We start from the raw sequence: 57,671 nt of genomic DNA on the forward strand, positions 1-57,671 counted from the left end.
TAAGGTTTATAACTACGGCTTAGACTAGCAGTCTTACTGATATGGAGCATTGTAAAATCTATCGATGTTATTTATTTCCGTGGTTCTCATTTTTATATGATGGATTTAGTTAATACAGGACTCTACTGATTTCAAATTCGTTTGATGTTAAATGAATTTGAATGATTTCGTCATTTATTTGGCATGGTAAAAATTATGGCAAAAGAACAAAAGTACCGAAGTAGCGGAGTAGCAAAGCTAGCTCTTGCTTTCTCAGATGTGTTTTTTTTCAATCTAGCGGTATATATAACATATTTATTATTAGATAATTTTTTTGGCGGTTTGGAAAAGTTTGTTCCACAAGACCAATTTAATATTCGACTATTAGTCCAATTCATTTTGTCAGTGATTTGTATGGTTTGGTTCTGGGTACGTCTACGTCACTATACCTATCGGAAACCTTTTTGGTTTGAACTTAAAGAAGTTGTTCGAACATTATTGATTTTTGCGTTATTAGATCTTGCACTAGTGGCTTTTTCAAAATGGAATTTCTCACGCTATGTGTGGTTGATCTCCTGGATGCTAATTATTTTCTTGATTCCATTAGGTCGTTCTCTAACGAAGAGATTTCTTGATAAACTTGGTTATTGGAAAAAACATACGATCATTATTGGTTCTCGTAAAAATGCGTTTGAAGCCTATGCCGCTCTTCAAAGTGAGGCAATTCTAGGTTTTGAAGTCTGTGCTTTTGTATGCACTGATGACCCTTGTGAGAAAAGTTACTTTGGGGTTCCGGTAATCAATTCAGAAGAAGACCTTTGGGCAGCTGCCGATATAGAGACAACACAGTTTATCGTGGCGTTAGAGTTTGAGCAGCATGCGTTGCGTGATCGTTGGTTAAAGGATCTTGCTAAGCATAATTGTCGCTCAGTCTCAGTTATACCGACCCTTCGTGGCGTGCCGCTGTATGGTACAGATATGTCGTTTATCTTCAGCCATGAGGTCATGATACTACGCGTAAGCAATAATTTGGCAAAACGATCATCTCGTATTATCAAGCGCACATTCGATATTTTCGGTTCTTTGTCGATTATGTTAATGCTTTCACCTGTATTACTTTTCTTGGCCTTTATGGTATCCAGAGATGGTGGCAAGCCAATTTATGGACATGAAAGGGTTGGTCACAATGGTAAGAAGTTTAAATGCTTAAAGTTCCGTTCTATGGTAATGAACTCGAAAGAAGTTCTTGAAGAACTGTTAAAAAATGACCCGGAAGCTTTGGCCGAGTGGAACCGTGATTTTAAACTTAAAAACGATCCACGCATCACCAAAATTGGAGCTTTTATCCGTAAGACTAGCCTGGATGAACTTCCGCAGCTTTGGAATGTTTTCATTGGTGAAATGAGTCTGGTTGGTCCGCGTCCGGTCATTGAGGATGAGCTTGAGCGGTATGCTGGTGATGTCGATTATTATTATATGGCAAAGCCAGGAATGACAGGTTTATGGCAGGTTAGTGGCCGTAATGATATTGATTATGACACTCGTGTTTATTTCGATGCCTGGTATGTTAAAAACTGGGCTTTGTGGAATGATATCGCTATTCTGTTCAAAACAATATCTGTCGTACTTAAACGAGATGGTGCATATTAACGTTATTTTCTAAGTGTCCTGCAGCCATTAAAACCTGCTTGCTTTATTTAGCAAGCAGGTTTTTTTGTTTTTCAGATCGCGATGGTGGGAATGTAGTGATTAGGGTTGCTTGCTCATTTTCAAAACGGGGGTGCTGCTATCAGTGTTAACCTGAGCATCACCTTGAATCAGTAATGGTATTACTTTGGCGGGTTGTTGTGATAAAGAAAAACTTTTTAGTTTATTAATAACGCCGTTTTCAGTTTGTGTGGATTTATTACTCCATGTGATTGTGGCGCGCTCAGTACCTTTTTTTAGCTCGACAATATTATCTCCATTCTCTGATTGTTTATAATTAACTATCTGATAGTCACGGGCAATTGAGGCTATTTTTTTCAGATTGTCGGCTGCAGGTTTTGCGACCAGATTTTGCGCGATAAATCCAAACCGATGTTCGCGATTGTTAGGGTTTGAACCATCATCAATTAGATCATACCACCAGATGCCTTTAATATAATCCCTTGACTTTGCTAATAGCGTATATTTTATAACATTCTGTGCAGCAAGGTCACCGGAAATACCGCCATCACCGATATGGGTTGGGAATCCCATTTCAGTTATGTAAATAGGTACGGTGCGTCCAACCTTAGCCTTTAATTTATTTTCGAAGACGTCGATGCCTGCCAGATTACCTTCAGGTTTTCGCATTTCTTTATCAGGGTTGCGGTAGGAATAAGGATGAACAGATATTCCATCTATATACTGCATCATCCCCATATCAAGCAATTTATCCAGCCAGGCATTATCCTTGTCTTTCAATGGATTTAACGAGCCTGTTAGCACTATTGCGTTTGGATCTGCTTTTTTAACCGCCAAAGCGGTTTTTTTAACCAACTCGAAAAATATTTCTTCAGAAGGGGGTTTTTTATTCCCCCTCACACCCGTCCCAACCAACCATTCATTCCACACTTCGTAATACTTTACTTTCCCTTTAAATCTTTTTGCCGTCCAGTAAGCATAATTTGCAAATGCATCGATAGCTGCCTCGCTCGAAGGGTAACCGTTTTTGTCATACAAAGGATTAGTATAGGCCAATACCAGCATAGAACTCAGGCCAAAATTCTGTTCGCTCGTCCCAAATACGGAATCAACCTTTCCCAGATTACCAATCAATGAGTATTTTCCGATAGGCCCCTCTACCTGAGCCCATGGGTAATCTTCACGTATGGAGGTGAATCCATATTCTTTTGCCAACTTTAAATAATAATCGCTTGAATTTGGATAATGCCGTACATGCATGTTTATACCCACTTCAAATGCATGGGAATATCTCATTGGCATAAAAATAATCGCGGCGGAAATCATTTTTAGAATGACATTTCGATATTTGAAATTATTCATAATGTATCCTTTTTGACAGATTTATCGGAGTTTTAAACTATAAATGTAGCTGGTTTCGGGTTTTTTAACCTGCTAGTATTCTCCATAAAATACAGTGAGTTAGCTAATAATGGCTTTTTTTACTCTTTATGTATATAGGATTAGTGGTAATGTTATAAGTTATCTCGTTGTTTTTTTTGTAATAATCATTAACTTTTGTTTGAAATCATTACATTGTTTACTATTTTTTGCATCGATATGATTCGATTTTAGTAAGGCCCCTTGCCTTGACAAAATTCGGTTCCTTTCCTTTTATTTAAGTGCAGTAAAGTTTTTTATTCTTTATTACCGCACAGTCTGGCATCTACGTTATGTCGGTTTGCGACGTAATATTTTGATTGTAAAAATCATGCATCCAAGGGGGATGTTATGGCTTCTCTAGTTTCGCAATACGAATCCGCGGCAATTTATTATGCTGTTCTGGGTAAGAATGCATCCGTGTCCACAATTGATTACTTTGCACAACAACTGCAGTTAGGAAATAAGACTGATGTGCAATTTATCACTGGATTACTTGCATCCGCTGATGGTGTAGCCCGTTTTGGAACCAAAACGCCGACAGAAACTTTACAAACAATTTATACGAACATTCATGGAGTTGCGGCTACGCCTGATGCTATTGCAGCTTTACTGGCCTCAGGGGATAGCATAGGCACTATCGTCAACGACCTAATTAATGGTTTAGCTGGCTACCTGGGATCGGACAGTATCACACTGTCGCAACAGACTTACTTTGATACCAAAATAAAAGGCGCTTTATTCCCTTCTTCGTCTACGGGATCCGCCGGTTCTGGTGCTTCAGATGTTGCAGCCATTTACCACGTTCTTGGTGCTGGGTTGTCAACTTCAGGCCTCAATTACTGGGGTGGGGTGATCAATGCCGGCACAGCGACCATTGATAAGGTGGCTCAAGCTTTTGTCAACGATCGTTCCTACCTTACTTCCTTAAGTAATGAAGATTTTGTTGCGCGCATTTTCCAGTATGGTTTCGAGCGTGCACCAAGCTCTGCTGAAGCTTCCAGCTATTTGGCGTTGCTTGAAGGGGGGGCAACACGGGGAAGTGTAGTAGTTGATATCATTGAATCATTACGTGGAGGCGTGGCGCCAACAGACGCTACAGCTCAGGCTCACTTTAACGCTATCACCAGTGTTTATACACCGGGTCAACTGCCAGCGCTTAATATACAAGAACAAGTTGCTGCAATTTATCTGGGTGTCCCTGGACGTGGTATCGATGCACAGGGGTTGGATACCTGGGGTAAAATCTTTGCGTCTGGTAGCCTGACTTCTACGGCTCTGACTGCGAAGTTGCTGAGTTCAACTGAATTCCAGCAAAAAGGCGGCCAGTTGACAGGTGATGCATTTATTCAACATGTCTATACCTTAGTACATGGTGTCGCTGCGACCGTTGGACAATTGGCAACTTATAGTGCGTTAGGCAGTGATAAATCAGTAATTACCCAGGCAATTATCAACGATCTTCGTAGTTCGACTGCAACAGATGCCGTAACGGTTACCCAACAACATGCCTTTGAGGCGGACATTGGTACCAGCCTGCTGTATAAAACAGCGGCTAATCTGACTGTGACTGGTGGTGGCGGTAATGCGACTGGTACTGTTAACACTGGCGTAAGCCATGCATTGAGCAATGCAGAAACTGCCGTGCTTACCAACGCGGTGCTGAATGCTGGCGCGGTGGCTGCTGTAAATCTGAAGTTTGCCGATCATCTGGCGAACCTGACCATTAACGGCACCAGCGCGGCAACGGTTAACCTGTCAGACAATGGCGTTAACCCAGGCGTTGATATCACTGTGAATAACGGTAACGTTATCCTGAATGCCAGCTCGGGTGCAGATGATGTCCTGGTCACCGCTACTGCAGCTGTTGCTACCGCTACCGGTGATTTTAATCTGGGTGCAGGGAATGACTCACTGAAATGGCTGGGGAATGCGGCGGTTGGCGGTGCTAATACCGTGGGCGCTGGCGTTTCTGGCAATGGTGGCGATGGCATTGACACCATCTCCGCCAACTTCATTACCAAAAACGTGGTGATGTCCGGTAACGCAATTATCCGTACTGCGACCATTACCAGTAACTCTGCACAGTTCAGCAATTTTGAGAAAATTGATCTGGCTGGTTACATCGGTAAAGGGACAGTAAGCAGTGGCTCAACTGCTGCTAACAATACCTTTGACTTTGGTGTGTTAACCGGTAATGCGATCTCTGAGTCCAGCACTACCGGCCTGACCAACAACGTCGTTCAGGCTGCAACGTCTAATATAGGCTCACAAGGTTTTGTGTTGTCTGGTTTGGCCGAGGCTGTGAAAGTGATTAATGCTGCCGGTGGTAACTCCGCGCAGTTGGAAGTGACCGGAAATGCGACAGCGGCAAGCAGCGTGGAAATTACTTTCCTGCAGAATGCCACTAATCACTTTAACGTCACTTTCGATGCCGTCAGTTCAACCGATGTGAATGCCGGCTCCCTGGCACTGAACAGCAGCAGCAGCGTATTGTTACCGACCGTGCTGAGCACGCTGAATATTGCATCTGGTGGTACCGGTAGTTTTGACAATATTTTGTCACTGACTGGCACAAACTCACAGGTGCAAAACATTGCTGTTACAGGCGATCACTTACTGGATCTGACTCTGGGCAGTGGTTTTAGCAACGTGCGAGATATTAACGCATCCGCTAATACTGGTGGTCTGGACCTGAACTCAAACCATGCCGGTACTGGTGACGGTATTATTGTCCAGTTGCTGAATATTCTGCCATTGAGTGCGATAACAACCGCGTTGTTGGCACCGGTACTGACCACTTTGGGTCTGAACGGTTACCAATTGACGGTCGAAGGTAGCAGTGCTGCAGATAGCTTTAATGTTCTGGGTAACACAACATTGGCCGGTGGTAATGGTGTGAACACCTATGAGTTGAAGTCCAGCAACACTCAGGCTGGTGTTACCATCACTGATTTTGACAGTACCAAAGATAAAATTGTTGACGCAGCTTCTGCTTTGACCATCTCTGGTGATGCCGCCGGTACTGCGGTGGCAGATTACGGCACCCGTGCTTCTGACACTCTGGATGCTCTGCTGGGGACTTTGGTTGGCGGCCTGACCAATGGTGTTTTCGGCTTGTTGGGCGGTATTCTTGGTCTGGGTAGCAGTAACGCGTTGACTGCAAAAGTCGGCGTGGCCTCTGTGGTGTTCGGTGGATCAGGTGATAATGCCAGCTCTTATGTGATTATTGATAACAACAATAACCACACATTAGATATCGCCGACAGCGTAGTTTACCTGACAGGCCAAAACCATCAGCAACTGTTGGATACTCTGCATTACGCGTGAGTATAAGTTCTACAGAAAAATAGTTTCCATGGAAACTGTTAGCTGTTAAATAATACGGGGAGGTTAACCTCCCCGTATTTTATTTTGTGATCGGTGTCATCATCTTTAAATTATTCTTTCTCTCAATAATTCCCTTGTATTTTTCATGTCTCTCATCCTTTTGTTTTCCCTGATTTTGATGGGGTTGAGTCCCAGAGTTTTTTTTGGGTTCCGCCTTGCTGGTTTGTACTTTCTCTACCTATAGTTAAAAAAAAGTATCTGCAGTCTCGAGCATGTTTGAGGGGGCTTCTTTAGGATTTTCTTTATTTCTATTTTTTTTAGGATTTTCCTTAGAAGAAATCAATGCGGATTGGACTGACAGTGCACATGATGTAAGGGCAGAAAGTGAATCAATTTATACCGCGTAATGAAATTGCGGATGTTATACGGACACGCAGTAAAATTTTCTGGACCGTTGGCATATTCACCGCATTTATCAATTTATTAATGTTAGTTCCCTCTGTCTATATGTTGCAGGTCTACGACAGGGTGCTTCCTTCACGTAATGAAATAACCTTGCTGATGTTAACGCTGATTATGCTCGGAATGTTCGGCATGATGGCGTTGCTGGAGTACGTCCGTAGCATGGTTGTTATCCGCATCGGCAGTCAGTTGGATATGCGTTTGAATACGCGTGTTTACACTGCCGCCTATGAATCCAATCTAAAAAATGGTTCCTCCGATGCGGGCCAGATGCTGGGTGATTTGACCACCGTACGGCAGTTCCTGACCGGCAGCGCATTATTTGCATTCTTCGATGCACCCTGGTTCCCTATCTACCTGCTGGTGATTTTCCTGTTTAACCCATGGTTAGGGTTGTTCGCCCTGGTAGGGTCACTACTGCTGGTTGCGTTGGCCGTGGTCAACGAAATGGTTTCCAAGAAACCTCTGGGCGAGGCGAGCAAGCTATCTATCATGTCCAGCAGTCTGGCGAGTACAAATTTGCGTAATGCTGAAGTGATCGAAGCATTGGGCATGTTACCTAATCTAAAACGACGTTGGTTTGGCTTACATCAGAGATTTCTGAATAGCCAACGTGTGGCCAGCGAGCGTGCCACTACCGTTAGCTCAATCACCAAATTCGTACGTCTTTCACTGCAGTCGTTGGTTCTGGGTCTCGGCGGTTGGCTGGCGATTGATGGTCATATCACCCCCGGCATGATGATTGCCGGCTCAATTCTGATGGGGCGTACGCTGGCACCTATCGAGCAGGTGATTAACGTCTGGAAGAGCTGGAGCTCTGCCAAACTCTCCTATCAACGCCTGGTAAAATTACTGGATAAGCATCCACCTCGCGGTATGGGCATGTCTTTACCTCGCCCTGAAGGTGTCATTTCTGTCGAGGGTGTGACGGCCACGCCACCAGGCTCCAAAGGTGATGCGGTATTGCATAATGTCAGCTTCGCGATCCAGCCAGGAGACGTGTTGGGGATTATCGGGCCAAGCGCTTCCGGTAAATCCACGTTAGCACGTTTGTTGGTAGGCATCTGGCCGGTCAGCGAAGGTATTGTGCGGCTTGATAACGCCGATATTTACCAATGGAATAAAGATGAACTGGGGCCTTACATTGGCTATTTGCCACAGGATATCGAACTGTTCGCCGGCACCATCGCCGAGAACATCGCTCGTTTCAACGATATCGATTCAGAGAAAGTGATTGAAGCCGCCAAGTTGGCCGGTGTCCATGAGCTGATCCTGCGATTCCCTAATGGTTATGATTCGATCATTGGCAACGGCGGGGCGGGTTTGTCTGGTGGGCAAAAACAACGTATTGGCCTGGCACGAGCGTTGTATGGTGATCCTTCCCTGATCGTATTAGATGAACCCAACTCCAATCTGGATGATGCCGGTGAAAAAGCGCTGAATCAGGCGATTCTGTTCCTTAAACAGCGAAATAAAACGGTGATCCTGATTACCCATCGAACCAACCTGTTGTCGATGACCACCAAGCTGCTGCTGTTGGTGAACGGTACCGTCAATGCGTTTGGCCCAACGCAGCAGGTGCTGCAGGCGCTGGCAAATGCGCAGCAGAAGGCGCAAACCCCACAGCAAGCGGTACGTGCGGTCAACTCTGAGCCGGACGAAGGCAATATCCCAAAAACTCAAATTAATTAAGCTGTGAACTTGCCAGGCGACGTCAAAACGTCGCCTGCAGTCAAAGGAGTTGGTATGTCTACGCACATTGGCGAGCCGCAAGACTCGTATTCAGAACAGATCCCACAGGATGAGCGGCGTTTTACCCGCATGGGATGGTTAGTGGTTGGGATTGGCCTGTTTGGCTTCTTCGCCTGGGCCGCATTTGCGCCTTTGGATAAAGGGGTCGCGGCACCAGGTTCGGTTACCGTTTCTGGCAACCGTAAAACCGTACAGGCACCGGCTAGCGGCATCATAAAAAGTATTACGGTTAAAGAAGGCGACAAAGTTAAAGCGGGTGAGGTGTTGGTGCAACTGAGTCAGGTGCAAGCCCAGGCTCAGGTTGACTCGCTTCGCGACCAATATTACACCACGCTGGCCAGCGAAGGCCGTTTACTGGCTGAGCGTGATGGATTAGGTAAAGTCACTTTTTCTCCTGTTTTTCAAACCATCCAGGCTCAGCCGCGGGTGGCTGAAATCATCGCTTTGCAAACACAGTTATTCTCTTCACGTCGCCAGGGATTACAAAGCGAAGTTGACGGTTATAAACAGTCAATGGACGGCATGCGATTCCAGCTAAAAGGCTTGCAGGACTCAAGGGTCAACAAGCAAATCCAGCTTTCAAGCCTGCGCGAACAGATGAACAGCATGAAGCAACTGGCGGCTGATGGTTATTTACCGCGTAACCGCTATCTGGAAGTGCAGCGTCAGTTTGCGGAAGTGAACAGCAGCATCGATGAAACCGTCGGCCGAATTGGCCAGGTACAAAAACAGTTACTGGAGTCTCAGCAACGGATCGACCAGCGCTTTGCCGACTATCAGCGTGAAGTCAGAACCCAATTGGCACAGACTCAGATGGATGCCAGCGAGTTTAGAAACAAGTTGGAAATGGCGAACTTTGACCTCGGTAACACCGCTATCACTTCGCCGGTGGATGGCACAGTCGTAGGACTGAATATCTTTACTCAGGGGGGCGTCGTGGGAGCGGGTGACCATCTGATGGACGTTGTACCCAGCCAGGCTACGTTGGTGGTGGATTCACGCCTTAAGGTAGAACTGATTGATAAAGTGTACGACGGGTTGCCGGTGGATTTGATGTTTACCGCTTTCAACCAAAACAAGACCCCGAAAATACCGGGGACGGTGACGTTGGTTTCTGCCGACCGCTTGGTTGACAAGGCTAATGGCGAACCCTACTACCAAATGCAGGTCACGGTTTCTCCTGAGGGCATGAAATTGCTCAGTGGCGAAGACATCAAACCGGGTATGCCTGTTGAGGTGTTTGTGAAGACCGGCTCGCGCTCACTGTTGAGTTATCTGTTTAAACCTATTTTGGATCGCGCTCATACTTCATTAACCGAGGAATAATTTTGATTCAATTTAAACGACAGGTTGCTGGCCTTGCTATCAGTACCCTCTTGTTTGCGATAGCTGCGCCGGTTCATTCGATAGGGATTATAGACGCATATTCGCTGGCACTTGAAAAAGATCCGACCTTCCGGGCGGCTATAAAAGAGAAAGAGGCGGGAGACGAAAACGAGAACATCGGCAGGGCGGGGCTGCTGCCGAAGGTATCGCTCAATTACCAGAACTCGCCAAGAAACTGGCAAACGCAAAAGTATCCGCAAAGCGATTTCTTTGGCAACGTGACTGAAACCACCAAGCGGCAGCAGTATCGCAGTTATTCAAGCTCGGTTACGTTGACACAACCGCTGTTCGATTATGAGGCCTATGCACGCTACAAGGCTGGCGTGGCGCAGACGCTGATGTCGGATGAGCGTTACCGCAGTAAGTATCTCGATCTGGCCGTGAGGGTGATCTCCGCCTATGTTGAGGTGGCGTACTCCAAAGACCAGATCGCATTGGCTTCGGCGCAAAAGGCGGCTTATAAAGAGCAGTTGTCGCTGAACGATCGTTTAATGAGTGCGGGGGAGGGCACCATTACCGACGTTTCTGAGACTCAGGCGCGTTACAGCCTGGCAGAGGCACAGGAGATTGAGGCGCGTGATGCGTTGGATGCGGCTCAGCGTGAGCTAGAGGTCATTATTGGTATACCACTCAATCAACTGGATGACGTACAGCTATTGCGTCCTGGTAAATTCCAGGTGGCGCCGTTGATCCCATCCAAATTCGAAGAGTGGCAAAAAATTGCCATTGAGAATAACCCGATGTTGGCGGCTTCGCGCCACGGCGTTGATGCGGCGAAATATGAAGTGGAGAGAAACCGTGCCGGCTTTATGCCTCAGGTGCAACTCTACGCCTCACATTCTGAGAATGATTCCAGCAGCGATAACACGGTTAACCAAAAGTATCGTACCGACAGCATTGGTGTGCAGGTTAGCGTGCCGATCTACGCTGGCGGTGGTGTTTCGGCATCGACTCGCCAGGCGGCATCACGATATGGGCAGGCGATGTATGAAATGGATGCACAGGTCGGCACCACGCTGAACGATCTGCGCAAGCAGTATAACCTTTGTATCAGCAGTCGCGCCAAGCTGGCCGCGTACGAACTGGCTGTGAAGTCGGCGACAACTCAGGTAACGGCAACCCGGCAAAGTGTGCTGGCGGGGCAGCGTGTCAACGTCGATGTGCTGAATGCTGAACAACAGTTGTACAGTGCTCAACGTGACCTGGCGTCGGCCAAATACACCTACATAAAATCCTGGATCACACTGCTTAGTGATTCAGGCACGCTTGATGAAAGTGATGTAAAACGCGTGGCGCAGTACTTTGTCATAAACCGCTGAACAGATAGTGGGAAATAGACTAAATATTCACCATAAGTATTTATCTGAAAGAGCAGCCTTGAGCTGCTCTTTTTTGTCTCAATACGTTATGTTAGCAACCAGTGGCGCTCCTACCATTACCCAGAACACTGTTTTTTCGGTATAGGTTTCTACCTGCATATCTTTGGGCGCACGGTGGCTTGGGGATGTGTGTGATTTTAACATATGCGTAACTTCTCTGTGTGCGTGATCGTATGATTTTTATCATGATGGGGTTAGCTGGCGTGCTCGTTTTTAAGACAGATTACTGAGTAAAGGGTTAATAATGTCAAAACTAATTCCTGTGGTTATGGCCGGTGGTACTGGCAGCCGACTATGGCCGCTGTCGCGAGAATCATTTCCTAAGCAGTTTTTATCCATTGATGACAGCGGATTTAGCTTGTTACAACAGACACTTCAGCGTTTGTCTGGGTTGGATGGGGTGCATGTCGCGCCACCATTGGTTATCTGCAATGAAAATCATCGTTTTTTGGTTGCGGAACAACTGCGTGAAATTGATCAGCTTGCGACCAATATTATTTTAGAGCCTGTTGGGCGTAACACAGCTCCTGCGGTGGCCTTGGCAGCACATCTTGCCGCAGAAGAAGGTGAAGACAGTATATTGTTGGTACTGGCTGCCGATCATTTGATTAAAAAAGTGGATAATTTTCACTCGGCGATAAAAACGGCAATCCATCATGCTAATCAAGACCACTTGGTAACTTTCGGCATTATTCCAGGGCATCCGGAAACGGGTTACGGTTATATCAAGCGAGGTAGCCCACTCTCCAATGAATGCTTCAAAGTCGATGCTTTTGTTGAGAAACCTTGCCTGGAGAAGGCTATTGAATATCTGGCGAGTGGTGATTTCAGTTGGAACAGTGGCATGTTTATGTTTAAAACTGCCAAGTTTCTGCAAGAGTTGCAACAGTTTAGCCCAGAGATCTTCAGTACAACGCAGCAGTCTGTGGCAGATAGCCAGCGAGATATGAATTTTATCCGCGTTGACCAGGAAGTATTCAAGCATTGTCCAAGTGATTCCATTGACTATGCGGTGATGGAAAAAACTAGAGATGCAGTGGTGATTCCCATTGATGCGGGGTGGAGCGATGTAGGCTCATGGTCCTCACTTTGGGAAGTTTCCGAAAAAGATGCACTGGGGAATGTGAACATCGGTGAGATTATTTCTATTGATTCTACCAATAATTATATCTCATCTGAAGCGGCTCTGGTGGCCACTATCGGCTTGGATGATCTGATAGTGATCAGTACCAATGATGCACTGTTGATTTCGACTAAGGATAGAGTTCAGGACGTTAAGAAAGTGGTTGAAGAGTTAAAAAAACGCAATCTTCACCACTTCCGTCAACATTCTTCCTCCTATCGCCCATGGGGTAAAATATGTGATATCGATAAGGGCGAACACTTCCAGGTAAAAAAAATCATTGTTCGCCCTGGCGAAGGGTTGTCAGTTCAGCGCCATCTTCATCGTGCAGAACACTGGGTGGTCGTCACCGGCACAGCCAAAGTGAATTTGGATGATAAAGAGTTTTTCTTATCAGAGAACCAATCTACATTCATTCCAGCAGGCAGTGTGCATACGTTGGAAAATCCAGGGAAAATCGACCTTGAAATCATTGAGGTTAGATCAGGCTTTTACCTGGAAGAAGATGATATTGAACGTTTACACGATCGGTACGGCAGAGTTTAAATAAAGGGTTTGGTGATGGAAAAGTTAACGTGTTTTAAAGCTTATGATGTCCGCGGTAAACTAGGTGAAGAACTGAATGATGATATTGCCTACCGTATTGGGCGCGCTTATGGCGAATTTCTGAAACCAAAGACTATTGTATTGGGTAGCGATGTGCGCCTGACCAGTGAAAGTTTGAAGCTGTCACTGGCAAAAGGGTTGCAGGATGCAGGTACCGACGTTATCGACATTGGCATGACCGGGACTGAAGAGGTCTATTTCGCCACTTCCTATCTTAAAGCGGATGGGGGGGTGGAAGTGACGGCCAGCCATAACCCGATCGACTACAATGGGATGAAGCTGGTTCGTGAAGGTTCGCGCCCAATCAGTGGTGATACAGGGTTACGGGCAATCCAGGAGTTGGCGGAAAATAACCAATTCTCAGCGCCAGCCGCTACTCGTGGCAACTATGTTCGCCAGGACGTACTGGGGGCATATGTAGAACATATTTTGTCGTACGTAGATACGAAAAACTTTAAACCTTTAAAACTGGTTATCAACTCGGGCAACGGCGCTGCCGGGCATGTGATTGATGCAATCGAAGCACAGTTGAAAGCTCAGGGGGTTCCACTGGAGTTTATCCAAGTCCACCATCAGCCTGACGGCACATTCCCGAATGGTATCCCTAACCCATTATTGCCTGAGTGCCGTGCGGACACTGCCAACGCAGTGCGCGAACATGGTGCGGATCTGGGGATTGCGTTCGATGGCGACTTTGATCGTTGCTTCCTGTTTGACGAAAAAGGTGACTTTATTGAGGGGTATTATATCGTCGGCTTGCTAGCGGAAGCTTTCCTGCAAAAACAGCCGGGGGCCAAAATCATTCATGATCCGCGCTTGAGTTGGAATACTATCGATGTAGTGAATCAGGCTGGCGGTGTACCGGTCATGTCTAAAACCGGCCATGCCTTCATTAAAGAGCGTATGCGTTCGGAAGACGCTATTTACGGTGGCGAGATGAGTGCACATCACTACTTCCGCGATTTTGCCTATTGCGACAGCGGTATGATCCCGTGGCTGCTGGTGGCTGAATTGGTTAGCGTTAAGGGGCAGACATTGGGGCAACTGGTGGAAGACCGCATTGCAGCCTATCCCTCTTCTGGCGAAATCAACATCAAGCTGACCCTGCCTGCAGCTTCAATTGAGGGCGTCAAGCAACATTATCTGACGCAAGCCGCGAAAGTGGATTACACCGACGGCATCAGTATGGAATTTGCCGATTGGCGCTTCAATCTGCGTTCGTCTAACACTGAGCCGGTAGTGCGCCTCAACGTTGAGTCACGCGCTAATGTGGCTTTGATGAAAGAGAAAACAGATGAGATTTTAGCGTTATTGTCGAAGGCCTGAATTGAATTGCTGTAGGGTGCTGGTTGAGAGCAGCTTTTGCCGCTCTCAACGTTATGGTGATTAATCAAGTAAGTAGTATTATACCTGCCGGACATTGATGTCTCAGATTTTCATTTTCCCCTGATTCTTAAATCAATAGGTTAGTTTTTAACGAATGATAATTCTCCAGTAAAACTGGGGAAAAGGAGTTGATATGGCGATTTTAGTCACTGGTGGAGCCGGTTATATCGGTTCTCATACCGTACTGGCTTTGCTGGAGCGTGCTGAAGACGTAGTGGTACTGGATAACCTGTCGAACTCTTCGGAAGAGTCCTTGCGTCGTGTTGAAGAGTTAACGGGCAAAGCGGCTGTGTTCTACCAGGGTGATATTCAGGATGGCGAATGCCTGAAGCGTATTTTCGATGCTCATACGATAGATTCGGTTATCCATTTTGCCGGCCTGAAAGCGGTAGGTGAGTCGACTCGTAAACCGATTGAATACTATCAAAACAACGTTGCTGGCACGCTGGTACTATTGGAAGAAATGCGTCGTGCTGGGGTGCATAAATTCATCTTTAGCTCTTCTGCCACCGTTTATGGCACGCCTGAGCAGGTTCCGTTGCTTGAGACCTCTCGCGTTGGGGGAACAACCAACCCTTATGGCACTTCGAAACTGATGGTTGAACAGATTTTGCAGGACTTTGCCAAGGCAGAACCACAGTTTTCGATTACTGCACTACGCTATTTCAATCCGGCCGGTGCTCATGAATCAGGTATGATTGGTGAGGATCCCAATGGTATTCCTAACAATTTACTGCCCTATGTTGCCCAAGTGGCCATTGGTAAGTTGGAAAAGTTATCGATCTTTGGGAATGACTATCCTACTCCGGACGGTACCGGAGTTCGAGATTATATCCATGTGATGGACTTGGCCGAAGGTCATCTCAAGGCTATTGACCATATTGACGATCAGAAAGGATTTACGGTCTATAACCTTGGCACGGGGATTGGCTATTCAGTGATGGAGATGCTCCAGGCTTTTGAAAAAGCTTCGGAGCGCAGTGTGGCTTATCAGATCATTCCGCGACGCGAAGGGGATATTGCGGAATGTTGGTCTTCTTCAGAACTGGCGGCTGAAAAGTTGGGCTGGAGAGCGACACGTAACCTGGATACCATGATGCGTGACGCATGGAATTGGCAAAAAAATAATCCGCAGGGTTATCACCGCAAAAGTTGAGGCGAGGTTGCCCCAATTTTATGCAGTCCGCATCTGCGAAATATAATGGCTTCCATTACAGGGAGCCGTTTTCTTATACTACTTTTGGATGACTTTTTAAGTTTTAACGACCAGCCTTTGTTACCACCGCCTTCTGCGTAAATCTTTGCTGAATACTCCCTGTTGAATGACTAAAGAATTTCCTTTCTCTATCTACTCATACCACCAGTCCTTTTCTAGTGATATGTCTGGCAAAGCTGATGAACCTGAGCAGTCATGCATCTACTAGAGGCGGTCTCAGAACCATACCGGTATAGTGAGACCCGCTAGGTCCATGACCTGATGAAGGTGTGAATGGATGCGACATTACCCTGTTTGATAAATTTTTTGATGCAGATTTACTGACAGGACAGAACTATGGCGACGAAAATAGTCACTGGCTGCGGCCGGTTTGCCAGGGCCTCATCGCTTAAGTGGACGGTATTGTAAGTCTTGCGGGCATTTTTGCTTTTATCAAGCGGATCCTCTGTCTTGTGAAGAAGACCGGTCATTCATTCAATCAATAATTATTATCAAATGAACGCTGATTTTGCTTTTCTGTTTATTATATGCTTGCTACTTATATTGAATGATATCTGTTCGATAAATAGCGTGATGCACATCGAGTTATACCAATAGACGGTGGAACCCTGACGGGATGCTTTTGTCGTTTTTTATGTTTAAATTCAAATGGTTGTTGTTGTCATATAAGAGTGATTCGGTTGCTATTTAGACAAATGACGTTTTGTCTATGTGGTGTTAATGTATTAACTTCTGACATAGGTGTATACTTCAGGCCAATTAAAATTGATGCCATTTTTTGCTGTGTGCTAGAAGGCAACAATGGCTATGAAACGTCATTGTGATGTTTTTAGAAGTGATACAGCAATGAAACGGAAATTGTTGGGAGCCCCCACAAAAATGCTAAAAGCTGTTATCCCCGTTGCAGGTTTAGGTACCCGCATGTTGCCGGCCACTAAAGCTATCCCTAAGGAAATGTTGCCGGTCGTAGACAGGCCTCTCATCCAATATATTGTGAATGAATGTGTTGCTGCTGGCATCACAGAAATCATTCTTGTTACGCATTCATCAAAAAATGCCATTGAGAACCACTTTGACACCTCGTTTGAACTCGAAAGTATGTTGGAGTCACGCGTCAAGCGCCAACTTCTGGAAGAGGTGCAATCGATCTGTCCTAAAGGTGTCACTCTGATGCATGTTCGCCAAGGGCAGTCCAAAGGCTTGGGACATGCGATCTTATGCGCTCGACCATTGATCGGCGACGAACCCTTTGCAGTGCTGCTGCCCGATGTTTTAATTGATGACGTTGCCTCAGATCTCAAAAAAGATAACTTGGCCAGTATGATCGCCGGATTTACTCAGCATGGGCGCAGCCAGGTTATGGTGGAACCCGTGCCGGCAATGGATGTTTCCAAATATGGAGTGGTCGATTGTAGTGGTGTCGAAATTCCTCCAGGCAAGAGTGTGCCAATGCGGGCAATTGTAGAGAAACCTCATTTGGATGAAGCACCTTCAAACTTGGCTGTGGTTGGTCGTTATGTTTTGGCAGCAGATATTTGGCCGTTGCTTGAGAAAACGCCTTACGGTGCTGGTGGAGAGATCCAGTTAACTGATGCAATCGCCATGTTGATGGAACAAAAACCGGTTGATGCATTTGCTATGGTCGGGCGTTCCCATGATTGCGGTGATAAATTGGGTTATATGAAAGCATTTGTCGAGTTTGGCTTACGTCACCCTATCCAGGGAAAGGATTTTTCTGTGTGGTTGAAAGGGTTGTTGAATCACTGATATAAGGGGTTTTTGTGCGTGAGGAATCCAGCCGATTCCTAAAGCAAAATGGAGCGGCTGGAGGTAACGTAGTCAGCAACCCACGTGCAGCAAGTGTAGTGTGCTGTGATTCTGTGATTGGGCTTTATTGTAAATATATATAAAAATCAATGGGTTGTGAAAGTTGCTCTCTGGTCGCCACAAAGCCAGGGGCGGTAGCGTGGTTACAAATGACGTTAACCTCTGGAATTTATGTTCTCAGTCACCCTCACTCGTTTCCAACGCCTGCTGTAATGCATTACGTTTCAGATGTTAGGGAATTTTAATCTTAAATCGAGTTTTCATATGAAGTATAGCTTAGGTTACCTCTGGGATTTGGCTGCGGTCATCACAGAGAAAGAATTGAAAGTAAGATATAAAAGCAGTTTTTTTGGTTACCTGTGGTCCATTGCTAATCCGTTGCTTTTTGCCATGATATATTACTTTATATTTAAGTTGGTCATGCGGGTTCAAATACCAAATTATACCATATTTATTATTACTGGGCTTTTCCCATGGCAATGGTTTGCCAGTTCAACGACAAATTCATTATATTCTTTCATAGCTAATGCACAAATAATAAAGAAAACAGTATTTCCTCGTTCTGTTATTCCTTTCAGTAACGTCCTGATGGAGTGTCTACATTTCTTATGTACCATTCCTGTAATTATTGTTTTTCTCTATGTCTATGATATGCGTCCATCAGTTGACTGGATTTGGGGGGTCCCATTAATTGGTATAGCCCAGATGCTTATGACTTTCGGTATTGCAATGATGTTGTCGACATTGAATCTTTTTTTCCGTGATTTAGAGAGATTTGTGACGTTGGGCATTATGTTGATGTTCTATTGTACGCCAATCCTTTACTCCGGTGATATGATTCCTAAAGAGTATAAATTCTTGATTGATTATAACCCGCTGGCAAATATGATACTGAGTTGGCGTGATCTTTTCATGAATGGAGTTATTGATTATCATCAGATTGGAATGCTATATGGATATGCACTTTTATTCGTCATCATTGGCACTAGCATATTTAATAAATTAAAGTACAGATTTGCAGAGATATTATAATGAGTGTAGCTATTGAATTTAAAAATGTCACTAAGCGCTATCCATTATATCATCATATTGGATCTGGCATTAAGGAACTTATTTTTAATCCGCGTCGAGCATTGAGTCTGCTAAGCGGTCGCAGTTATTTAGCGATTGAAGACATCAGCTTCCAGGTTCAGAAAGGGGAGTCGGTGGCACTTATTGGTCGTAATGGCGCGGGGAAAAGTACTTCACTTGGTCTGGTCGCCGGAGTAATGAAACCGACCTCGGGTAGAGTTAGCGTAGTTGGACGTGTTGCTTCGATGCTGGAGCTGGGGGGGGGATTTCACCCTGAACTCACAGGGCGTGAAAATATTCGTCTTAATGCCACGTTGTTGGGTTTACGACGCAAGGAATTAAAGCAGCGCCTGGATAAAATTGTCGAGTTTTCTGAGTTGGGGGAGTTTATTGATGAACCCATCCGCGTTTATTCAAGTGGTATGTTGGCTAAATTGGGTTTCTCGGTCATAACACAGGTAGATCCGGATATACTTATTATCGATGAGGTTCTGGCTGTCGGTGATATTGCTTTCCAACGTAAATGTTTGAGTACTATTAATGAGTTCAAGAAGAAAGGTGTTACAATTCTTTTTGTAAGCCACAACCTTGAGGATGTTGAAAAAATTTGTGATAAGGTCATTTGGATAGAAGATCATAAAATGAGAGAGATAGGGGATGCCCACGCTGTTATCTCTCAATATAAGATGGCAATGGCCTGAATTTAATTTTTTGACTACTAGGTAATTTAAATGAGTCATATTAAAATATATACTTGTCATCATAAACCAAGTGCTTTTCTAGAATCAGCGTTGATTCAGCCGATTCATGTTGGAAGAGATAATAATAAAAACGAAATTGGTTGTCCGGGTGATGATACAGGCGAGAATATATCTTTCAAAAATCCTTTTTACTGTGAGCTGACAGCGCACTATTGGGTATGGAAGAATGCACAACCAACGGATTATGTTGGATTTATGCATTATCGTCGCCATTTTAATTTCTCTGAAGATCAATTGATTCCAGAAGACAATTGGGGCGTGATTAATTATGAGAAAATTGATGAGATTTACCACTCGAAATTTGGTTTAAACGATAAAGATATCTCTCAGTGTCTGACTGATGTTGATATGGTTTTACCAAAAAAATGGGATGTCAGTGCTGCAGGTAGCAAGAACAACTATCAACACTATAAAGTTTCTAACTACTTGCATATAGAAGATTACGATGCTGCATTGAGTACTCTTGCTGAACTTTATCCAGAGTATAAAACTGCTGCTGATAAATTTAATAACGCCTCTGATGGTTATTATACGAATATGTTCGTTATGAGGCAATCTATCTTTAATGACTATTCAGAATGGCTATTTTCCATTTTGGAAAGACTAGAGGATAAACTCCGCTTTAAAAATTATAATGCGCAAGAAAAACGCGTTGTTGGGCATATTTCCGAGCGCCTACTGAATATTTACATCGCGTATCAAATCGAGCAACACTCTTTTAAAGTGAAAGAGTTGCAGCGGACTTTCATTCAGCAAGAAACTTTTAATGCAACCCTGAAGCCTGCTTTTGAAACGAAAAATGTCCCTGTAGTGATCTGCTTCGATGATAACTATGCTATTAGTGGTGCGGCACTAGTTAATTCCATCCTCACTCACGCAAGTCCAGAACTTAACTATGATCTGATTGTTCTTGAAAATGGCATTTCTTTGACAAATAAGCGCCGTTTCTTATCATTAATCGCCGGTATTGAAAATTTTAGTCTTCGATTCTTTGATGTTAATGCTTTTAGTGAGATAAAAAATGTCGCTACTCGGGCGCATTTTAGTGCGGCGACCTATGCTCGTTTGTTCATTCCAAAGCTTTTTTCTGAGTTTGATAAGGTTATCTTTATTGACGCGGACACCGTGGTTGAAAGTGACCTGGCTGATTTGATGGATATACCTCTCGAAAATAATCTGGTAGCTGCGGTGAAAGATATTGTCATGGAGGGGTTTGTCCTGTTCGGTGCGATGTCACAGTCTAGTGATGGTGTAATACCTGCCAAAGAATATTTGTCAAACTCATTGGGGATGGATAATCCAGATGGCTACTTCCAGGCAGGGATAATAGTTTTTAACATTGTACAAATGAACCAGGAAAATACTTTTTCCAAGCTAATGGATGCGATGAAAAGCAAAACCTATTGGTTCCTGGATCAGGATATTATGAATAAAGTATTCCATGGCCGCGTGTATTACTTACCATTGGAATGGAACGTTTATCATGGTAACGGTAATACGGAAGATTTTTTCCCCAATCTGCCATTCAAAACATATATGAATTTTCTTGCTGCGCGTATAAATCCGAAGATGATTCATTTTGCAGGCGAGAATAAACCGTGGAACATGCGTCATGTTGACTTTTTTGATAACTATCATAAAAATATCGTGAATACGCCATGGGCGTTTGAAGCTTATGAACGTCTGGTTGGGACGGCAGTTTCACGTGATCCTACAGCTAAACTTATTAACAATACACCGGTGTTGCTGCAGACCAAATTAAAACGTGCTCTGATGCCAATTGTTAATAAATGGGCACCAACAGGTTCGTCACGTCGTAATCTTATGACGAAATACTACTACAAAGTTAGACGTGTAATTCTTGGGTAACTTAATAATGAATACTGGAAAAATACTAATTGTAGGTGCTGGGTTCTCTGGTGCTGTAATTGGCCGTCAACTGGCAGAACAGGGGCATCTGGTCCAAATCATCGATAGCCGGGATCATATTGCAGGTAACTGTTATGATGCCCGAGATACGAAGACGGACGTGATGGTCCATACCTATGGCCCGCATATCTTCCATACTGACAACGAACAAGTGTGGAACTTTGTGAATCGCTATTCGACCATGATGCCTTACGTTAATCGGGTCAAAGCGACAGTTGATGGTCAGGTTTTCTCACTGCCGATAAATCTTCATACGATTAACCAATTCTTTAAAAAAACCTGTTCGCCGACAGAAGCTAAAGCGTTAATTGCTGAAAAAGGTGACAGCAGCATTACTGAACCTCAATCATTTGAAGAGCAAGCGCTGCGTTTTGTCGGTAAAGAGCTTTATGAGGCCTTCTTTAAAGGCTATACAATTAAGCAGTGGGGGATGTCCCCAGCTCAACTGCCCGCATCGATCCTTAAGCGTTTACCTATTCGCTTTAATTATGATGATAACTATTTTAATCATAAGTTTCAGGGTATGCCGAAAGACGGCTACACCAAAATGGTTGAAGGTATTTTAGACCATGAGAATATTACCGTATCGCTAGGCGTGCAGTTTCAGCCGCAAGATCGCGAGCACTATGATCATGTTTTCTATAGCGGGCCACTGGATGCTTTTTATGGTTTTCAGTTCGGACGTTTGGGTTACCGCACGTTAGATTTTGAAAAATTCTCTGTAGATGGAGATTATCAGGGCTGTGCGGTCATGAATTATTGTGAGCAATCAGTACCTTATACTCGAATCACCGAACACAAATATTTTTCACCTTGGGAGCAGCATGAAGGCTCTGTTTGTTATAAAGAATACAGCCGTGCATGTGAGGAAAACGATATCCCTTACTACCCAATTCGACAAGTCGGTGAAATGAGTCTGCTGGAGAAGTATGTCGATTTGGCAGAAAAAGAGAATAACATGACCTTTATAGGACGCTTGGGTACCTATCGCTATCTGGATATGGACGTGACTATTGCTGAAGCGTTGAAAACTGCCGATATTTATCTGACCAGCCTAGAGCAGAAAACGATGATGCCGGTGTTTACGGTCAGTATCAGATGAAAACCACGGCGTTAATTGTTACTTTCAATCGCCTGGAAAAATTGAAACAGTGCTGGGTGGCAACCGCCGCGTTACCTTTTGAGCACATCGTTGTTGTTGATAATGCTTCAACAGATAATACTCAGGTTTGGCTGAATGGTATTGAGGATACTCGCCTGCATGTCATTCGCGCCGGTCAAAACAATGGCGGTGCGGGTGGGTTTAAGCTCGGCGCGGAGTTCATTGCTGAAAATATAGGTACCGATTGGGTATTTATGTTTGATGACGATGCTTATCCGCAGGCGGGGCTGTTGGCACGTTTTGCAGAGTTGGTACAGACTAATCATGCGGCATACTGTTGCCGTGTACTGGATAAGCAGGGCGAGCTTTGTAAAATGAATGTGCCCTTCAGTAAGATGCCAACATCGTTGATGCGCACGATCGATTATATTGCAAGACCCGCTCGTTATACTCCGACAGGACAGGAGGCGTCAGAGGTTGTGACGCTTTCCTTTGTTGGTGCAATAATTCGCAAAGACGTTTTAGCTGCCAACACAGAGTCTATCTGGTCAGAACTTTTTATTTATTATGATGATGTTTACTTCTCTTACAGGTTGAGTCAACAGGGGTATCGTTTCCGATACTCACCAGAGCTGCTGTTCTTGCATGATGTGCCGCCTACCAATGGGGGAATAAACCCACCATGGAAGGTGTATTATCTGGTCAGGAACCTGCTCCTTTCAAGGATGTTGTTCAAAGAAAATGAAAGGCCTTACTCACTCGGTGCTATCGTGTTACGTATTGCAAAATATTTACTTTCTGTTACCTCGCAGACTAACAAGATAGAATATATTAGATATGTAGTGCGCGGTATTGTTGACGGTATATCACGTAAAAATGGTAAACAACATTAGCCGGTAAGAGTTTAATGAAAAAAATTTGTTATTTTATCAACTCAGATTGGTACTTTGAACTTCACTGGGTTGAAAGAGCCTTGGCGGCTAAAGCTGCTGGCTATGAAATTCATGTTGTCAGTCACTTTGTGGGAGACGGCATTCAGCAAAACCTGGCAGATAAAGGCTTTATCTGTCATGACTCTTCTGTTTCCGAACTTTCCATTAACCCGATTAATTTTCTTGGCTCTTTGGTTAAAGTCTGGCAATTGCTTAAGAAAATCAATCCTGATGTATTGCACTGCATCACCATCAAGCCTTGTTTGATGGGGGGATTCTTTGCCCGTTTTTATAAAAAACCTATCATTTTGGGTTTTGTGGGATTGGGCCGGGTGTTTATGGAGGACAAGCTGTCGATGAACGTCATTCGTTTTCTGACGTTACGCTCCTATAATCATATATTTAAGAACGAAAAGTGTCTGTTGGCTTTTGAGCATGAACATGACCGCGACCGACTCATTGCCATCACTGACGCCAAAAAAAGCCAAACGGTGGTGATCGATGGTGCTGGTATCAATCCGGATATTTATCACTATTCACTAGAGATCAACCGCGAAAAACCGATTGTGCTGTTTGCTAGCCGCTTATTGTGGAGCAAGGGGCTGGGTGATTTGGTTGAAGTGAAAAAGCGACTGGCGCTTAAAGGTGTAGACTTTGTACTCAATGTAGCAGGGATTTCGATTGTTGATGATCCTGACGCCATACCACTGTCAAAAATCGAAGAATGGCACCAGCAGGGGCTGATAAACTGGCTAGGCCGCTGTACTGATGTTTACAGCCTTATTAAGGCTTCTAACGTTGTTGCTCTGCCCTCCACATATTCTGAAGGTATCCCTCGCATCTTGCTGGAAGCCTCATCCGTTGGGCGTGCCTGTATTGCTTACGATGTTGGTGGTTGCCAAAGCCTTATTATTGATGAATATACGGGTAGTTTGGTTGAGAAACGTAATATCAAGCTTTTGGCAGAAAAGTTGGAGAAATTGCTCACCAGCCCGAACAAGCGTGTAGAGATGGGAGTTCGTAGCCGAGCGCGAATCGAAAGCAAATTCGCGTCATCATTGGTTATTGATGACACCTTGAAACTTTATCAACGTGCGATCGCTATCGGAAGTTATTAATTTTAGAAGCTCTTTGGGCTTTTCGCGAAAGTATGGAAGAAAAAGTCCAATCGTGATTATTCCCGTTCTATCTGTCTTGCGTGTTATGCAACCTTGCGAATCAGGTAACACGCATTGACACAACTGTATAATTTTTGATGGATTATTATCTGTTGTGAAGCCTATCGCACCAATCACTACCCACGCGGTTCAATCCTGAGTTAACATGTGTGCCACATCACAAAACCTGTTGGCTAAAGTTGTTAACAGGGTCATCCTCAGACAGGAGTTCCTCAATGTCCAAGCAACAAATCGGCGTTGTCGGCATGGCGGTAATGGGCCGCAATCTGGCACTGAACATCGAAAGCCGTGGTTACACCGTTTCGATCTTTAACCGTTCAGGCGACAAAACCGACGAAGTTATTGCAGAGAATCCGGGTAAAAACCTGGTGCCGCACTACACCGTTGAAGAGTTTGTTGAATCTCTGGAAAAACCACGCCGCATTTTGCTGATGGTGAAAGCGGGCGAAGCGACTGACAAGACCATTGCTTCCCTGACTCCGCATCTGGATAAAGGTGACATTCTGATCGACGGTGGCAACACCTACTATCAGGACACCATCCGCCGTAACCGCGAACTGTCTGACCAAGGTTTCAACTTCATCGGCACTGGCGTTTCCGGTGGTGAAGAGGGCGCATTGAAAGGCCCTTCAATCATGCCTGGTGGCCAGAAAGAAGCTTATGAGCTGGTGGCGCCAATCCTGAAGAAAATCGCTGCAGTAGCGGAAGGTGAGCCTTGCGTGACCTATATTGGTGCTGATGGTGCCGGTCACTACGTGAAGATGGTGCACAACGGCATCGAGTACGGCGACATGCAGCTGATTGCAGAAGCTTACTCCCTGTTGAAGCAGGCGCTGAACCTGAGCAACGAACAGTTGGCTGAAACCTTCGCCGAGTGGAACAAGGGCGAACTGAACAGCTACCTGATCGACATCACCAAAGATATCTTCACCAAGAAAGATGAAGAAGGTACCTACCTGGTTGACGTGATCCTGGACGAAGCGGCCAACAAAGGCACCGGCAAATGGACCAGCCAGAGCTCTCTGGATCTGGGCGAGCCACTGTCGTTGATCACCGAGTCGGTGTTCGCGCGTTACCTGTCCTCACTGAAAGACCAGCGTGTTGCCGCGTCTAAAGTGCTGACCGGTCCTAAAGCGACTCCAGTGAGCGGTGACAAAGCTGAATTCATTGAGAAAGTGCGTCGTGCACTGTACTTGGGTAAAATCGTTTCTTATGCACAGGGCTTCTCTCAGCTGAAAGCGGCTTCCAAAGAAAACAACTGGGATCTGCACTACGGCGATATCGCCAAGATCTTCCGTGCCGGCTGTATCATTCGCGCTCAGTTCCTGCAGAAAATCACCGACGCTTACGCACACGACGCAGATATTGCCAACCTGTTGCTGGCGCCATACTTCAAGCAGATTGCTGATGAATACCAGCAGGCGCTGCGTGATGTGGTGTCCTACGCGGTGCAAAACGGCATCCCTACGCCGACCTTCTCTGCGGCGATTGCCTATTACGACAGCTACCGTTCAGCGGTTCTGCCTGCCAACCTGATCCAGGCGCAGCGCGACTACTTCGGTGCTCACACTTACAAACGTATCGATAAAGAAGGCGTATTCCATACCGAATGGATGGAATAACCCCAACGTTTGAAGTATAAAAAAAGCCGCCGAGGTTTACGCCCGGCGGCTTTTTTATTGCCTGTATAACAGGGTTATTTCTGGTGCCGTTCGCGCAGTCGGCCAATCACTTTGCTCAAGTCCAAATCCTGATCCTGCAGCAACACCAACAGGTGATAAATCAGATCAGAAGCTTCGCTGGTCAACTCTTCGCGATCGTTCACCGTGGCGGCCAGTGCGGTTTCCACGCCTTCTTCACCGACTTTCTGCGCGATACGCTTGGTGCCACTGGCGTACAGGCTAGCGGTGTAAGAGCTGTCGGGGCTGGCCGTCTTGCGTTCCGCCAGCAGTTGTTCCAACTGATACAGAAAACCCCAATCGCTGCTGGCCGGGTGGAAGCAGCTGGTGTTACCCAGGTGGCAAGTCGGGCCGATTGGATTGGCCAGAATCAACAGCGTGTCGTTGTCGCAGTCCGGGGTGATGCTAACCACGTTAAGGAAGTGGCCAGAACTTTCGCCCTTGGTCCACAGGCGCTGTTTGGTGCGTGAGAAAAAGGTGACCTTGCCGCTCTGTTCGGTGACGGCCAGCGCTTCCTGGTTCATATAGCCGAGCATCAGCACTTCGCCGGAGACGGCGTGCTGGACGATCACCGGCAGCAGGTGGTCAGTTTTTTCCCAGTCGAGCTGGTTTCTTTGCTGTTCTGTTAACACAGGCGGATCTCCACACCTTGTTCGGACAAGAACCTTTTCAGGTCGCCGATATTAATGATTTGCTTGTGGAACACCGAAGCGGCCAGCGCGCCATCGACGTCCGCATCGCGGAACGCCTCCAGGAAGTGCTCCATGGTGCCCGCGCCGCCGGAGGCGATCAATGGTACTTTGCACACTTCACGCACTCGCTGCAGTTGCTCCAGATCGTAACCGTTGCGTACGCCGTCCTGATTCATCATGTTCAGCACAATTTCGCCGGCGCCGCGCGTTTGCACTTCTTTCACCCAATCCAGGGTTTCCCACTGGGTGACTCGGGTGCGGCTTTCGTCTCCGGTGTACTGGTTTACGTGATATTTGCCGGTTTCACTGTCGAACCAGGTATCAATGCCGACCACAATACACTGCACGCCAAAGCGATCCGCCAGGCGGCTAATCAGCGTAGGGTCTGCCAGCGCCGGGGAGTTGATGGAAATCTTGTCGGCACCGAAGGAGAGGATCTGGCTGGCGTCTTCCGGGCTTTTAATCCCACCGGCGACGCAGAAGGGGATGTCGATCACCTCTGCCACGCGCGATACCCAGCTTTTATCTACCACCCGACCATCGCTTGACGCGGTGATATCGTAAAACACCAGTTCGTCTGCGCCTTCCTGTGCATAGCGCTGTGCCAGCGGCACGATATCGCCGATAATCTCATGGTTGCGGAACTGCACGCCTTTCACTACCTGCCCGTCTTTAACATCCAGGCACGGGATTATCCGTTTTGCCAGCATGCGATCGCCTCCTCAACGCTAAACTTACCTTCCAGCAGGGCACGCCCCACAATCACACCTTCAACGCCACTGCCGCGCAACTGGGCGATATCATCCAGATTGCCGATGCCGCCAGACGCCTGGAAGGCGATCTGCGGATAGCGTTGGCTGATTTCCTGATACAGCGCCACGTTGGAACCGGCCAGCGTGCCGTCACGGGAAATGTCGGTGCACAGCACGTGTTTCAGGCCATAAGGCAGGAATTGCTCCACCACCTGTTCCAGCGTAGCGTCCGAGTTTTCTTGCCAACCACTGATGGCCACACGCTTGGTGCCGTCCACATCAATGCGCACGTCCAGCGCCAGCACCATGGCATCGGCGCCGTAGCGTTCGAACCAGCCCTGTACCAACTGCGGCTGTTTTACCGCGGTGGAGCCGATCACCACGCGGGTCGCACCGGCCTCCAGCAGGGCAACAACGTCTTGCTCATTGCGAATGCCGCCACCGACCTGGACCGGCACGTTAACTCCCGCCAGCAGCTTGCGCAGCAGGGGGATCTGGCGCGCGGTGGGGTCTTTGGCACCGGTCAGATCGACCAGGTGCAATACCTGAGCACCCTGTTGCTGATAGTCCTGCAGGCGCAGCAGCGGATCGTTGCCGTAGTCGCGCTGCTGGCCGTAATCGCCCTGATGCAAACGCACCACGGTGCCGTCGATCAAATCCAAAGCTGGAATAATCATGCTGCCTACATCTCCAGAAAGTTTTTCAACAGTTGCGCACCGGCCGCGCCAGATCGCTCTGGATGAAACTGCACGCCGAAGAAATTGTCTTTTTGCACGGCGGCGGTGAAGGGCTCGCCGTAGTTCGCCTGGGCGATGGTGCTTGGGCATATCGGCATCGCATAGCTGTGAACGAAGTAGAAGTAGGCACCGTCCTCGATGCCGCGGAACAGGTGATGACCCGCCTGGGCAGATACCTGATTCCAGCCCATGTGCGGCAACGGCAGGCCGAAGTCGGTCATCTGGCTTACCGGGGTATCGATAATGCCCAGCGTATCGATACCGCCGTTCTCTTCACTGCTCTTGGCCAACAACTGCATACCGAGGCAAATCCCCAGCACCGGCTGGGTACAGGCCTTGATCAGCTCAATCAGCTCACGCTGTTGCAACTGGTCCATCGCCGCCTGCGCGGTGCCAACGCCCGGCAGGAACAGCTTGTCGGCGCGCAGGACGATCTCCGGGTCACGGCTTACCTCCGGCTGATAGCCCAGACGCTGCACCGCGTAGGTGACAGAGGCGAGGTTGGCGCAGCCGGTGTCCAGAATCACCACGTCCATCACAGCACTCCTTTCGAGCTCGGGAGGGTGTTGCCCTCAACGCGGATCGCCTGGCGCAGCGTGCGGCCAAACACTTTGAACAGGCTTTCGACACGGTGGTGGTCGTTTTTACCCTTGGTTTTCAGGTGCAGGGTGCAGCCCATGGTGTAGGACAGCGAACGGAAGAAGTGTTCGACCATTTCGGTGCTCAGATCGCCGACGCGCTGATAGTTGAATTCTGCTTTGTATTCCAGGTGCGGACGGCCGGAGATATCCAGCGCGCAGCGTGCCAGGCACTCGTCCATCGGCAGCACAAAGCCGAAGCGTGCGATGCCGCGTTTGTCGCCGAGCGCCTTGTTCAGCGCTTCGCCCAGTGCCAGGCCAGTGTCTTCCACCGTGTGGTGATCGTCGATATACAGATCGCCTTTCACGTTGATGTCCATGCGGAAGCCGCCGTGGGTGGCGATCTGATCCAGCATGTGATCGAAGAAGCCCACGCCGGTCTTGATCTTGCTGCCGCCTTCGCGATCCAGCCAGACGTTGACGTCGATCTGCGTTTCTTTGGTCACGCGGTTAACCTGGGCATGGCGATCGCGCTGGGTCAGTTGGCGCGTAATTTCTTTCCAGCCCAGGGTGTCGCGCTGATAGCGCAGCCCCTTAATGCCCATGTTATCCGCCAGTTGCACATCGGTTGGACGATCGCCGATCACGTAACTGTGAACGGTATCCATCACGCCGGGCTCCAGATAGCCTTTGACCAGCGCGGTCTTCGGCTTGCGGCAGTCGCAGTTGTCCGCCGGCAGGTGCGGGCAGATCAGGATATCTTCAAAGTGGATGCCCTGAGAACTGAGGATCTGGATCATCAGGTCGTGCGGCGGATCGAAGGTTTCCTGCGGGAAACTGGCGGTGCCGAGGCCATCCTGATTGGTGATCATCACCAGTTGATAACCCGCTTGCTGCAAACTCAGCAGGCAAGGGATCACGTCCGGCTCCAGCGCCAGCTTGTCCAGGCGATCGACCTGGAAGTCTTCCGGCGGTTCAGCAATCAGCGTGCCGTCACGGTCAATAAAGAGGAATTTCTGGCTCACATTGGCTCCTGGCGAGTCTCGGTTGCACCGGGCAGGGCAGACAGCGCGTCAACCACGCGCTGGCATTCGTCACGGGTGCCTATGGTGATGCGCAGGCAGCCGGACAACCCAGGTTGTTTATTTTGGTCTCTTAAGATAATGCCCTGATCCCATAAGGTTTTAAACACATTACTGGAAGCAGTGAATCGTGCCAGCAGGTAATTGCTGTCACTGGTGAAAACCTGTTCAACGCAGGCACAGTTTTGCACCGCCTGCTGCAACCAACTGCGGTTGGCGGCAATCTCGGTAACCCGTTGACGCATCACGCGGATCCCTTCGGTGCTGAGCGCCTGAGCGGCAATATCGGCGACCGGGGTGGACAGCGGATAAGGGGCGATCACCTTCAGCAGCAGGGCGATCAGTTCTTCGTTGCCGAGGGTAAAACCACAGCGCAACCCGGCCAGCGCAAAGGCTTTGGACAGGGTGCGCAGCACCGCCAGATGCGGGTAGTCGTTCAGCCAGCCGGCTACGCTTGCCTGCGGGCAGAATTCGATATAGGCCTCGTCAACCACGACGATCGCCTTGCCTTTGGCCATTTCCAGCACGGCGCGCAGATCGTTGGCATCGATCAGGTTACCGGTCGGGTTGTTTGGGCTGCAGACGTAAATCAGCTTCACGTTGTCCAGGCTGTCGGCGATGGCCGGTAAATCCAGCTGCCAGTCCTGTTTGGCCGCCACGGTACGACGCTCCACGCCAAAGGTTTCTGCGCTGACGGCATACATGCCGTAGGTCGGCGGGCAGAACAGGATGGCGTCTTTGCCCGGCTCACAGAATGCGCGGATCAGCAGTTCGATGCCTTCGTCCGCACCGCGGCTGACCAGCACCTGCTCCTTCTTAACCCCGGCGTAATCGGCGTAGCGTTCGATCACCAGCGCCGGCTGGCACTCCGGGTAACGGTTAAAGGTTTGAGCGGTCAGTTGGAACTCGGGGGCAATCGGGTATTCGTTGGCGTTTAGCCACACGTCGCCGTTGCCGCCCAGACGGCGTGCCGACTGATAAGGGGTCAGATCGCGAACGTTGGTGCGTGCCAGATTTTCAATGCTCATGCTTGCTCCTTCAGGGCGGCAACGCGCAGGGTCACGGCGTTTTTGTGGGCAATCAACTGCTCGGCGGCGGCCAGGGTTTCAATGGTGGCGGCCAGATTCATAAAGCCCTGCGGCGTCAGCTCTTGCACCGTCATGCGCTTTTGGAAATCCGCCAGGCCCAGGCTGGAACAGGTGGCGGTATAACCGTAGGTCGGCAACACGTGGTTGGTGCCGGACGCATAGTCACCGGCAGACTCCGGCGACCAGTCGCCAAGAAACACCGAACCGGCACTGGTGATGCTGTCGACCAGCTCACGGGCATTGCGGGTCTGAATGATCAGGTGCTCCGGGCCGTACTGGTTGCTGATGGCCACGCATTCGGTCAAGTCTTTGGCGACGATCAGTCGGCTGCTGGCCAGCGCCTGACGGGCGGTTTCGGCGCGTGGCAACTGTGCCAGTTGCTGCTCTACCGCTTCGGCTACCGCCTGTGCCATGGCGGCGTCCGGTGTCAACAGGATCACCTGCGAGTCCGGGCCGTGTTCCGCCTGCGACAGCAGATCCGAGGCGACGAATGCCGGCGTGGCACCGGCGTCGGCGATCACCAGCACTTCGGAAGGGCCGGCCGGCATGTCGATGGCCGCACCGTCCAGCCGTTGGCTGATTTGGCGTTTGGCTTCGGTGACAAAGGCATTGCCCGGCCCGAAGATTTTCGCCACGCGCGGTACAGAGTCGGTTCCGAACGCCATGGCGGCAATCGCCTGTGCACCGCCAACCTGAAACACCTCTTTCACACCGCACAGTTGCGCGGCATACAGAATTTCATCGGCAATCGGTGGCGGTGAGCACAGCACCACGCGACGGCAACCGGCGATGCGTGCCGGTGTCGCCAGCATCAGTACGGTAGAAAACAGCGGTGCGGAGCCACCGGGAATATACAGCCCCACCGAATCGATCGGGCGGGTTATCTGCTGGCAACGCACACCCGGCTGGGTTTCCACATCGACCGGCGGCAGCTGTTGCGCATTGTGGAAGGTTTCCACATTGGCAACGGCCACGGCCATGGCCTGCTTGATCTCATCACCCAGACGAGCGCTGGCGGCGGCTATCTGTTCGGCGGTGACGCGCAGCGCGCCAACCTCGGTTTTATCAAATTTGGCGCTGTAATCGCGCAGCGCCTGATCGCCATTGGCCTTCACGTTGTCGAGGATTTCGCTCACCGTGCGGGTGATGCTGTCCGAGGCGGAGATCGCCGGACGCATCAGCAGTGCTGTGCGCTGTTCGGCGCTGCAGTCTGCCCAGTTGACCAGAGTATTGAAGTTCGACATGGCCTTACTCCATCATCTTCTCAATTGGCAACACCAGAATCGAGCTGGCACCCAGCGCTTTCAGTTTTTCCATGGTTTCCCAGAACAGGGTTTCGCTACTGACCATGTGCATGGCTACGCGGTTCTGTGCGCCGGCCAGCGGCAGAATGGTAGGGCGTTCGGCACCCGGCAGCAGCGCGACGATTTCGTCCAGACGCTCGCTTGGCGCGTGCAGCATGATGTACTTGGATTCACGCGCCTGGATCACGCCCTGAATACGGGTCATCAGGCGGTCGATCAGTTGCTGTTTGGCTTCCGGCATTTCGCCGTCGCGTTGGATCAGGCAGGCTTTCGAGCGGTAAATCACTTCCACTTCACGCAGGCCGTTGGCTTCCAGCGTAGCGCCGGTGGAAACCAGGTCGCAGATGGCGTCGGCCAGACCGGCACGTGGTGCCACTTCAACCGAACCGTTCAGCAGGCAGGATTTGAAGCGCACGCCCTGTTTGTCGAGGTATTGCTTCAGCAGGTGTGGGTAAGAGGTGGCGATGCGGGCGTCTTGCAGGCTTTGCGGGCCGGTGTATTCGCTGTCGAGTGAAGTGGCCAGCGACAGGCGGCAGCCGCCGAAGTCCAGGCGGCGCAGGGTGAAGTAGCGCGGGTCTTCGCCCTGGGCGCGGCGGTTGAGCAGCTCTTCTTCCAGCACGTTCTCACCGATAATGCCCAGGTCGACCACGCCGTCCATCACCAGGCCCGGGATATCGTCATCGCGCACGCGCAGGATATCAATCGGCATATTCTCAGCGAAGGCGATCAGGCGTTGTTGCTGCAGGTTGATTTTGATACCGCAGCGTGCCAGCAGCTCCTGAGATTCATCACTCAGGCGGCCCGATTTCTGCATTGCTATCCGTAAACGTGTTTTATCCAACATGGTAACCTCTGTTTAATCCGTAATTTTATGAATTTATTATGAAAATTATTTTGTCTGTCTGTCCGGAGCCAAAAAAAAACCCTCGGAAGAAATCTTCCGAGGGCTCTCTCTTGCATTCTGCGCGCCACTGGAAGATTAACTAACCGTCTTCCAGCACACATCGCCTGAAAGACTAGTCAGGGTGATGGTGATGATGGTGGCTGAACTGAATGCGTGTCATGGTGTGTTCTCTGTATAAAGTCGCTACAAACTCAATTGCTAATTAACCTAAACTATCCGCCGTCTGTCGCGCAACTCTTTTTTGTCGTCATAAATTTAATTTATTGAAACAGGTTGAGTTATTAGCTGGACGCGACTTTACCTAAGCTTAAGGTCGGTGGATTGAATCACTACGCCGACTGGCGTAGCCTTAATGGGCAAAGCGCTGCAGTCTTCAAGAGAGGAAGATCATGAAAAAGGTAGCCATTATTGGCCTGGGTTGGTTGGGTATGCCGCTGGCTCTGTCGCTGATGAGCCGCGGATTTGACGTTGTTGGCAGTAAAACCACGCCGGATGGCGTCGAGGCCGCACGGATGAGCGGGATTGAATGCTATCAGTTGGAAATGACGCCGGAACTGATTTGCGAACCGGAGGATCTGGAAGCACTGTTGCGCGTTGATGCGCTGGTGGTGACGTTACCCGCTCGCCGTACCGTCGAAGGCAGTGAAAACTATTTTAATGCGGTGCGCATGCTGGTGGACAGTGCGATGGCCTTCGGCGTGCCGCGCATCCTGTTTACCAGTTCAACCTCGGTGTACGGTGAAACCATCGGCACGGTGCGCGAAGACTCGCCGCTGAAGCCGGTTTCGCCTTCGGGGCAGGTGCTGGCGGAGCTGGAGCGTTGGCTGCATGAGCTGCCGAACACCTCGGTGGATATTTTGCGTCTGGCAGGGCTGGTGGGAGCCGATCGTCATCCTGGCCGTTTCCTGGCCGGTAAAGTTGACGTTAAAGGCGGCTCGCAAGGGGTCAATCTGGTGCATCAGGACGACGTGATCGGTGCGATCCAACTGCTGCTGAAATTGCCGAAAGGCGGCCATGTTTATAATCTGTGTGCGCCAGCCCATCCGACCAAGCGCGAGTTCTACCCGGCGCTGGCCGAACAATTAAATCTGGCACCTCCGCAGTTCGCCGCCGAGGTGGAGCAGGGCGGGCGGCTGGTGGACGGCAGCCGTATCTGCAATGAACTGGGGTTTGAATATCAGTACCCGGATCCGGCGCGTATGCCGGTCAATTAAACGTTTGAACATGCCCTGCCAAGTGCGGGGCATTTTTTTATGCTGTTCGCACCTTGCTACACCAACGCCATAGCGGCTGAAGCCTCCCCGGCGTGCTGCAAATCCTCCAGCAATGCGCTTAGTGCCTCCTTTGGCAAGTCGGGCCGGGTCACCAGACTCAATGCCGCCTGATAAGACAGCGCCTGCCCACCTAACTGTTTCAATGCGCCTTGTTCTACCCAGCGCGCGGCGTAATGGGTGGGCAGATAACCGAGATACTCGCCGCTGAGCACCAGATGGGCGACCCCTTCCATATGATGGGCAACGGCACCGAGGTTTAGCGGTGCCAGCGGGCAAAGCTGCTGCGCCAGCAGGTAGCCGCGTTTGACCCAGCGCGCATTTTCAATCAGTTCACGTCCCGGCTGCTCCAGTGCGAACAACGGATGATCGCTGCTGCAATAGACCGCCTGCGTCTCTGCTATCCAGGGCTGATACTGCAGCTCGTCCAACTGCTGGCCAAAATAACCGATACCCACATCGAGTTGCTGATTCAGCAACCCCTGTTCCAGTTCGCCGGGGGCGCAAATTCGGCACTGCAACTGCACATCCTGATGCCGGCGTTGAAACTGTTTGATGGCACGACTGAAGGGATTACCCGGTAGCGACACCAGATTATCCACCAGGCCAATCTGCAGATCGCCGGTCAACAGACCGTTCAGCGACTGACTGACGCGGGTAAAGTCACGCGCGGCGTTAAACAGGGTGCGGCAGGCGATCAGCATGCGTTCGCCTTTCGGGGTCAGCATAAAACCGGAACGGCCGCGCTGACACAGGCGAAATCCCAGTCGGGTCTCCAGCGTGGCGAGATGGGTGCTGATGGTCGACTGATTCATCAACAGCGTTTCCTGAGCCGCGCTGACGCCCTGGGCTTCCGCAACGGCGACGAATACCCGCAGCAGTCGCAGATCAATATCGCTCAAATTGGTGAGCATTCTCTCCTCCACGGAAATCGCCAATTGTTAACCATTGCATAACATCACCGAGGGGGTTCGGTGGGCAGATAACTGTGTCTTTATGGCATGGGAGTTAAATAAAAGCCAATGGTTCAATGCGTTACTAATCATCGGTATTTTCAATACTTACATTCTAAAGATGGAATGGTAGCCCTGTCAGGTGTCGGGGTAGCCTGTAATTGTTATCCAAATGTTGAAACTCGCCGACGCTCGAACAAGGAAAGCCCATGTTGAATCAACCCCAAAGTGGCAACGATATGCCGCGTTTTGCCGGTATCCCTACCATGATGCGCCTGCCCGTCGCAGATGACGCACGGGGGCTGGATGCGGCCTTCGTTGGTATTCCCCTTGATATTGGTACTTCAAATCGCAGCGGTACGCGTTATGGACCGCGGCAAATCAGGCAAGAGTCGGTGATGATCCGCCCTTACAACATGGGCACCGCCGCCGCGCCTTTTGAACGGTTACAGGTGGCCGATTTGGGAGATGTAGCCATCAACCCCTACAGCCTGGAGGACAGCGTCCGCCGCATTGAGCTGGCCTATAACGACATTTTGGCCCACGGCTGCATTCCGCTAACGCTGGGGGGCGATCACACACTGACGTTACCTGTCCTGCGTGCGATGGCCAGCCGATATGGCCCGGTCGGCTTGATTCACGTGGATGCCCACTCTGACACCAACGAAGAGATGTTTGGTGAAAAGTTGGCGCACGGGACGACTTTTCGCCGCGCCTTTGAAGAGGGGCTATTGCAGCCACAGCGGGTGGTACAGATTGGTCTGCGCGGCAGCGGTTATGAGGCCGATGATTTCGGCTGGTCCAGCAAACAGGGATTCCGCGTGGTACCGGCGGAAGCCTGCTGGTATCGCTCGTTGGCACCGCTGATGGCAGAAGTGCGTGAACAGATGGGCAATGCGCCGGTTTACCTCAGTTTCGACATTGACGGTCTGGATCCGGCTTTTGCACCGGGCACCGGCACACCGGAGGTCGGTGGGCTGTCGGTTTGGCAGGGCCTGGAGATCGTCAGGGGCTGCCGGGGGCTGAATCTGGTCGGCAGCGACGTGGTGGAGGTTTCGCCGCCTTACGATCGTTCCGGCAATACCTCGCTACTGGCGGCTAACCTGCTGTTTGAAATGCTGTGCGTGCTGCCTGAGCGATAAGGCCTCGCCATACCCTGACCGGCGGAGCCGTTGCGCCAGATACCGAATAATAACAAGCATGCGGAGTGACTGATGAATCTCGACCTGCTGGTAGTGGTGTTTTACTTTTTGGTGATAGGGGCGGTGGGATGGCTTGGCGTTCGCCGGGCTACCACCAAGGAAGATTATCTGGTGGCCGGCCGCAATCTGGGGCCCTGTTTGTACCTGGGCACTTTGTCCGCTGTAGTGCTTGGCGGGGCGTCTACCATTGGCAGCGTTAAGCTGGGTTACACCTATGGGATCTCGGGCGTGTGGCTGTGCGGTGCGCTGGGTGCGGGGATTGTGGTGTTGAGCATGGTGTTGGCCAAACCGCTGCTCAAGCTAAAACTCTATACCGTCAGCCAGGTACTGGCGCGGCGCTATCATCCGGCCGCCAGAGTCACCAGCGGTGCCATCATGCTGGCTTACGATCTGATGGTGGCGGTCACCTCGATTATCGCCATCGGCAGCGTGATGCAGGTGATGTTTGACCTGTCGTTCACCGCTTCAATTCTGCTCGGCGGCGGTTTGGTGGTGCTTTATTCCACGCTGGGCGGCATGTGGTCACTGACGCTGACCGATATCATCCAGTTTATTATTATGACCGTCGGCATGATGCTGGTATTGATGCCGATGAGCATCGTCAAGGCCGGTGGCTGGGCGGCGTTCAGCAGCCAACTGCCGGACAGCTACTACCAGCTGTCGTCGATCGGGCTGGATACCATCCTGGTGTTTTTCCTGATCTACTTCTTCGGCATTCTGATCGGTCAGGATATCTGGCAGCGGGTATTTACCGCCCGCAGCAGCAATATTGCCCGTTACGCCGGGCTGGGGGCTGGGGTTTACTGCGTGCTGTATGGCGTGACCGGTGCTCTGATTGGCATGGCCGGAAAGTTGGTGCTGCCGCAACTGAGCAATACCGATGGCGCTTTTGCCGCCATTGCTCAGGCGGTGTTGCCGGCGGGCGTCAGCGGTTTGGTGGCGGCTGCCGCGTTGGCGGCGCTGATGTCGACGGCCAGCGCCTGTCTGTTAGCGTCCTCAACTATCGCGCTGGAGGACGTACTGCCGGCGATCCGCAAGCGGCCTTCCGGTGGCTTGGCGGCCGGGCGACTCACGACACTGATCATGGGCTGCATTATGCTGGGGCTGGCGTTTGTGGTGCGGGACGTGATGATGGCGCTGACGCTGGCTTATAACCTGCTGGTGGGGGGGATGCTGATCCCGCTGATCGGCGCTATTTTCTGGCAGCGCGCCACCAGCACCGGGGCTATTGCCAGCATGCTGACCGGCAGCCCGTGCGTGTTGGGGCTGATGTATTACCAGGGCATTGAGGCCAACAGCCCGATCTACGGTGGCCTGCTGGCGGGCGGCGCGGCCTTTCTGATTGGCAGTTTGCTGACCCGACCCAGTCTGCAGCAGCAGGTTCAGCCCGAGTAATGGGTAAAATGGGGCTGTGATGCGCAGCCCCATAACTGGCTACAGCCAGCCGGATCTCTTCAGTTTTTGGTACAGGAAGAAGCAGCCGACGGCGGTGACCCCGAGAATGGTGTGATAGGCCCAGGGGAATTTCAGCTCCGGCATATTGGCAAAGTTCATGCCGTACAGGCTGAATATCACGGTTGGGATCGCCAGGATCGCCCCCCAGCCCGCCAGCCGTTTTACCACTTCGTTCTGTTTTACCGTGACCAGTGCCAGATTGACGTGCATGGCGTTGGTCAGCATTTCTCGCATATCGTCGATGTTACTGACCACCTGGCGGGCATGGTCCTGCACGTCGCGTACATAGGCGCGCAGCTCTTTCGGGATCACTTCTTCATGCAGGCGAATCAGCTGATTGCAGATTTCGTCCATTGGCATCGCCGCATTGCGCAGCGCCAACAGGTGTCGCCGCAGGGTATAGACGTTCTCGATGGCGGTCTGATCAAACTCGGATTTGAACATGTTGGCTTCGATGGCTTCGATATCCGTCTCGAACTTTGCCACCACGGTGCGGTAGTTATCTACCACAAAGTCCATCACCGAATACAAGGCAAAACCCGGGCCACGGCACATTTGCTTGTGGTTTTCTTCAGCCTTGAGGCGGATCGGCGCATAGCTGGGTGAGTCACCGTGGCGTACCGTGACCAGAAAGTTTTTGCCGACAAAAAAGTGGGTTTCGCCGTACTCGACTTCGTCCTTTCCCCATTGCGCGGTTTTGACCACGATAAACAATGAATCGCCGTAGGCTTCGAGTTTTGGCCGCTGGTGGGCGCACAGGGCATCTTCAATCGCCAGATCGTGCAACCCAAATTCCTCTTGCACCTTGCGCATAAAGACGTCCTCCGGCTGCCACAGCCCGAGCCAGACGAAGGTGTCCGGTTGCTTGACTACCTCACTGATATCATCAATGGTCACTTCGCCCAGCCGTTGACCGGCCTTGTATGCCACGCAATTCACAACCATGGTTGCGGTTTCCATCAAGCCACCTGCTATTCAATAAGAGTTTTGGTGAGAAAGTAACATTCGTGTTCTATCGGGTAATTCTGCAGCGTCATCTGCAAGCGGTAACCGAGCTTCTCGTAAAACGGCCGGGCCTGAAAGCTGAAGGTTTCCAGGCGGGCATAACGACAACTCCGCGCTTTAGCCTCTTCTTCAGCCGCCAGCACCACCTTGCGACCTAACCCGCTACCGCGCTGAGAATCATCCACCCACAACCATTCAACACTCAACCAGTTTCCCCAGGTCTCGCCGGTCAGGCCTGCGACCACCCGACCTGCTTCGTCCTGGCTATAGACGGCAAGGGGTTTGCGTTGGGTAGGGTCGATGTATGGGCTGTTGTGGGCCCGTAACCCCAAACGGATGGTGTTGAGGGTTTCTTCGTCAAGGGTTTCGGTGACGGTGATGTTCATGTTTTCTCCTTGGTGAACCCTTAACTTAAGCACAGTCCGTTAAAAAGGCAACATATTGAAATTTAAAACAAACGTGGGGATTATCCTACTGGGCTACACTAAGTGGGTCAGTTTCTGTCCAGGAGGACGCTATGCCCCGATTGAGCATGATGGCCGCTTTACTGTTGTTCAGTGGTCTGTTGCACGCCGCGCCGGCGGTCACGCAATTACAGGATAAATTGGAACACCCATGGTCGCTGGCGTTTTTGCCTGGCGATCGGGGAATGTTAATCACCGAAAGACCGGGCCGTCTGCGGTTGTGGCAGCAAGAGAAAGGGCTGTCAGCGCCGATTAGCGGCGTGCCACAGGTGTATGCCCAGGGGCAGGGTGGCCTGCTGGAAGTGCTGTTGGCGCCGGATTTTGCCGACAGCAGGCGGGTTTACCTCAGCTTTGCCGAAGCGGGTGAGGATGGCAAGGCGGGGACCGCCGTGGGCTACGGCCAGCTAAGCGCCGACAGCCGGCGGCTGGAGAACTTCAGGGTGATTTTCCGTCAGCAGCCGAAGTTGTCGGTCGGTAATCACTTCGGTGGCAAGCTGGCGTTCGATCGTCAGGGATATCTGTTTATCGCACTGGGCGAAAATAACCAGCGGCCGACGGCGCAGGATCTGGACAAGCTGCAGGGCAAGATCCTGCGGTTAACCGCCGAGGGGGCCGTACCGCCGGATAATCCGTTTGTCGGTCAGGCCGGTAAGCGGCCAGAAATCTGGTCTTATGGCCAGCGCAATCCACAGGGATTGGCGCTGAACCCCTGGAGCGGTGCCATCTGGGAGCATGAGCATGGTCCGCGCGGCGGGGATGAGATCAATATTCCTCAGGCCGGGAAAAACTACGGTTGGCCGATCGCCACCTATGGCATTAATTATTCCGGGTTGGCGATCCCGGAGGCTAAAGGGCAGAAGGTGGCCGGCACCGAACCGCCGCTGCATCATTGGCCGGTGTCGCCCGGTATCAGCGGCATGGCGTTCTATGATTCGCAACGCTTCCCTGCCTGGCGGCATTCGCTGTTTATTGGCGCGTTGGCGCAAAAAGAGTTAATCCGTCTGACGCTGGACGGTAATAAAGTTGTGGGGGAGGAACGGCTGCTGGCCGATCAAGGCGAACGCATTCGCGAAGTGCGCACCGGACCGGATGGTTATCTTTATCTGCTGACGGATGAGAGTGACGGTAAGCTGCTGAAGGTTGGGGCGTCGTAAAAAACCGCCCCGTGAAAATCAGGTTAACTCACTCATCACACCCTGCTGATAAGCGGGGCGGGCGGTTAACTGCTGGTACCAGCGCTCCATGTTCGGGCGGGGTTGGCGCTTAATCGGCATTGAGAACCAGGCGTAAGCAAAGCTGCCGAGCGGGATGTCACCGATACCGAACGACTCGCCGGAAAGGTAAGGCTGGCGGCCCAGGGTTTCTTCCACAATGTCGAAGTGTTTTTCCAGCGTGGCGATCGCCGCTTCAATCTTGGCCATGTCGCGCAGTTCCGGCTTGGTACGCACCAGGCCCCAGAACACCACGCTAAAGTGGCTGACGATGGTAGCGGTGGTCCAGTCCATCCATTTCTCAGCGCTGGCGCGTGCCTGCAGATCCTGCGGGTAGAACGGTTCGCTGCCAAATTTCGCCGCCAGATAACGCACTATGGTGTTGGATTCCCACAGCACGAAGTCACCGTCCTGCAGTAACGGCACCAGACCGTTCGGGTTTAATGAGCGGTAGAGCTCGTCGTTCACCTTGCCGAATGCGCCACCGGCATTGATATGGCTGTAATTCAGCTCCAGCTCTGCGGCGCACCACAGCACTTTCCTGACATTGTTCGAATTTTCACGACCCCAAATGGTCAGCATAGAACGCCTCTTTATACGGGTGAATTAACCTAAGCTGTTATTCGTACGCCACAATTCAGCGGTTGTCACACCGGAAGGCATTTTTTGCCGACCGGATTGTCATTTAGCGCTCCCAGCGGCAAATCTCCCAACCCTTTTCCACTGCCAGCGCATTGAGCTCCGTGTCCGGGTTGATCACCGTGGCGCTGTCGACATATTCCAGCATCGCCTTGTCGTTGAGGGAATCGCTGTAGCCATGGCTGTGTTCAAAGCTCAGCTCCGGGTGTTCGGCCAGCCACTTTTTCAGGCGGATCACCTTGCCCTGTTGATAAGTCATGGTGCCGTAAGTGTTGCCGGTGAAGCGGCCGTCTTGCACTTCAACACCAATTGCCAGCGCGCCGTCGGCACCCAGTTGTGCGGCTATCGGCGCAACCAGATGTTCGCCCGTGGCGGAAATAACCAGAATGCAGTCGCCACGTTCACGGTGCCACAGCAGGCGTTCACGGGCGGCGGGGTAGACGCGCGGCAGAATATCGCGGCGGATATAACGCTGCACCCAACCGGCCACCGTCTGGGTGCTCAGACCGGCCAGCGGGGCCAGCGTGGCCTGCATGTAATCCTCCATCGACAGCTTGCCCTGATAATAGAGCTGCATCAGTTGCTGTTCCTGCTGTTCCAGTTCCGCCGGCGCAAACCCCTCGGTGACTAACCAGCGCATCCACAGGCTGGCGCTGTCATCATCAATCAGGGTTTCATCCAGGTCGAATAAGGCTAAATCCATCAGTATTTCTCCGGCAGGCAGGGAGTGAAATGGCGGTGTATACAGAATAGCGGATAGCGTAAGCCGCCAGCCAGTGGCGACGAACAAATTGCGCAGAGCATAAGAAACATTGATGACAGTTTTGCGACACTTTGTTGAAGCTTTGCATAACTTAGAACGCAACAATATTGGCTGGCATCGTTGGCGGGGTGGTAACTATAGGGACCATGTACTGGTCATCCAGGAGTTAAAGATGCTGATAATTCGCCTTTATAGCGGTCCGGTTTTTGTCGGGGATGAAGAGGAACAGGATAATGACACCACCACTGACGCTGAAGACGCTGCCGCTGCTGGATCTTTCGCAGCTTGACGGCGACGCGCGGCAGCGGCAGGCATTTCTTTATGAGCTGCGTGCAGCAGCGCGTGACGCAGGTTTTTTCTATCTGCGCGGACACGGCGTAGATAACCGGCTGAATGCTCAATTGCAGCAGTATGCCAGGCAATTTTTCGCCCTGCCGGAAGCCGACAAGCTGGCGGTGCAGATGGTACATTCGCCGCACTTTCGCGGTTATAACCGTGCTGCGGCCGAACTGACGCGCGGGCAGCCGGACTGGCGTGAGCAGTTTGATATCGGCGCGGAACGTCCTGCGCTGCAACTGGCTAATGAAACTCCGCGTTGGGCGCGTTTACAGGGGCCGAATCAATGGCCTGAGGCACTGCCCGAACTGAAGCCTCTGCTGTTGCAGTGGCAACAGGCGATGACCGCCATGTCGCTGCGTCTGTTGCGCGCTTTTGCCCTGGCGCTTTCTTTACCGGAGCAGGCATTTGATGCGCTCTACGGCGACAAACCCAATGAACATATCAAACTGATCCGTTATCCGGGGCGCGAGGCGACCGCCAGCGGGCAAGGGGTGGGTGCCCATAAAGACTCCGGGTTTCTCAGCTTTCTGTTGCAGGACCGGCAAAAGGGTCTGCAGGTTGAAATTGACGAAGGGCGATGGATTGACGCCGAACCGCTTGAGGACACCTTTGTGGTGAATATCGGCGAACTGCTGGAGTTGGCAACCAATGGCTATCTGCGTGCCACGGTGCATCGGGTAGAGACACCCCCTGCGGGCAGCGACCGCCTGTCGATTGCCTTCTTCCTTGGCGCTCGGTTGGATGCCGTGGTGCCACTTTATCAGCTTCCGGCATCTCTGATGGCTGAGGCGCACGGACCGGCCAGCGATCCGCATAATCCGCTGTTGCGTGACGTGGGTTTTAACTATCTGAAGGGGCGCATTCGCTCTCATCCCGACGTGGCGCAGCGCTACTATCAGGATGTTATCGATGCTGTAGTGTGAAAACTAAAAGGGCCAGAACTCAGATTCAAATGGGAAGGCCTGGCAAGATGTAGGCCTTTTGCAGTTGTCTTCCAGTTTGAGATACTCGGGCCTAGCGCACCGAGGGGCACTCCGGCAGCTAAAGCTGCTACGACCCCTTCGGCACGCTCTCCCTAATAACCAACTTTGTCAGTCGTCTGAGGGCTGCGATTATTCCGCCAGCGCTTGCTGCAGATCGGCGATCAGATCTTCTGCATCCTCAATGCCTACCGACAGGCGCAGCAACTGCGGCGTGATGCCGGTTTTCAGCCGCTGCTCCAGCGGGATTGACGCATGGGTCATGCTGAACGGCTGGCTGATCAGACTTTCCACCCCGCCCAGACTTTCTGCCAGGGTGAACAGCTGAGAACGCTTGATCACCCGACGGGCAAAGGCATCATCACCTTTCAGCCGCACTGAAATCATGCCGCCAAAGCTGCTCATCTGCTTTGCCGCCAACCCATGCTGCGGGTGGCTCGGCAGGCCCGGATAGTAGACGTCTTCTACCTGCGGTTGGCTTTCCAGCCACTGGGCAATACGCAAAGCACTGTTACTGTGACGCTCCATGCGCAGCGCCAGCGTGCGGATACCGCGCAGCGTCAGGAAGCTGCTGAACGGATCGAGAATGCCACCCACCGCGTTTTGTAAAAAGCCCAGCTGTTCGGCCAGCTCCGGGTTATTCCCTACAGCGGCCACGCCGGCCACCACGTCGGAATGTCCGTTGAGGTATTTGGTGGCCGAATGCACCACTACGTCAAAGCCGAGCTCCAGCGGACGTTGAATATAAGGCGAGGCGAAGGTGTTGTCCGCCACGCTGATCAAACCGTGTTTTTTGGCGATCGCGGCGATCGCACTCAGATCCGCCAGTTTCAACAGCGGGTTGGTCGGCGTTTCTACCCAGATCATTTTGGTATCCGGTTCGATCGCCTGCTCCAGCGCGGCAATGTCCGCCGGGGAAACATAGGTGACCCGCAGGCCGGCAGTGCGACTACGCACTTTTTCCAACAACCGATAGGTCCCGCCGTACAGATCGTCAACCGCCACCAGATGGCTGCCCTGGTCGAGCAGCTCCAGCACCGTTGAACAGGCCGCCAGGCCAGAGGCAAAGGCGTAACCGCGGCTGCCGCCCTCCAGTTCGGCGATGGCGCTCTCCAGCGCGGTGCGCGTCGGGTTGGCGCTGCGCGAATACTCATAGCCGGTATGTTCCCCCGGCGCCGGTTGGGCGTAGGTGGAGGTGGCGTAAATGGCCGGCATCACTGCGCCGGTAGCATCCGGCGTGTAGCCGGCATGGACGGTCAACGTATCAAACTTGGCCATACAATCTTCCTTATTTATTAGCGTAATTTCTGGCGCCAGGCGTTAAGCACGTCGGTGCGGGTAATCAGACCGAGGAAGCGCTCGCCGTCGAGCACCACCGCCACGTGGCCGTGATTGAAGGTGGCGAGCAAATCCTGATAGCTGGCTTCTTTTTGCAAGGTTTTGACCGAATGGGTCATGGCGCGGGAGGCCGGCAGGCTGAAGTGGCTGGCGTCCGCCTGTACGGCGTTCAGCAAATCCCATTCGTCGATCAGGCCGATCACCCGATCGCCCTCCAGCACCGGTAACTGTGAGATGTCATACAGCCGCATGCGGGCATGGACGATCGCCAGGGTATCTTCCGAAGCCACCGACACCGCAGCGCCTTCGTCATGACGGTAGGCGATCAGATCGCGCAGGTCACCGTGCTGCGGCTTGCTTAGCAAACCCTGTTCCAGCATCCAGTGATCGTTATACATTTTAGACAGGTATTTGTTGCCGCTGTCGCAGACGAAGGTGACCACGTGTTTCGGCTCGGTCTGCGCCTGGCAATAGCGCAGCGCGGCAGCCAGCAGGGTGCCGGTGGATGAACCGGCCAATACGCCTTCTTTACGCAACAGATCGCGCGCGGTGGTAAAGGCCTCGGCATCGCCGATGCGGTAGGCGTGACGTACCTGATTGAAGTCGCTCAGCGGCGGGACGAAATCTTCGCCAATACCTTCTACCAGCCAGCTGCCAGCCTCACCTATCTGGCCGTTATCGAGATAGTCCGCCAGGATCGAACCGGCAGGGTCAGCCAAAACAAACTCGGTCTGGGGCGACACCTCGGCGAAATAGCGGCTCAGACCGCCCAGCGTACCGCCAGAACCGACGCCGACCACGATGGCGTCGACCTGATGGTCCATCTGCTGCCACAGTTCCGGTGCTGTAGTGCGGGTATGGGCCGCCGGATTGGCCGGGTTATTAAACTGATCGATATAGAAAGCGCCGGCAGTCTCACTCGCCAGACGTTGGGCATAATCCTGATAGTAAGCCGGGTGGCCCTTGCCCACGTCGGAGCGGGTCAGTACCACTTCCACACCCAGTGCGCGCAGATGGAAAATCTTCTCGCGGCTCATCTTGTCCGGCACCACCAGCAACAGCTTATACCCCTTCAGGGCCGCCACCAGTGCCAGCCCGAGGCCGGTATTGCCGGCGGTGGCTTCAATGATGGTACCGCCGGGCTGCAGGCTGCCGTCACGTTCTGCCTGTTCGATCATCGAGAGCGCCACGCGGTCCTTGATTGAGCCGCCGGGGTTTTGATTCTCCAGTTTGACGAACAGCCGGCAGGGACCGGTATCGAACTGGGTCAGTTCCAGCATCGGGGTGTTGCCGATCAGATCGATGACGGAATGCGGTATAGCCATGGGGGATCTCCAGAATAATTCGGTTTAAAGCCGTTGTCTGGATGATAGCGCTGCCAATAAGCCTATTAAAAAGAACAAATAACCGTTAAATATGCCTTTTTGGAATATATTAATCTAATTTGGACGTATGGAAGCGCAGATGTGCAGCAGTTTGGATGTTTGGCCGTGTAGCCGTGGGTAGTATAAAAAAACCACGTACGGTTGGCTTTTCATCCAAATTGCGCGTAACAGCGTACAGTTATGTAAAAATGCTGAAAATTCACGCTAAACCCTGCAAAAATAAGATGAATCTAATAAACTCACAGCAAGGGCATTTTCGGTGCGCCGCTCACCCGTCATGGGGCCGCAGGGAGATTGCGGTTGGCAAACGCGTGCCGGGCCACTCTCGCTGGTTGGCTGAAAACGTGAATATGTTTGAAAGTTAACGCTATTTCAATGATTTGAATGGACACGTCTGGCGACGTCATGATGAAAAGAAACTTACCTACCACTCTGAAAAAATTAACTTTTAGCGTCAGCATACTGTTGCTGGCTGTCCCTGTTGTCCAGGCGGCCGAAGCGCCGGCGGCGCCACAGGTAGATGCCAAGGCCTATGTGCTGATGGATTACAACAGCGGCAAAATTCTGGCGGAGGGCAATGCCGATACCCGTCTCGATCCCGCCAGCCTGACCAAGATCATGTCCAGTTATGTGATCGGCCAGGCGATCAAGGCCGGCAAGATCAAGCCCGAAGATATGGTGACCGTCGGTAAGGACGCATGGGCTACCGGCAACCCGGCGCTGCGCGGTTCCTCGCTGATGTTTATCAAGCCGGGCGATCAGGTGCCGGTGATGGAACTGAACAAGGGCATCGTCATTCAGTCGGGTAACGATGCCAGCATCGCCTTGGCCGACTATGTCGCTGGCAGTCAGGATTCGTTTGTCGGCCTGATGAACAACTACGCCAAATCGCTGGGCTTGCAGAATACCCACTTCCTGACGGTGCACGGTCTGGATGCGGAAGGGCAGTACAGCACCGCACGCGATATGGCCTTGCTCAGCCAGGCGTTGATCCGCGATGTGCCGGATGAGTACGCGCTGCACAAAGAAAAAGAGTTCACCTTCAACAAGATCCGCCAGGTTAACCGCAACCGTCTGTTGTGGAGCACCAACCTGACCGTTGACGGCATCAAAACCGGTTACACCGGCGGTGCCGGCCATAACCTGGTGGCCTCCGCTACCGATGGCCCGATGCGTTTGATTTCGGTGGTGCTGGGCGCGCCGAGCGACCGTATCCGCTTTAGCGAAAGTGAAAAACTGCTGACCTGGGGTTTCCGCTTCTATGAAACCGCCACGCCAGTAAAAATCCGCCTTCGTAGAAGGCGGCATTGCTTGGGCGCCCCATAGGGGCGTACTAAGCTCGAACCCTAAGGGTCCTCACTTCACATTCCATGTAAACTCAGCTGGTTTTCTTCTTGCTCGTGTTTCTCTTGGTACTTTACGTACTTGCGGATCATCTCTGCGTTTACACCTACGGTGTCCACACAGTAGCCCTTCGCCCAAAAGTGATTTCCCCACAACTTGTGCTTCCTCAAGTAGGGGAATTTATTAAACAAACGGATAGCTGTTCGGCCTTTAAGGTGGCCCATCACTTCTGATACTGACAGTTTCGGCGGGATCTTTATCAGTAAATGAACATGATCTAACTGAACATTTAACTCCACTATTTCTACATGGAGTTGTTCACTTAATATTCTTATTTGCCTGTAAACCTCTTTCCCTACATTGTTTTTCAGTATTCGAAATCGGCACTTGGGCGTCCAAACTATATGGTATTGACAATGCCAGAGCACATGCGATGCTTTTTCGAACCTACTCATGGTTAAATCCTTATCAGTTATGGGGATAACGGATTCGGATTTTCCCATGAGTAGCATTACTGGCAGAGCCAAAAAGTCGATAACCACGTCCATAGGACGTGGTATTCAGTTAGAAATCAAAACGGACAAGCCGTTCGTGACCCAGAAAGTGTGGTTTGGCGATGTCGGGGAAGTGCCGTTGGGCGTAGCGAAAGACGCCGCTGTCACCATCCCGAAAGGGCAGATGAAAAACCTGAAGGCCAGTTACAAGCTGAACCAACCGACGCTGGAAGCGCCGTTGGCGAAAAATCAGGTAGTCGGCACCATTGATTTCCAGCTCGACGGTAAAACCATTGAGCAGTATCCGCTGGTGGCGATGCAGGAAGTGAAAGAAGGGAACTTCTTTAGCCGTATCTGGGACATGGTGATGATGAAGCTGACCCAGTGGTTCGGTAGCGTGTTCGGTTAAGAACAACAGCAATTAGCTTTAAGACGAGGGCGCAGTCCACAGGATTGCGCCCTCTTTTTGATCAGTTACAGGCCACCACCTTGATCGCCAGGCCGCCTTGCGAAGTCTCGCGGTACTTGGCGTTCATGTCCTTGCCCGTCTCATACATGGTTTCGATCACCTTATCCAGGCATACGCGCGGCTCACTGGTACGACGCAGCGCCATACGTGCGGCATTGACCGCTTTCACTGCGGAAATCGCGTTACGCTCGATACAGGGCACCTGAACCTGACCGGCCAGCGGATCGCAGGTCAGCCCCAGGTGGTGCTCCATGGCGATTTCCGCCGCAATGCAAACCTGTGCCGGGCTGCCGCCCATCAATTCTGCCAGCCCTGCCGCCGCCATTGAGCAGGCGACGCCCACTTCGCCCTGACAACCCACTTCGGCGCCGGAAATCGAAGCATTCATCTTATACAACGCACCGATCACGCCGGACGTCAGGAAATAACGGCTGTAGGAATTGGGGTTCACCGGACGAATAAACTGGTCGTAATAGGCCAGCACCGCCGGGATGATGCCACAGGCACCGTTGGTCGGAGCGGTCACCACGCGGCCACCGGCAGCGTTCTCTTCGTTAACGGCGAAGGCGAACATGTTGATCCAGTCGACGACGTTCATCGGATCGATATTGTTCTTGTCACCGGTCACCAGCAGACGGCGCAGGGCGGCGGCGCGGCGCTGAACCTTCATCGGGCCGGGCAACAGGCCTTCGGTGTTCATGCCGCGTTCGATACCAGCGCGCATTACCTGCCAGACATCGGCGAAGTGTGCGTCGATCTCGGCCTTGCTGTGCAGCGCCAATTCGTTTTGCATCACCAGGCCGGACAGCGACAAACCGGCATCTTTGCAGTGTTGCTGCAAGTCACGCGCAGAGTTGAACGGGAAGGGTACCTGAACCGGATTGGCAGCGGCCAGGCCGAAATTTTCTTCATCGACGATAAAACCGCCGCCGGTGGAGTAATAAGTTTTACTGTGCAGCTGCTGTTCACCGGCGAAAGCGCTGATGCGCATGCCGTTTTCATGCAGCGGCAGATTATCTTTGCTGAAGTTCATGCTGGTCTGCAGCGGGAAATCCACCTCGTGGTGGCCCTTGGCCAGCAGCAGGCGACCGCGTTGTTCAACGTCGCGGATAAAACCGGCGATGCCGTCGATATCTACATCGTGCGGCAGGTTACCCGCCAACCCCATGATAATCGCGATATCGGTGTGGTGACCTTTGCCGGTCAGCGACAGCGAACCGTAGACGTCCACCACCACGCGAGTGGTATCCATTAACTGCTGGTTGGCAATCAATTCATCGACAAACAGCTTGCCGGCTTTCATCGGGCCGACGGTGTGGGAACTGGATGGACCAATACCAATTTTGAAAATATCGAAAACGCTGACCATGGTCTCGCCTCCTTCTTCAGGTGTTAGGCGTTAATGCAGGAAAGGGAGGGCCGTGCGAGAAGCCGGCGCAGGTGCGCCGGCTGGGCGTCATTAGAAGCTGTAAAGGATTGCGGAGATGGCGATCAGGCCCATCACTACCACGAACACGTTGCTGATGTGGCCGCTGTATTTGCGCATTGCCGGTACTTTACGGATGGCGTACATCGGCATCAGGAACAGCAACATGGCGATGATTGGGCCACCCATATTCTCGATCATGCCGAGGATGCTTGGGTTCAGGGTCGCAACAATCCAGGTGGTCACCAGCATAAACAGGGCGGTGATACGGTTCAGTTTGTTGGTGCTGATGGTCTTGCCGCGGCTCTTCATCGACTTGGCGATCAGACCGTTAAAGCCTTCACGTGCCCCCAGGTAATGACCGAGGAACGATTTGGTGATGGCGATAAAGGCGATAACCGGCGCGATGTAGGCGATCATCGGGTTATTAAAGTGGTTGGCCAGGTAAGACAGAATGGAGATGTTCTGCGCCTTGGCTTCCGCCAGGTTTTCCGGTGACAGGCTCAGCACGCAGCTGAACACGAAGAACATCACGGTCAACACCATCATGATGTGCGCGAAACCCAGAATGCGTGAGCATTTCTTCTCGGCTTCTTCCTGACCGTATTCTTCACGCTTGGCCACCGCAAATGCGGAGATGATAGGTGAATGGTTGAAGGAGAACACCATCACCGGAATTGCCAGCCACAGGGTGACAACCAGACCGTGACCCATACCTGTGCCTGCACCGGACAGCGAAACGTTCTCGAAGATTGCGGTGGTCCAGTTCGGGATCAGGTACAGGGCCAGCAGCATCAGCACGGCGACAAACGGGAAGACCAGGATACTCATGGTTTTCACGATAGCCTGCTCACCGAAGCGCACGATGGTCATCAGGCCGACAATCAGGATCAGCGACAGAATGGCACGTGGTGGCGAAGTCATACCCAATTGGTGGGTAATAAAGCTGTCGACGGTATTGGTGATGGCGACGCTGTAAACCAACAGGATCGGATAGATAGCAAAGAAGTAGAGCAGGGTAATCAGCTTACCGGCGCTGATACCAAAGTGTTCTTCTACTACTTCCGTGATGTTTTCACCGGCATTTTTACCGGAGAGCACGAAGCGGCACAGGCCACGGTGAGCGAAGAAGGTCATCGGGAAAGCGATGATGGCCATGATGATCAGGGGAATCAAACCACCGATACCGGCGTTGATTGGCAGGAACAAAACGCCCGCGCCGATCGCGGTGCCGTACAGGCCCAACATCCACATGGTGTCGGTTTTACGCCAGGTACTGGTAGAGCCAGAAGCCGCAGAGGCAATAGTGCCGGTCTGTGTAGTGTCCATAAATATCTCCGAAGTGAACACGCTAATTTAAAATTAAAGGCAAAACTTAAGGTTAAGACCGAATGACGCAATATCAGATGACGGCATCGGTAAGAATCAGATGTAGCTTGCGGGGATAGTGGGTGCCCCCCTGGTTGTTTAATAATCTAATTACCGTTGGCAACGGTGCCGGATAATTAATCTAATGATATTTAGCCCGTCGAGGACATCGTATCGGTACTGCTGCCGGAAGGTCATTGCCTGCCGATTTTCGTTGGCGGCAAGATAACGATTTACAGTAGAAACAACCGTGATCATGCTCTCAAATGCGTAATGTGTGCGGCTAACTGCTTTTTTATTGGTTTTTCATGCATATGTTAAGCGCTTGTGTAAGATTTCATGCTGAAAACGCTCTCATCAATGTTTCAGCGTTTATCTGGCGTGAACAATCTGTAACCAGATAAAACGCTGCCGTTGTCAGCAAGTCGAGCAATATATTTTAAGCAGGGGTTTGAATCTAGCTAAAAACCCGGATTAAGCGGTTTTAGTGACGCAGATCACATTGTTAATTTAAGTGGAATTTTTTCAATTCTTTGTTTTTACTGTATTTATTTTAAATATCCAGCTAATAACGCGGGTAAACTACTTAACTGGTTAGCGGATAAAAATGCTTAACCATTCATCATATAAATAAGCCAAATTGGTTATATTTAAAGCGCATTGGTTGCGCAATTGTTGATATTTATCATGCAGACGGTAATGCGATTTATCATATAAAAGCGCTGTTATACCTGGCGAGAAAGTAATATTAAGCCGGATTTATCTGTACAGAGGGAATAAGCCTGAGAAACTGTTTCAATTTATTAACCTGATATCGCGTAGGGATAAGAAAACAATTGAATCAATTGCGCATTATTTGTCCGGTTTTTGTCGGGCAAGAAGGGGCTAATGAAGGGCACCGCCGGCCGGGGCCGACGGTAGGGTGCAGATTAAAAACGAATGGCGATCGCGTTTTCGCTGAAAAATTCCGCAAACTCCGGGTCGGGCTGGCGATCGGTGATCACCCGGTCGAATTGGGTCAGTGGTCCAATGCAGGCGGGTTTGGTTTTACCGAATTTACTGTGGTCAGCCACCAGAATTTTTTGTTGTGACATTGCTATCGCCCGGTGCTTCATCTCCAGCTCATCAAAGTTAAAGCAGGTGGCACCCTGTTGCAGGCTCAAACCGGCGGCGGAGATAAAGGCGATATTGGGACAGATATGATCCAGCTCGTTGTGGCGGCCGACGGCGGTGAAAATGTAGTTGTTTGGCTTGAATTCACCGCCGCACAGGATCACCTTGCAGTTCGGTTTGTCCTGTAACGCCAGAAAAGTATTCAGCGAGTGGCAGACCGCGGTGAACACCAGGTCGTCGGCAATGGCGTCGATGATAGCCGGGGTGGTAGTGCCGCAGTCGAAAAACACGGTGTCGTTTTCACTGATAAGCTGCGCGGCGAGCAAGCCGATGCGCCGTTTTTCTGTGACCTGTTTGGCTTTTTGATCGGAAACAAAATAGTGGGTGACGCCGTTACTGCGTGGATCGGCCACCACGTAACCGCCCAGCAGCACCACGGCAGCCGGTTCCGCACTGAGATCGCGGCGAATGGTCATTTCTGAAACGCCCAACAGGACGGCGGCTTCTTTTAAGTGGATCTTGTCAGAGCGCTTTAACGCCTGCACTAATCGATTGATACGTTCTTCGCGCCGCGTTTCCATCTGTCTGTCTTCCCACAGGGTTAAGAGAGTTTCTCCAGGGCTGAACACACAAATGCGGGGTAATAGGGACCCAGCCATCGGCTGGACTTATTACCCCGCATCAGATTATCACGGCGCGCGCCCGGTACTGAGACGCCTCAGGTTATCAGTAACTGCCGGCGGCAGCCTGATCACCGGAAACGATTGCTACGCCAGAGCTGGTGCCGATACGAGTCGCACCTGCTTTGATCATCTTCTCGGCGGTTGCGCGATCGCGCACGGCGCCGGATGCTTTAACACCCATCTCACTGCCCACTGTTGCGCGCATCAGTTTGACGTGCTCTTCACGAGCTCCGCCGGTGCTGAAGCCGGTTGAGGTTTTAACGAAGGCCACATCAAGTTCGCGACACATTTCACAAACCTGAACGATCTGCGCATCGCTGAGCAGGCAGGTTTCCAATATTACCTTCAACGGGATCGCCGCGCAAACCTCGCGCACGGCGGCGATATCGGCTTTGACTTCGTCCAGCAGGCCGCTTTTCAGCCAACCCACGTTGATCACCATGTCAATTTCTTGCGCGCCGGCGGCAATGGCAGCTTTAGCTTCGAAGGCTTTGGCTACGGTCAGACCGGCACCCAGTGGGAAACCAATCACTGAGCAGATTTTCACTTCGCTTTCCTGCAGCAGGTGCGCCGCCAGTGGCACATAGCCAGAGTTAACGCAGACGGCGTAGAAGTTGTGCTGCTGTGCTTCTTCACACAGTTTGGCGATTTGCTCTTCAGTGGCGTCCATCGCCAGCAGGGTGTGATCGACATAGCGGGCGTAATCAATGTTTTCGGTTGTCATCTCGATTCCTTAGTCAGGTTTTCAAAGCAGGATGTGAATAATGTTATAATAATAACATTCCATTGGCGGTAAACATAGTGAAGTTTTAAAAATTATACCCAGATCATCGTTTTTTGGCTGTTGTGTGTATAACATGGGGACGGATGGAGTGTTATTTAAGTAACATTTACAGGCGTTGGCCGCGGGATAACTCGCGTGAACACCCAGGGGGAAAGTATGGATATGATAATAAATCTGGCGCCAGAGCAGTTCGGAGCGCAACCAGAAGAAGTTTTCCGCAATGCGGATTTTGTAGTCACCACTTTTAACTGTGAAACAGCAGGGCCGATGCTGACGCTGGCAAACAGCCGCGGCTCACTACGGGTATTGCCTTACCGCGCTTTGACGATTTGGGATGCCGATTTTGATGGCTACTCGCTAAAGTCGGGCCGTCGTAGTACCAGAACGCCGATAGGCAAACCGGGGGGCAATGTTGCCTTTCATTCACCCTGGCCATACCTGGGGGACCCATTATCAGACATGCAGCTAGTGTGGTTGCAGGTCGAGGGCGATACGTTGACGCTGTATGGCAGTGGAGAGTCTGCTCATCAACATTGCCGACTGCGCCCGGCGTTACGTTTGACGGCGGACAGCGCCCAATTCTCGATTGATATGCAAATCACCAACCTTGCCAATCGCCCCCTGTCGCTAAGTTATGTTTGCCAGCTCAACTATGGCTGCATTCCCGCGGCGGTGTTCCGACAGAACTTACCGATGCCGGCACTGACTCCTCCGGGGAGCATCGCCGAGCAGGGGGTGCAGTGTACGGACGATCTGTCACTGTATGTCGATCAGGCCGAGTTCTTTATGTTGGCGTCAAAGGGGAGGCGCTACGTCACGCGGTTTTCCACCGAGCAGTTCAACTATGGTCTGCGCCCTATTGCACAACAGGGGAACCAGCGTTTTTTCAGGTTCATTCAACCGGCCACCAGCAGCCCACAGGAGCAGAGTGGGCAGACGGGGGTGATGATAGGAGCGGGAAAAACACGTGAGTTTTGTGTGACGACCGGTGTGGTGTGAGAACAGGGGCGGAGCCGCCCCTGCCAAAATGCCAATTTACTCTTTCACCCAGCCCTTGCGGATCGGGATGGCGAACAGGAAACGGTACAGGCGCGTCAGTTTGTTGGCGATGATATCGCCAAACAGGTTCCACACCAGTTGAGCAAACAGGCAACCGACCAGACCGAGCAGGAAACCGCCCACCATATCCAGCGGCCAGTGCACGCCCAAATAGACACGTGACCAGGCAATACCGGCTGCCACAATCAGCAATAAAATTCCTGACCAAACCCGGTGCCAGAACAAAAAGGCCAGAGCGAAGGTAAAGATGGCGGTGCCGTGATCGCTCGGGAAGGAGCTGTCCGGGGCATGTGCCAGGAAGGTATAACCGACACCGGCGACGAACGGCCGCTCATGCGGCAAAAGCATACCAATGGTGGCTGAGGCAAGCATGGCGAACAGCAGAGCAATTGTCGTCTTGGCCACTACTTCACGTTGCGATACCAGTTGATTCTGCGGCCCCCACAGCCAGAGTCCGACGATCAGCATCGGCACGATAGCAATGAGATCGCGCGCCAGAAAAGTAGCGAGATCGATCAACCATTCGGGGGACGCCGGGGTCGCATTGATCCAGGCGAAAAGAAGATAATTCAACTGCTCCATAATATTTACCTTGTCTTGCGGCGGCTATAACCGCTCACCATCCAATAAACAGCCAACTGGCTGAGCCAAACCCACCAACCCGCCCACAGGTTATGGGTAAGAAAATGTGCGCCGCGCATCACCTGACCAAAACCCATCAGCATGCCGAGCGCAATACCGCCGAACCAGCACCAGTAAGCCAGGCGTGGGCGTTGCGGGTAAAACAGGAAAAACAGCGCCATCACTGCAAAGCCACTGGAAGCATGGCCGCCAGGGAAGCAGCGGCCCGGGCCGGGTTCTGCCGGGATTGCACCGAACAAGGGGTAGGACATGGCCTTGCCGCCGTATTCGATCAAATCCCATGGGCAGGAGTGCGCGCTGGTGGCTTTCAGAATGCCGACCACCAAGGGGCCAATACCGATCAGCAGCATGGTGACGATCATGCGCGGATTACGGCGGAAAATTCCCCAAAACAACGCCAACACTGCACCGGTAATGACGCCAATTTTCAGCAAGCGGTGGTTAATCAAGTCCAGCCAGCGATCGTTTTGCCACGGGAAGTGCCCACTGGCGGCGTCGAACCAGTAATTGCTGACTGCCCAGTCCAGCTGTTCGTTACGCGACAGCCAAAGGAACAACAAGCCACTGACTATCAATCCCAAAACCTGCCAACGGTAAAAGGATGCCGACAGGGAGTAAAGGGCGTTAGTCTTAATTTGGGGTGTTGTTGAGGATTGATTTAATGAAGGTTTTGGATTCACGCGCAGGCTCGGTGACATTAATGGATGCTGCCACTGTAATAATTCTGCCTTAAGAAAACCTTAACCCTCCGGCTGGCTGACGTAGAGAAAGCGATAGGCGGATTATCGGCTTTCGGCTAAGGTAATCGTTTGCTTTTTATTGGGATGATGTGGCGATGACAAAAAAATTAAATTTGGCGCTGTTGGCAGCCTGTAGTGCAGTTTTTTCACCTTTGGCGTTGGCACAGGTCACCGGGCCGATTGTGGTGCAGGGCGCGATGCCGGTAGAGGCTGAACGTTTCGCCCAGCGCCTGGACAACCCGCGTGAGGAGCAGATTGGTGGTTGGCGTTTCTGGCGCGGTACGGTGGACGGTTATCCGGTGGTGGTGTCAGAAACCCTGAAAGGCATGTCTAATGCGGCGGCCGCTACGGCGATTGCTGCGACTAACTTCCACCCGGTGGCGATCATCAATCAGGGTACCGCCGGTGGCCACGATCCGGCACTGAAAGTGTACGACATCGTGCTGGGTAAGTATTCGGTTAGTCTGGGTGCCTTTAAAACGCCGAAGAAGGCACTGGGGGAGGGCAGTGACTCACGTCAGTGGCAACCAATGGATTTACTGGCTTCTAAAGGCAGTGCCGGTGAGGATAAGAATGCCCACACTCTTCGCCAATTCCCGGCGGATGCCAACCTCCTGGCCATAGCGGAAGGGGTTAAAGGCAGCTATACCCAGGGCAAGGTGGTTGAAGGGGTGATCGGCTCTGCCGACGTGTGGAACAGTGAACTGGACCGCATTGGTTATTTCCACAAAAACTATCATACCTCGGTTGAAGAGATGGAGACGGCCTCCGCCGCGCAGATCGCTGCTGCCTTCAACATCCCCTTTGTTGGCATCCGCGTACTGTCTAACAATATTACCAATCAGGGTAAATATGACCCGCAGACGGGCCTGGCGTGCCAGGATTATGTCTATCAGGTGGTGAAGGCTTATATCGCCAAAAACGCATCTCGTTAATGATTTATCCTAATAAATGGTCGGTGGTGGGTTATTGCCGCTGGCCATTGCTAATTGTAAAGAAGATTAAACTGCTGGCTAGCCTATCGGTAGTGTATTAGCTTATGCCCGGAGCATTTAATAAATTGTAGGGATATAAACATGAACAAGGTATCCGTTGTATTTTCCGGCCTGCTGATGGCCGTTTCCGCCAGCGCCATTGCTGCCACCTCTGCTGAAGAGACTGATATCAGCAAACAGCCGCTGGAAAAGGTCGCCCCTTACCCGAAAGCCGAAAAGGGCATGAA

General features: G+C 51.2%; 49 protein-coding genes, 2 pseudogenes and 1 other annotated feature (2 of these 52 only partly in view). Of the genes and pseudogenes, 27 read left to right on the forward strand and 24 right to left on the reverse strand.

The window, feature by feature from the left end:
- Both QOT07_RS08065 and wbaP read left to right on the forward strand, forming a co-directional pair.
- On the forward strand, positions 1–28 hold the end of the coding sequence (locus tag QOT07_RS08065) for a glycosyltransferase (protein ID WP_283602878.1). Its footprint begins 1,058 nt before the window's first position; the window shows 28 of its 1,086 coding nt (coding positions 1,059–1,086); the start codon falls outside the window, past its left edge; the stop codon is at positions 26–28.
- Between the two features lie 167 nt (positions 29–195).
- Entirely contained in the window at positions 196–1,629 is a 1,434-nt protein-coding gene (gene wbaP / locus QOT07_RS08070; protein WP_283602879.1) for an undecaprenyl-phosphate galactose phosphotransferase WbaP, read from the forward strand.
- Positions 1,630–1,728: 99 nt separating this feature from the next.
- Here wbaP and QOT07_RS08075 read toward each other — a convergent pair whose 3' ends face one another.
- On the reverse strand, positions 1,729–3,009 hold the full coding sequence (locus tag QOT07_RS08075; RefSeq protein ID WP_283602880.1) for a cellulase family glycosylhydrolase: 1,281 nt from the start codon (positions 3,007–3,009) through the stop codon (positions 1,729–1,731).
- A 408-nt stretch (positions 3,010–3,417) separates the two neighbouring features.
- Between QOT07_RS08075 and QOT07_RS08080 the strand changes: the two genes are divergently transcribed.
- The 15 genes from QOT07_RS08080 (at position 3,418) to gndA (ending at position 26,128) form a co-directional block, all read left to right on the forward strand.
- Positions 3,418–6,396 (forward strand): beta strand repeat-containing protein, encoded by a 2,979-nt coding sequence (locus tag QOT07_RS08080; protein WP_283602881.1) that lies wholly within the window; start codon positions 3,418–3,420, stop codon positions 6,394–6,396.
- A gap of 384 nt (positions 6,397–6,780) precedes the next feature.
- Positions 6,781–8,550 carry a type I secretion system permease/ATPase gene (locus tag QOT07_RS08085; RefSeq protein ID WP_207975692.1) on the forward strand — a complete coding sequence of 590 codons (1,770 nt, stop codon included), beginning with the start codon at positions 6,781–6,783 and terminating at the stop codon, positions 8,548–8,550.
- Between the two features lie 54 nt (positions 8,551–8,604).
- Positions 8,605–9,936 carry an HlyD family type I secretion periplasmic adaptor subunit gene (locus QOT07_RS08090; RefSeq protein ID WP_207975690.1) on the forward strand — a complete coding sequence of 444 codons (1,332 nt, stop codon included), beginning with the start codon at positions 8,605–8,607 and terminating at the stop codon, positions 9,934–9,936.
- Between the two features lie 2 nt (positions 9,937–9,938).
- Positions 9,939–11,315, forward strand: a complete 1,377-nt coding sequence (locus tag QOT07_RS08095; RefSeq protein ID WP_261426998.1) for a TolC family outer membrane protein — start codon at positions 9,939–9,941, stop codon at positions 11,313–11,315.
- Positions 11,316–11,619: 304 nt separating this feature from the next.
- On the forward strand, positions 11,620–13,044 hold the full coding sequence (locus QOT07_RS08100) for a mannose-1-phosphate guanylyltransferase/mannose-6-phosphate isomerase (protein ID WP_261426997.1): 1,425 nt from the start codon (positions 11,620–11,622) through the stop codon (positions 13,042–13,044).
- Between the two features lie 15 nt (positions 13,045–13,059).
- Positions 13,060–14,430, forward strand: coding sequence for a phosphomannomutase CpsG (gene cpsG, locus QOT07_RS08105; RefSeq protein WP_261426996.1), 1,371 nt, complete (start codon positions 13,060–13,062; stop codon positions 14,428–14,430).
- 193 nt (positions 14,431–14,623) lie between these two features.
- Positions 14,624–15,646 (forward strand): UDP-glucose 4-epimerase GalE, encoded by a 1,023-nt coding sequence (gene galE, locus QOT07_RS08110; RefSeq protein WP_283602882.1) that lies wholly within the window; start codon positions 14,624–14,626, stop codon positions 15,644–15,646.
- A gap of 939 nt (positions 15,647–16,585) precedes the next feature.
- Positions 16,586–17,473 (forward strand): UTP--glucose-1-phosphate uridylyltransferase GalU, encoded by an 888-nt coding sequence (gene galU, locus QOT07_RS08115; RefSeq protein ID WP_283604323.1) that lies wholly within the window; start codon positions 16,586–16,588, stop codon positions 17,471–17,473.
- A gap of 324 nt (positions 17,474–17,797) precedes the next feature.
- Positions 17,798–18,565 (forward strand): ABC transporter permease, encoded by a 768-nt coding sequence (locus QOT07_RS08120; protein ID WP_261426994.1) that lies wholly within the window; start codon positions 17,798–17,800, stop codon positions 18,563–18,565.
- On the forward strand, positions 18,565–19,305 hold the full coding sequence (locus tag QOT07_RS08125) for an ABC transporter ATP-binding protein (RefSeq protein ID WP_261426993.1): 741 nt from the start codon (positions 18,565–18,567) through the stop codon (positions 19,303–19,305). The genes QOT07_RS08120 and QOT07_RS08125 overlap by 1 nt, the downstream gene beginning before the upstream one ends.
- 30 nt (positions 19,306–19,335) lie before the next feature.
- Entirely contained in the window at positions 19,336–21,234 is a 1,899-nt protein-coding gene (locus QOT07_RS08130; RefSeq protein ID WP_283602883.1) for a DUF4422 domain-containing protein, read from the forward strand.
- Positions 21,235–21,241: 7 nt separating this feature from the next.
- Entirely contained in the window at positions 21,242–22,396 is a 1,155-nt protein-coding gene (glf, locus tag QOT07_RS08135; RefSeq protein ID WP_261426990.1) for a UDP-galactopyranose mutase, read from the forward strand.
- Complete coding sequence (locus tag QOT07_RS08140) at positions 22,393–23,289, forward strand: glycosyltransferase (protein ID WP_283602884.1); 897 nt, start codon at positions 22,393–22,395, stop codon at positions 23,287–23,289. Before glf ends, QOT07_RS08140 begins: the two co-directional genes overlap by 4 nt.
- Before the next feature lie 14 nt (positions 23,290–23,303).
- Entirely contained in the window at positions 23,304–24,446 is a 1,143-nt protein-coding gene (locus tag QOT07_RS08145; protein ID WP_261426988.1) for a glycosyltransferase family 4 protein, read from the forward strand.
- Positions 24,447–24,721: 275 nt separating this feature from the next.
- Positions 24,722–26,128: an NADP-dependent phosphogluconate dehydrogenase gene (gene gndA / locus QOT07_RS08150; protein ID WP_085115982.1), complete on the forward strand. Its 1,407-nt coding sequence runs from the start codon at positions 24,722–24,724 to the stop codon at positions 26,126–26,128.
- A gap of 74 nt (positions 26,129–26,202) precedes the next feature.
- On the opposite strand, the gene hisIE is transcribed toward gndA, so the two are convergent.
- The 9 genes from hisIE to hisL form a co-directional block, all read right to left on the reverse strand.
- Positions 26,203–26,817 carry a bifunctional phosphoribosyl-AMP cyclohydrolase/phosphoribosyl-ATP diphosphatase HisIE gene (gene hisIE, locus QOT07_RS08155; RefSeq protein WP_219015773.1) on the reverse strand — a complete coding sequence of 205 codons (615 nt, stop codon included), beginning with the start codon at positions 26,815–26,817 and terminating at the stop codon, positions 26,203–26,205.
- On the reverse strand, positions 26,811–27,587 hold the full coding sequence (gene hisF / locus QOT07_RS08160; protein ID WP_085115985.1) for an imidazole glycerol phosphate synthase subunit HisF: 777 nt from the start codon (positions 27,585–27,587) through the stop codon (positions 26,811–26,813). Before hisF ends, hisIE begins: the two co-directional genes overlap by 7 nt.
- Positions 27,569–28,306, reverse strand: a complete 738-nt coding sequence (gene hisA, locus QOT07_RS08165; RefSeq protein ID WP_099064153.1) for a 1-(5-phosphoribosyl)-5-[(5-phosphoribosylamino)methylideneamino]imidazole-4-carboxamide isomerase — start codon at positions 28,304–28,306, stop codon at positions 27,569–27,571. Before hisA ends, hisF begins: the two co-directional genes overlap by 19 nt.
- A gap of 5 nt (positions 28,307–28,311) precedes the next feature.
- Positions 28,312–28,902, reverse strand: a complete 591-nt coding sequence (hisH, locus tag QOT07_RS08170) for an imidazole glycerol phosphate synthase subunit HisH (RefSeq protein ID WP_283602885.1) — start codon at positions 28,900–28,902, stop codon at positions 28,312–28,314.
- Positions 28,902–29,969 (reverse strand): bifunctional histidinol-phosphatase/imidazoleglycerol-phosphate dehydratase HisB, encoded by a 1,068-nt coding sequence (hisB, locus tag QOT07_RS08175; protein WP_283602886.1) that lies wholly within the window; start codon positions 29,967–29,969, stop codon positions 28,902–28,904. The genes hisH and hisB overlap by 1 nt, the downstream gene beginning before the upstream one ends.
- Positions 29,966–31,054, reverse strand: a complete 1,089-nt coding sequence (gene hisC / locus QOT07_RS08180; RefSeq protein ID WP_283602887.1) for a histidinol-phosphate transaminase — start codon at positions 31,052–31,054, stop codon at positions 29,966–29,968. Before hisC ends, hisB begins: the two co-directional genes overlap by 4 nt.
- The gene (gene hisD / locus QOT07_RS08185; RefSeq protein WP_112350258.1) at positions 31,051–32,358 is read right to left on the reverse strand and encodes a histidinol dehydrogenase; all 1,308 of its coding nucleotides are present in this window, start codon (positions 32,356–32,358) and stop codon (positions 31,051–31,053) included. The genes hisC and hisD overlap by 4 nt, the downstream gene beginning before the upstream one ends.
- A 4-nt stretch (positions 32,359–32,362) precedes the next feature.
- The gene (gene hisG, locus QOT07_RS08190) at positions 32,363–33,262 is read right to left on the reverse strand and encodes an ATP phosphoribosyltransferase (protein ID WP_085115991.1); all 900 of its coding nucleotides are present in this window, start codon (positions 33,260–33,262) and stop codon (positions 32,363–32,365) included.
- A gap of 70 nt (positions 33,263–33,332) precedes the next feature.
- Positions 33,333–33,459, reverse strand: a sequence feature (His leader region).
- Positions 33,435–33,482, reverse strand: coding sequence for a his operon leader peptide (gene hisL, locus QOT07_RS08195; protein ID WP_101495319.1), 48 nt, complete (start codon positions 33,480–33,482; stop codon positions 33,435–33,437). (Overlaps the previous feature by 25 nt.)
- A 229-nt stretch (positions 33,483–33,711) precedes the next feature.
- Here hisL and QOT07_RS08200 point away from each other — a divergent pair, with 229 nt between their 5' ends.
- Complete coding sequence (locus tag QOT07_RS08200) at positions 33,712–34,536, forward strand: SDR family oxidoreductase (protein ID WP_283602888.1); 825 nt, start codon at positions 33,712–33,714, stop codon at positions 34,534–34,536.
- A 56-nt stretch (positions 34,537–34,592) separates the two neighbouring features.
- Here the strand turns inward: QOT07_RS08200 and QOT07_RS08205 are convergent, their stop codons facing one another.
- On the reverse strand, positions 34,593–35,507 hold the full coding sequence (locus tag QOT07_RS08205) for a LysR family transcriptional regulator (RefSeq protein WP_283602889.1): 915 nt from the start codon (positions 35,505–35,507) through the stop codon (positions 34,593–34,595).
- 248 nt (positions 35,508–35,755) lie between these two features.
- Between QOT07_RS08205 and speB the strand changes: the two genes are divergently transcribed.
- The gene (gene speB / locus QOT07_RS08210) at positions 35,756–36,688 is read left to right on the forward strand and encodes an agmatinase (protein WP_283602890.1); all 933 of its coding nucleotides are present in this window, start codon (positions 35,756–35,758) and stop codon (positions 36,686–36,688) included.
- Between the two features lie 72 nt (positions 36,689–36,760).
- Complete coding sequence (locus QOT07_RS08215; RefSeq protein ID WP_283602891.1) at positions 36,761–38,143, forward strand: sodium:solute symporter family protein; 1,383 nt, start codon at positions 36,761–36,763, stop codon at positions 38,141–38,143.
- Between the two features lie 39 nt (positions 38,144–38,182).
- Here the strand turns inward: QOT07_RS08215 and corA are convergent, their stop codons facing one another.
- Both corA and QOT07_RS08225 read right to left on the reverse strand, forming a co-directional pair.
- Positions 38,183–39,163, reverse strand: a complete 981-nt coding sequence (corA, locus tag QOT07_RS08220; protein ID WP_207975663.1) for a magnesium/cobalt transporter CorA — start codon at positions 39,161–39,163, stop codon at positions 38,183–38,185.
- Between the two features lie 11 nt (positions 39,164–39,174).
- Positions 39,175–39,594: a GNAT family N-acetyltransferase gene (locus QOT07_RS08225; RefSeq protein WP_283602892.1), complete on the reverse strand. Its 420-nt coding sequence runs from the start codon at positions 39,592–39,594 to the stop codon at positions 39,175–39,177.
- 131 nt (positions 39,595–39,725) lie between these two features.
- Between QOT07_RS08225 and QOT07_RS08230 the strand changes: the two genes are divergently transcribed.
- Complete coding sequence (locus QOT07_RS08230; RefSeq protein ID WP_283602893.1) at positions 39,726–40,826, forward strand: PQQ-dependent sugar dehydrogenase; 1,101 nt, start codon at positions 39,726–39,728, stop codon at positions 40,824–40,826.
- Between the two features lie 18 nt (positions 40,827–40,844).
- Here the strand turns inward: QOT07_RS08230 and QOT07_RS08235 are convergent, their stop codons facing one another.
- Both QOT07_RS08235 and QOT07_RS08240 read right to left on the reverse strand, forming a co-directional pair.
- Positions 40,845–41,465, reverse strand: a complete 621-nt coding sequence (locus QOT07_RS08235) for a glutathione S-transferase family protein (RefSeq protein WP_099064163.1) — start codon at positions 41,463–41,465, stop codon at positions 40,845–40,847.
- A gap of 103 nt (positions 41,466–41,568) precedes the next feature.
- Entirely contained in the window at positions 41,569–42,225 is a 657-nt protein-coding gene (locus tag QOT07_RS08240; protein WP_085116000.1) for an HAD family hydrolase, read from the reverse strand.
- Between the two features lie 293 nt (positions 42,226–42,518).
- Here QOT07_RS08240 and QOT07_RS08245 point away from each other — a divergent pair, with 293 nt between their 5' ends.
- A complete protein-coding gene (locus QOT07_RS08245) occupies positions 42,519–43,547 on the forward strand; it encodes an isopenicillin N synthase family dioxygenase (RefSeq protein ID WP_261426978.1) in 1,029 nt (342 codons plus the stop codon).
- 189 nt (positions 43,548–43,736) lie between these two features.
- Here QOT07_RS08245 and QOT07_RS08250 read toward each other — a convergent pair whose 3' ends face one another.
- Both QOT07_RS08250 and QOT07_RS08255 read right to left on the reverse strand, forming a co-directional pair.
- Entirely contained in the window at positions 43,737–44,882 is a 1,146-nt protein-coding gene (locus tag QOT07_RS08250) for a trans-sulfuration enzyme family protein (protein WP_099064167.1), read from the reverse strand.
- A gap of 17 nt (positions 44,883–44,899) precedes the next feature.
- Positions 44,900–46,267 carry a pyridoxal-phosphate dependent enzyme gene (locus tag QOT07_RS08255; protein WP_283602895.1) on the reverse strand — a complete coding sequence of 456 codons (1,368 nt, stop codon included), beginning with the start codon at positions 46,265–46,267 and terminating at the stop codon, positions 44,900–44,902.
- 465 nt (positions 46,268–46,732) lie between these two features.
- Between QOT07_RS08255 and QOT07_RS08260 the strand changes: the two are divergent.
- Positions 46,733–47,611 (forward strand): annotated as a pseudogene (locus tag QOT07_RS08260) (serine hydrolase); the annotation flags it as partial.
- Positions 47,612–47,688: 77 nt separating this feature from the next.
- Here the strand turns inward: QOT07_RS08260 and tnpA are convergent.
- Positions 47,689–48,126 carry an IS200/IS605 family transposase gene (gene tnpA, locus QOT07_RS08265; RefSeq protein WP_283602402.1) on the reverse strand — a complete coding sequence of 146 codons (438 nt, stop codon included), beginning with the start codon at positions 48,124–48,126 and terminating at the stop codon, positions 47,689–47,691.
- A gap of 115 nt (positions 48,127–48,241) precedes the next feature.
- Here tnpA and QOT07_RS08270 point away from each other — a divergent pair.
- A pseudogene (locus QOT07_RS08270) lies at positions 48,242–48,574 on the forward strand (serine-type D-Ala-D-Ala carboxypeptidase); the annotation flags it as partial.
- Between the two features lie 61 nt (positions 48,575–48,635).
- On the opposite strand, the gene QOT07_RS08275 reads toward QOT07_RS08270, so the two are convergent.
- The 4 genes from QOT07_RS08275 to deoC all read right to left on the reverse strand — a co-directional run bounded on the left by QOT07_RS08275 (position 48,636) and on the right by deoC (position 53,948).
- Positions 48,636–50,003: an L-serine ammonia-lyase gene (locus tag QOT07_RS08275; RefSeq protein ID WP_099064170.1), complete on the reverse strand. Its 1,368-nt coding sequence runs from the start codon at positions 50,001–50,003 to the stop codon at positions 48,636–48,638.
- A gap of 90 nt (positions 50,004–50,093) precedes the next feature.
- Entirely contained in the window at positions 50,094–51,389 is a 1,296-nt protein-coding gene (locus QOT07_RS08280; protein WP_099064171.1) for an HAAAP family serine/threonine permease, read from the reverse strand.
- A 968-nt stretch (positions 51,390–52,357) separates the two neighbouring features.
- Positions 52,358–53,122, reverse strand: coding sequence for a DNA-binding transcriptional repressor DeoR (gene deoR / locus QOT07_RS08285; protein ID WP_099064172.1), 765 nt, complete (start codon positions 53,120–53,122; stop codon positions 52,358–52,360).
- A 145-nt stretch (positions 53,123–53,267) separates the two neighbouring features.
- Positions 53,268–53,948: a deoxyribose-phosphate aldolase gene (deoC, locus tag QOT07_RS08290; RefSeq protein ID WP_020826066.1), complete on the reverse strand. Its 681-nt coding sequence runs from the start codon at positions 53,946–53,948 to the stop codon at positions 53,268–53,270.
- 216 nt (positions 53,949–54,164) lie between these two features.
- Here deoC and QOT07_RS08295 point away from each other — a divergent pair, with 216 nt between their 5' ends.
- Positions 54,165–55,007 carry an aldose epimerase family protein gene (locus tag QOT07_RS08295; protein ID WP_283602896.1) on the forward strand — a complete coding sequence of 281 codons (843 nt, stop codon included), beginning with the start codon at positions 54,165–54,167 and terminating at the stop codon, positions 55,005–55,007.
- Positions 55,008–55,043: 36 nt separating this feature from the next.
- Here the strand turns inward: QOT07_RS08295 and ybjG are convergent, their stop codons facing one another.
- Both ybjG and QOT07_RS08305 read right to left on the reverse strand, forming a co-directional pair.
- Entirely contained in the window at positions 55,044–55,649 is a 606-nt protein-coding gene (gene ybjG / locus QOT07_RS08300) for an undecaprenyl-diphosphate phosphatase (RefSeq protein ID WP_099064174.1), read from the reverse strand.
- 5 nt (positions 55,650–55,654) lie between these two features.
- Positions 55,655–56,407 carry a phosphatase PAP2 family protein gene (locus QOT07_RS08305; RefSeq protein ID WP_221344909.1) on the reverse strand — a complete coding sequence of 251 codons (753 nt, stop codon included), beginning with the start codon at positions 56,405–56,407 and terminating at the stop codon, positions 55,655–55,657.
- Between the two features lie 137 nt (positions 56,408–56,544).
- Here QOT07_RS08305 and QOT07_RS08310 point away from each other — a divergent pair, with 137 nt between their 5' ends.
- Both QOT07_RS08310 and eco read left to right on the forward strand, forming a co-directional pair.
- Positions 56,545–57,384 (forward strand): 5'-methylthioadenosine/S-adenosylhomocysteine nucleosidase, encoded by an 840-nt coding sequence (locus tag QOT07_RS08310; protein WP_207975648.1) that lies wholly within the window; start codon positions 56,545–56,547, stop codon positions 57,382–57,384.
- A gap of 141 nt (positions 57,385–57,525) precedes the next feature.
- Positions 57,526–57,671, forward strand: the beginning of a protein-coding gene (eco, locus tag QOT07_RS08315) for a serine protease inhibitor ecotin (protein ID WP_099064176.1). The gene runs 367 nt beyond the window's last position; 146 of the gene's 513 nt are visible here — the first part of the coding sequence; the start codon lies at positions 57,526–57,528; the stop codon falls past the right edge of the window.

The organism is Serratia proteamaculans (genome assembly GCF_949794035.1).
Classification (GTDB): domain Bacteria; phylum Pseudomonadota; class Gammaproteobacteria; order Enterobacterales; family Enterobacteriaceae; genus Serratia; species Serratia proteamaculans.

Excerpts from the sequence above, each read along its gene's own strand:
- wbaP (WP_283602879.1), top strand. The coding sequence starts at position 196 with ATGGCAAAAGAACAAAAGTACCGAAGTAGCGGAGTAGCAAAGCTAGCT.
- QOT07_RS08075 (WP_283602880.1), bottom strand. The coding sequence starts at position 3,009 with ATGAATAATTTCAAATATCGAAATGTCATTCTAAAAATGATTTCCGCC.
- QOT07_RS08080 (WP_283602881.1), top strand. The coding sequence starts at position 3,418 with ATGGCTTCTCTAGTTTCGCAATACGAATCCGCGGCAATTTATTATGCT.
- QOT07_RS08090 (WP_207975690.1), top strand. The coding sequence starts at position 8,605 with ATGTCTACGCACATTGGCGAGCCGCAAGACTCGTATTCAGAACAGATC.
- QOT07_RS08100 (WP_261426997.1), top strand. The coding sequence starts at position 11,620 with ATGTCAAAACTAATTCCTGTGGTTATGGCCGGTGGTACTGGCAGCCGA.
- cpsG (WP_261426996.1), top strand. The coding sequence starts at position 13,060 with ATGGAAAAGTTAACGTGTTTTAAAGCTTATGATGTCCGCGGTAAACTA.
- galE (WP_283602882.1), top strand. The coding sequence starts at position 14,624 with ATGGCGATTTTAGTCACTGGTGGAGCCGGTTATATCGGTTCTCATACC.
- galU (WP_283604323.1), top strand. The coding sequence starts at position 16,586 with ATGCTAAAAGCTGTTATCCCCGTTGCAGGTTTAGGTACCCGCATGTTG.
- QOT07_RS08120 (WP_261426994.1), top strand. The coding sequence starts at position 17,798 with ATGAAGTATAGCTTAGGTTACCTCTGGGATTTGGCTGCGGTCATCACA.
- QOT07_RS08125 (WP_261426993.1), top strand. The coding sequence starts at position 18,565 with ATGAGTGTAGCTATTGAATTTAAAAATGTCACTAAGCGCTATCCATTA.
- QOT07_RS08130 (WP_283602883.1), top strand. The coding sequence starts at position 19,336 with ATGAGTCATATTAAAATATATACTTGTCATCATAAACCAAGTGCTTTT.
- glf (WP_261426990.1), top strand. The coding sequence starts at position 21,242 with ATGAATACTGGAAAAATACTAATTGTAGGTGCTGGGTTCTCTGGTGCT.
- QOT07_RS08140 (WP_283602884.1), top strand. The coding sequence starts at position 22,393 with ATGAAAACCACGGCGTTAATTGTTACTTTCAATCGCCTGGAAAAATTG.
- QOT07_RS08145 (WP_261426988.1), top strand. The coding sequence starts at position 23,304 with ATGAAAAAAATTTGTTATTTTATCAACTCAGATTGGTACTTTGAACTT.
- gndA (WP_085115982.1), top strand. The coding sequence starts at position 24,722 with ATGTCCAAGCAACAAATCGGCGTTGTCGGCATGGCGGTAATGGGCCGC.
- hisF (WP_085115985.1), bottom strand. The coding sequence starts at position 27,587 with ATGCTGGCAAAACGGATAATCCCGTGCCTGGATGTTAAAGACGGGCAG.
- hisA (WP_099064153.1), bottom strand. The coding sequence starts at position 28,306 with ATGATTATTCCAGCTTTGGATTTGATCGACGGCACCGTGGTGCGTTTG.
- hisH (WP_283602885.1), bottom strand. The coding sequence starts at position 28,902 with ATGGACGTGGTGATTCTGGACACCGGCTGCGCCAACCTCGCCTCTGTC.
- hisC (WP_283602887.1), bottom strand. The coding sequence starts at position 31,054 with ATGAGCATTGAAAATCTGGCACGCACCAACGTTCGCGATCTGACCCCT.
- hisD (WP_112350258.1), bottom strand. The coding sequence starts at position 32,358 with ATGTCGAACTTCAATACTCTGGTCAACTGGGCAGACTGCAGCGCCGAA.
- hisG (WP_085115991.1), bottom strand. The coding sequence starts at position 33,262 with ATGTTGGATAAAACACGTTTACGGATAGCAATGCAGAAATCGGGCCGC.
- QOT07_RS08200 (WP_283602888.1), top strand. The coding sequence starts at position 33,712 with ATGAAAAAGGTAGCCATTATTGGCCTGGGTTGGTTGGGTATGCCGCTG.
- QOT07_RS08205 (WP_283602889.1), bottom strand. The coding sequence starts at position 35,507 with ATGCTCACCAATTTGAGCGATATTGATCTGCGACTGCTGCGGGTATTC.
- speB (WP_283602890.1), top strand. The coding sequence starts at position 35,756 with ATGTTGAATCAACCCCAAAGTGGCAACGATATGCCGCGTTTTGCCGGT.
- QOT07_RS08215 (WP_283602891.1), top strand. The coding sequence starts at position 36,761 with ATGAATCTCGACCTGCTGGTAGTGGTGTTTTACTTTTTGGTGATAGGG.
- corA (WP_207975663.1), bottom strand. The coding sequence starts at position 39,163 with ATGGAAACCGCAACCATGGTTGTGAATTGCGTGGCATACAAGGCCGGT.
- QOT07_RS08225 (WP_283602892.1), bottom strand. The coding sequence starts at position 39,594 with ATGAACATCACCGTCACCGAAACCCTTGACGAAGAAACCCTCAACACC.
- QOT07_RS08230 (WP_283602893.1), top strand. The coding sequence starts at position 39,726 with ATGCCCCGATTGAGCATGATGGCCGCTTTACTGTTGTTCAGTGGTCTG.
- QOT07_RS08235 (WP_099064163.1), bottom strand. The coding sequence starts at position 41,465 with ATGCTGACCATTTGGGGTCGTGAAAATTCGAACAATGTCAGGAAAGTG.
- QOT07_RS08240 (WP_085116000.1), bottom strand. The coding sequence starts at position 42,225 with ATGGATTTAGCCTTATTCGACCTGGATGAAACCCTGATTGATGATGAC.
- QOT07_RS08245 (WP_261426978.1), top strand. The coding sequence starts at position 42,519 with ATGACACCACCACTGACGCTGAAGACGCTGCCGCTGCTGGATCTTTCG.
- QOT07_RS08250 (WP_099064167.1), bottom strand. The coding sequence starts at position 44,882 with ATGGCCAAGTTTGATACGTTGACCGTCCATGCCGGCTACACGCCGGAT.
- QOT07_RS08255 (WP_283602895.1), bottom strand. The coding sequence starts at position 46,267 with ATGGCTATACCGCATTCCGTCATCGATCTGATCGGCAACACCCCGATG.
- tnpA (WP_283602402.1), bottom strand. The coding sequence starts at position 48,126 with ATGAGTAGGTTCGAAAAAGCATCGCATGTGCTCTGGCATTGTCAATAC.
- QOT07_RS08275 (WP_099064170.1), bottom strand. The coding sequence starts at position 50,003 with ATGGTCAGCGTTTTCGATATTTTCAAAATTGGTATTGGTCCATCCAGT.
- QOT07_RS08280 (WP_099064171.1), bottom strand. The coding sequence starts at position 51,389 with ATGGACACTACACAGACCGGCACTATTGCCTCTGCGGCTTCTGGCTCT.
- deoR (WP_099064172.1), bottom strand. The coding sequence starts at position 53,122 with ATGGAAACGCGGCGCGAAGAACGTATCAATCGATTAGTGCAGGCGTTA.
- deoC (WP_020826066.1), bottom strand. The coding sequence starts at position 53,948 with ATGACAACCGAAAACATTGATTACGCCCGCTATGTCGATCACACCCTG.
- QOT07_RS08295 (WP_283602896.1), top strand. The coding sequence starts at position 54,165 with ATGGATATGATAATAAATCTGGCGCCAGAGCAGTTCGGAGCGCAACCA.
- ybjG (WP_099064174.1), bottom strand. The coding sequence starts at position 55,649 with ATGGAGCAGTTGAATTATCTTCTTTTCGCCTGGATCAATGCGACCCCG.
- QOT07_RS08305 (WP_221344909.1), bottom strand. The coding sequence starts at position 56,407 with ATGTCACCGAGCCTGCGCGTGAATCCAAAACCTTCATTAAATCAATCC.
- QOT07_RS08310 (WP_207975648.1), top strand. The coding sequence starts at position 56,545 with ATGACAAAAAAATTAAATTTGGCGCTGTTGGCAGCCTGTAGTGCAGTT.